Annotated in this window: 43 protein-coding genes and 5 pseudogenes; 26 read left to right on the forward strand and 22 right to left on the reverse strand. The window is 69.6% G+C overall.

Going from position 1 to position 57671, the window contains the following annotated elements; translation table 11 throughout:
- A partial coding sequence (locus O3W51_RS24220) for a DUF2252 family protein (protein ID WP_269287331.1) occupies nucleotides 1-896 on the reverse strand: 896 nt, incomplete at its 3' end.
- A gap of 68 nt (nucleotides 897-964) precedes the next feature.
- Entirely contained in the window at nucleotides 965-1918 is a 954-nt protein-coding gene (locus O3W51_RS24225) for a DUF389 domain-containing protein (protein WP_138351762.1), read from the reverse strand.
- Between the two features lie 252 nt (nucleotides 1919-2170).
- Between O3W51_RS24225 and O3W51_RS24230 the strand changes: the two are divergent.
- From O3W51_RS24230 to O3W51_RS24245, 4 genes and pseudogenes are all read left to right on the forward strand, one after another.
- Nucleotides 2171-3684 (forward strand): annotated as a pseudogene (locus O3W51_RS24230) (glycoside hydrolase family 15 protein).
- Nucleotides 3685-3706: 22 nt separating this feature from the next.
- A complete protein-coding gene (locus O3W51_RS24235) occupies nucleotides 3707-4654 on the forward strand; it encodes a cyclase family protein (protein WP_138351763.1) in 948 nt (315 codons plus the stop codon).
- A 58-nt stretch (nucleotides 4655-4712) separates the two neighbouring features.
- Nucleotides 4713-5351 (forward strand): annotated as a pseudogene (locus O3W51_RS24240) (dehydrogenase); the annotation flags it as partial.
- A 321-nt stretch (nucleotides 5352-5672) separates the two neighbouring features.
- The gene (locus O3W51_RS24245; RefSeq protein WP_138351764.1) at nucleotides 5673-6173 is read left to right on the forward strand and encodes a gluconokinase; all 501 of its coding nucleotides are present in this window, start codon (nucleotides 5673-5675) and stop codon (nucleotides 6171-6173) included.
- Nucleotides 6174-6258: 85 nt separating this feature from the next.
- On the opposite strand, the gene O3W51_RS24250 is transcribed toward O3W51_RS24245, so the two are convergent.
- The gene (locus O3W51_RS24250) at nucleotides 6259-8004 is read right to left on the reverse strand and encodes an ABC transporter ATP-binding protein (protein ID WP_138351765.1); all 1746 of its coding nucleotides are present in this window, start codon (nucleotides 8002-8004) and stop codon (nucleotides 6259-6261) included.
- Nucleotides 8001-9722 (reverse strand): ABC transporter ATP-binding protein, encoded by a 1722-nt coding sequence (locus O3W51_RS24255; RefSeq protein WP_138351766.1) that lies wholly within the window; start codon nucleotides 9720-9722, stop codon nucleotides 8001-8003. The genes O3W51_RS24250 and O3W51_RS24255 overlap by 4 nt, the downstream gene beginning before the upstream one ends.
- A gap of 154 nt (nucleotides 9723-9876) precedes the next feature.
- Here O3W51_RS24255 and O3W51_RS24260 point away from each other — a divergent pair, with 154 nt between their 5' ends.
- On the forward strand, nucleotides 9877-10416 hold the full coding sequence (locus O3W51_RS24260; RefSeq protein ID WP_138351767.1) for a hypothetical protein: 540 nt from the start codon (nucleotides 9877-9879) through the stop codon (nucleotides 10414-10416).
- A gap of 89 nt (nucleotides 10417-10505) precedes the next feature.
- On the opposite strand, the gene nadE is transcribed toward O3W51_RS24260, so the two are convergent.
- Entirely contained in the window at nucleotides 10506-11345 is an 840-nt protein-coding gene (gene nadE / locus O3W51_RS24265; RefSeq protein ID WP_138351768.1) for an ammonia-dependent NAD(+) synthetase, read from the reverse strand.
- A 313-nt stretch (nucleotides 11346-11658) separates the two neighbouring features.
- Here nadE and O3W51_RS24270 point away from each other — a divergent pair, with 313 nt between their 5' ends.
- Nucleotides 11659-11964, forward strand: coding sequence for a hypothetical protein (locus O3W51_RS24270; RefSeq protein ID WP_138351769.1), 306 nt, complete (start codon nucleotides 11659-11661; stop codon nucleotides 11962-11964).
- A 130-nt stretch (nucleotides 11965-12094) separates the two neighbouring features.
- Here the strand turns inward: O3W51_RS24270 and O3W51_RS24275 are convergent, their stop codons facing one another.
- Nucleotides 12095-12718 carry a hypothetical protein gene (locus O3W51_RS24275; protein WP_138351770.1) on the reverse strand — a complete coding sequence of 208 codons (624 nt, stop codon included), beginning with the start codon at nucleotides 12716-12718 and terminating at the stop codon, nucleotides 12095-12097.
- Nucleotides 12719-12833: 115 nt separating this feature from the next.
- The gene (locus O3W51_RS24280; protein WP_138351771.1) at nucleotides 12834-13256 is read right to left on the reverse strand and encodes a MarR family winged helix-turn-helix transcriptional regulator; all 423 of its coding nucleotides are present in this window, start codon (nucleotides 13254-13256) and stop codon (nucleotides 12834-12836) included.
- A gap of 163 nt (nucleotides 13257-13419) precedes the next feature.
- Here O3W51_RS24280 and eno point away from each other — a divergent pair, with 163 nt between their 5' ends.
- On the forward strand, nucleotides 13420-14727 hold the full coding sequence (eno, locus tag O3W51_RS24285; protein ID WP_269287332.1) for a phosphopyruvate hydratase: 1308 nt from the start codon (nucleotides 13420-13422) through the stop codon (nucleotides 14725-14727).
- Between the two features lie 138 nt (nucleotides 14728-14865).
- Here eno and O3W51_RS24290 read toward each other — a convergent pair whose 3' ends face one another.
- Nucleotides 14866-15435 carry a TetR/AcrR family transcriptional regulator gene (locus tag O3W51_RS24290; RefSeq protein WP_138351773.1) on the reverse strand — a complete coding sequence of 190 codons (570 nt, stop codon included), beginning with the start codon at nucleotides 15433-15435 and terminating at the stop codon, nucleotides 14866-14868.
- A 128-nt stretch (nucleotides 15436-15563) separates the two neighbouring features.
- Nucleotides 15564-15867: pseudogene (locus O3W51_RS24295) on the reverse strand (amidase family protein); the annotation flags it as partial.
- Nucleotides 15868-15930: 63 nt separating this feature from the next.
- On the opposite strand from O3W51_RS24295, the gene O3W51_RS24300 reads away from it, so the two are divergent.
- Together O3W51_RS24300 and O3W51_RS24305 are read left to right on the forward strand one after the other, a co-directional pair.
- Entirely contained in the window at nucleotides 15931-16722 is a 792-nt protein-coding gene (locus O3W51_RS24300) for an SDR family NAD(P)-dependent oxidoreductase (RefSeq protein ID WP_138351775.1), read from the forward strand.
- Between the two features lie 105 nt (nucleotides 16723-16827).
- Entirely contained in the window at nucleotides 16828-17283 is a 456-nt protein-coding gene (locus O3W51_RS24305; RefSeq protein ID WP_138351776.1) for a DoxX family protein, read from the forward strand.
- 102 nt (nucleotides 17284-17385) lie between these two features.
- Here O3W51_RS24305 and O3W51_RS24310 read toward each other — a convergent pair whose 3' ends face one another.
- Nucleotides 17386-20172, reverse strand: coding sequence for a protein kinase domain-containing protein (locus O3W51_RS24310; RefSeq protein ID WP_187144693.1), 2787 nt, complete (start codon nucleotides 20170-20172; stop codon nucleotides 17386-17388).
- Between the two features lie 126 nt (nucleotides 20173-20298).
- Nucleotides 20299-21099: a hypothetical protein gene (locus tag O3W51_RS24315; RefSeq protein WP_138351778.1), complete on the reverse strand. Its 801-nt coding sequence runs from the start codon at nucleotides 21097-21099 to the stop codon at nucleotides 20299-20301.
- 423 nt (nucleotides 21100-21522) lie between these two features.
- Here O3W51_RS24315 and O3W51_RS24320 point away from each other — a divergent pair, with 423 nt between their 5' ends.
- The 3 genes from O3W51_RS24320 to O3W51_RS24330 all read left to right on the forward strand — a co-directional run bounded on the left by O3W51_RS24320 (nucleotide 21523) and on the right by O3W51_RS24330 (nucleotide 28834).
- The gene (locus O3W51_RS24320) at nucleotides 21523-25212 is read left to right on the forward strand and encodes a SpoIIE family protein phosphatase (protein WP_269287334.1); all 3690 of its coding nucleotides are present in this window, start codon (nucleotides 21523-21525) and stop codon (nucleotides 25210-25212) included.
- 223 nt (nucleotides 25213-25435) lie between these two features.
- A complete protein-coding gene (locus O3W51_RS24325) occupies nucleotides 25436-26386 on the forward strand; it encodes an FAD-dependent oxidoreductase (protein WP_187144695.1) in 951 nt (316 codons plus the stop codon).
- A 273-nt stretch (nucleotides 26387-26659) separates the two neighbouring features.
- Nucleotides 26660-28834 (forward strand): SpoIIE family protein phosphatase, encoded by a 2175-nt coding sequence (locus O3W51_RS24330; RefSeq protein ID WP_138351781.1) that lies wholly within the window; start codon nucleotides 26660-26662, stop codon nucleotides 28832-28834.
- A 22-nt stretch (nucleotides 28835-28856) separates the two neighbouring features.
- Here O3W51_RS24330 and O3W51_RS24335 read toward each other — a convergent pair whose 3' ends face one another.
- A complete protein-coding gene (locus tag O3W51_RS24335) occupies nucleotides 28857-30041 on the reverse strand; it encodes a type III polyketide synthase (protein WP_138351782.1) in 1185 nt (394 codons plus the stop codon).
- Nucleotides 30042-30606: 565 nt separating this feature from the next.
- Here O3W51_RS24335 and O3W51_RS24340 point away from each other — a divergent pair.
- Nucleotides 30607-31092: pseudogene (locus O3W51_RS24340) on the forward strand (membrane dipeptidase); the annotation flags it as partial.
- A 113-nt stretch (nucleotides 31093-31205) separates the two neighbouring features.
- On the opposite strand, the gene O3W51_RS24345 reads toward O3W51_RS24340, so the two are convergent.
- A complete protein-coding gene (locus tag O3W51_RS24345) occupies nucleotides 31206-32495 on the reverse strand; it encodes a serine hydrolase domain-containing protein (RefSeq protein WP_138351783.1) in 1290 nt (429 codons plus the stop codon).
- Between the two features lie 241 nt (nucleotides 32496-32736).
- Here O3W51_RS24345 and tdh point away from each other — a divergent pair, with 241 nt between their 5' ends.
- The 4 genes from tdh to bla all read left to right on the forward strand — a co-directional run bounded on the left by tdh (nucleotide 32737) and on the right by bla (nucleotide 37026).
- A complete protein-coding gene (gene tdh, locus O3W51_RS24350) occupies nucleotides 32737-33765 on the forward strand; it encodes an L-threonine 3-dehydrogenase (protein WP_138351784.1) in 1029 nt (342 codons plus the stop codon).
- 76 nt (nucleotides 33766-33841) lie between these two features.
- On the forward strand, nucleotides 33842-35050 hold the full coding sequence (locus tag O3W51_RS24355) for a glycine C-acetyltransferase (RefSeq protein ID WP_138351785.1): 1209 nt from the start codon (nucleotides 33842-33844) through the stop codon (nucleotides 35048-35050).
- Between the two features lie 4 nt (nucleotides 35051-35054).
- Nucleotides 35055-36002, forward strand: a complete 948-nt coding sequence (locus tag O3W51_RS24360) for a LysR family transcriptional regulator (RefSeq protein WP_138351786.1) — start codon at nucleotides 35055-35057, stop codon at nucleotides 36000-36002.
- Between the two features lie 97 nt (nucleotides 36003-36099).
- Nucleotides 36100-37026: a class A beta-lactamase gene (bla, locus tag O3W51_RS24365; RefSeq protein WP_138351787.1), complete on the forward strand. Its 927-nt coding sequence runs from the start codon at nucleotides 36100-36102 to the stop codon at nucleotides 37024-37026.
- 43 nt (nucleotides 37027-37069) lie between these two features.
- On the opposite strand, the gene vanX is transcribed toward bla, so the two are convergent.
- From vanX to O3W51_RS24380, 3 genes are read right to left on the reverse strand one after another with little or no spacing between them, the layout of a single operon-like run.
- The gene (gene vanX / locus O3W51_RS24370; protein ID WP_198358505.1) at nucleotides 37070-37678 is read right to left on the reverse strand and encodes a D-Ala-D-Ala dipeptidase VanX; all 609 of its coding nucleotides are present in this window, start codon (nucleotides 37676-37678) and stop codon (nucleotides 37070-37072) included.
- The gene (gene vanA-Sc / locus O3W51_RS24375) at nucleotides 37675-38715 is read right to left on the reverse strand and encodes a D-alanine--(R)-lactate ligase VanA-Sc (RefSeq protein WP_269287336.1); all 1041 of its coding nucleotides are present in this window, start codon (nucleotides 38713-38715) and stop codon (nucleotides 37675-37677) included. Before vanA-Sc ends, vanX begins: the two co-directional genes overlap by 4 nt.
- Complete coding sequence (locus O3W51_RS24380; RefSeq protein ID WP_138351790.1) at nucleotides 38708-39685, reverse strand: D-isomer specific 2-hydroxyacid dehydrogenase family protein; 978 nt, start codon at nucleotides 39683-39685, stop codon at nucleotides 38708-38710. The genes vanA-Sc and O3W51_RS24380 overlap by 8 nt, the downstream gene beginning before the upstream one ends.
- Before the next feature lie 166 nt (nucleotides 39686-39851).
- On the opposite strand from O3W51_RS24380, the pseudogene O3W51_RS24385 reads away from it, so the two are divergent.
- Both O3W51_RS24385 and O3W51_RS24390 read left to right on the forward strand, forming a co-directional pair.
- Nucleotides 39852-40004: pseudogene (locus O3W51_RS24385) on the forward strand (UDP-N-acetylmuramoyl-tripeptide--D-alanyl-D-alanine ligase); the annotation flags it as partial.
- Between the two features lie 11 nt (nucleotides 40005-40015).
- Nucleotides 40016-40138 carry a hypothetical protein gene (locus tag O3W51_RS24390; protein WP_269287348.1) on the forward strand — a complete coding sequence of 41 codons (123 nt, stop codon included), beginning with the start codon at nucleotides 40016-40018 and terminating at the stop codon, nucleotides 40136-40138.
- A gap of 9 nt (nucleotides 40139-40147) precedes the next feature.
- On the opposite strand, the gene O3W51_RS24395 is transcribed toward O3W51_RS24390, so the two are convergent.
- A complete protein-coding gene (locus O3W51_RS24395; protein WP_187144696.1) occupies nucleotides 40148-41257 on the reverse strand; it encodes a lipid II:glycine glycyltransferase FemX in 1110 nt (369 codons plus the stop codon).
- Nucleotides 41254-42429, reverse strand: a complete 1176-nt coding sequence (locus tag O3W51_RS24400; RefSeq protein WP_138351792.1) for an endonuclease/exonuclease/phosphatase family protein — start codon at nucleotides 42427-42429, stop codon at nucleotides 41254-41256. The genes O3W51_RS24395 and O3W51_RS24400 overlap by 4 nt, the downstream gene beginning before the upstream one ends.
- Nucleotides 42430-42516: 87 nt before the next feature.
- Here O3W51_RS24400 and O3W51_RS24405 point away from each other — a divergent pair, with 87 nt between their 5' ends.
- Together O3W51_RS24405 and O3W51_RS24410 are read left to right on the forward strand one after the other, a co-directional pair.
- On the forward strand, nucleotides 42517-43212 hold the full coding sequence (locus tag O3W51_RS24405; RefSeq protein WP_138351793.1) for a response regulator transcription factor: 696 nt from the start codon (nucleotides 42517-42519) through the stop codon (nucleotides 43210-43212).
- A gap of 10 nt (nucleotides 43213-43222) precedes the next feature.
- Nucleotides 43223-44317: a sensor histidine kinase gene (locus tag O3W51_RS24410; protein ID WP_138351794.1), complete on the forward strand. Its 1095-nt coding sequence runs from the start codon at nucleotides 43223-43225 to the stop codon at nucleotides 44315-44317.
- A gap of 52 nt (nucleotides 44318-44369) precedes the next feature.
- Here O3W51_RS24410 and O3W51_RS24415 read toward each other — a convergent pair whose 3' ends face one another.
- The 4 genes from O3W51_RS24415 to O3W51_RS24430 form a co-directional block, all read right to left on the reverse strand.
- Complete coding sequence (locus O3W51_RS24415; protein ID WP_138351795.1) at nucleotides 44370-44987, reverse strand: hypothetical protein; 618 nt, start codon at nucleotides 44985-44987, stop codon at nucleotides 44370-44372.
- Between the two features lie 353 nt (nucleotides 44988-45340).
- Nucleotides 45341-45697 (reverse strand): hypothetical protein, encoded by a 357-nt coding sequence (locus O3W51_RS24420; RefSeq protein WP_138351796.1) that lies wholly within the window; start codon nucleotides 45695-45697, stop codon nucleotides 45341-45343.
- Between the two features lie 732 nt (nucleotides 45698-46429).
- Nucleotides 46430-46816: a hypothetical protein gene (locus O3W51_RS24425; protein ID WP_138351797.1), complete on the reverse strand. Its 387-nt coding sequence runs from the start codon at nucleotides 46814-46816 to the stop codon at nucleotides 46430-46432.
- Between the two features lie 5 nt (nucleotides 46817-46821).
- Nucleotides 46822-48453 carry an amidohydrolase family protein gene (locus tag O3W51_RS24430; RefSeq protein ID WP_138351798.1) on the reverse strand — a complete coding sequence of 544 codons (1632 nt, stop codon included), beginning with the start codon at nucleotides 48451-48453 and terminating at the stop codon, nucleotides 46822-46824.
- A gap of 143 nt (nucleotides 48454-48596) precedes the next feature.
- On the opposite strand from O3W51_RS24430, the gene O3W51_RS24435 reads away from it, so the two are divergent.
- The 5 genes from O3W51_RS24435 to O3W51_RS24455 all read left to right on the forward strand — a co-directional run bounded on the left by O3W51_RS24435 (nucleotide 48597) and on the right by O3W51_RS24455 (nucleotide 57613).
- Nucleotides 48597-49409 (forward strand): uracil-DNA glycosylase family protein, encoded by an 813-nt coding sequence (locus O3W51_RS24435; protein ID WP_198358504.1) that lies wholly within the window; start codon nucleotides 48597-48599, stop codon nucleotides 49407-49409.
- A 225-nt stretch (nucleotides 49410-49634) separates the two neighbouring features.
- Nucleotides 49635-51521 (forward strand): copper resistance CopC/CopD family protein, encoded by a 1887-nt coding sequence (locus tag O3W51_RS24440; protein ID WP_244809777.1) that lies wholly within the window; start codon nucleotides 49635-49637, stop codon nucleotides 51519-51521.
- Nucleotides 51522-51812: 291 nt separating this feature from the next.
- A complete protein-coding gene (locus O3W51_RS24445) occupies nucleotides 51813-56459 on the forward strand; it encodes a DUF6531 domain-containing protein (RefSeq protein ID WP_269287337.1) in 4647 nt (1548 codons plus the stop codon).
- A 30-nt stretch (nucleotides 56460-56489) separates the two neighbouring features.
- Nucleotides 56490-57233 carry a hypothetical protein gene (locus O3W51_RS24450; protein ID WP_269287338.1) on the forward strand — a complete coding sequence of 248 codons (744 nt, stop codon included), beginning with the start codon at nucleotides 56490-56492 and terminating at the stop codon, nucleotides 57231-57233.
- A gap of 5 nt (nucleotides 57234-57238) precedes the next feature.
- Complete coding sequence (locus tag O3W51_RS24455) at nucleotides 57239-57613, forward strand: hypothetical protein (RefSeq protein ID WP_269287339.1); 375 nt, start codon at nucleotides 57239-57241, stop codon at nucleotides 57611-57613.
- The last annotated feature ends 58 nt before the right edge of the window (nucleotides 57614-57671 follow it).

Consider the following 57671-nt stretch of genomic DNA (forward strand, 5'->3'; position numbering starts at 1 on the left):
ACCTTGGGGGCGACGTCCACCTGGATGAAGCCTGCGAGCAGGGAGCGCCGGTCCGACGCGAGGCTACGGCCGTAGCTCTCGATCAGCCGGCGGAACTCCTCCTCCAGGGCGCTGCGTTCGATGTCGGGGAGCAGATCGTCGAGCGACACGAGCAGCGGCGGGTCCGCGACGATCCGGGTCTGCCCGTCCACCACCTCGGTGAGTTTGTCGAACGCCTGCAGACTGTCCCGGGTCCTGGCCTTCGCCAGCGCTCGCGCCACGCCCTTGCGGCCGCGCTTGGCCAGCTGTTCGGCCGCCACTTCCTGGAGACGATCCGCGTCGATCTTCGTGTACCACACGGCGAGATGGCCCATGCCCGCGAACCGGGTCATCGACTCCCGGTAGGACCGTACGGTCGCCCGCACGATGTCGGCCCGCTCCGCGTCCGCGAAGCCGTTGGCCCGGCCCGCGATGACGAGGCTGGCAGCCAGTCGCTTGACATCCCATTCCCAGGGACCGGGCAGCGTCTCGTCGAAGTCGTTGATGTCGAAGAGCAGGCGGCGTTCCGGCGAGGCGAGCAGGCGGAAGTTCAGCAGATGTGCGTCTCCGCACAGTTGGGTCCTGATTCCCGAGTCCGGGGTGGTGGCGAGGTCGGCGGCCATGATCGCGGCGGCGCCGCGGTAGAAGCGGAATGGCGACTCGATCATCCGCCCGTAGCGGATCGGCACGAGTTCGGGCACCCGTGTGGCCGACTGGCTCTCGAGGATGCCCAGCGGATCGGGCCGGCTCGCCTGCGGCGAGAACTCGGCATGACTCGAACGGGGCACGTCACGACGGGCCGCCCTGCCGCGAGCCGCTCGTTCCGCAGGCGTCGCCTCAGGTAGGGGGCGGATCATCGCGGCGGGGCGCTTGGTCATCGAATACCTCCTGTATGCACTCACATCGGATCATCGCGGACATGACCGCTTCCGGCATCATCTGAGCGCTACCGCTGCTCCGCGCGGGCGTGCCGGGCGCCGACCTTCCGCCAGATCGCCCGCTGGCAGCGGAGCGTGGCGGTGCCCACCACGATCAGCACCACGATGTTGACCAGTAGTTGGACGAGCGATCCCCAGGCGTTGCTCCAGCTGGTGAACGCCACCGAAACGCTGATGTCCGCGGCGGCCGGGATCGTCGTGACCGAGATGAACACGCCGAGCAGGGCACTCGTCCTCGCCTCGGTCAGCGAGACGATGCCGACGATCCCGGCAAGGGCCGCCACGGCGAACGAGAAGAAGTTGGGCGTGTTGATCAGGTTGGAGACGGGCCGCAGCCCCGCGGTGAAGGCCTGCGACTGCAGGTCGAAGGCACGGATGAGGAGGCTGAAGAGGAAGGTGATGAGGACAGTCAGCAGGAAGCCCACGAACAGGGCGAGCAGGCCCTTCCGGACCCTCCCCCGGTCGCCCCGGTCGATGCCCAGCGCGATACTCACGATGGCGCCGTACTCGGGACCCACGACCATGGCCGCGACGATCAGGATCTGGGAGTTGGTGACGATCCCGACCGAACCGATGAGTCCCGCGATGACCAGATAGAGATAAAAGCTCGGCGCATACCTCCCCTCGGCCCAGATCCGTGCCTCGACCTGCTCCCAGACCGGCGAGCGGGTCAGTGGCCCGAGCTTTTGCGCTCCGGCGTCGGTCGCCCGTCCCGAGAAGGCGATGTCCACCGGTTCGATGACGATCGAGCCCCGGCGGTCCACCTGCAGCGCACGCAGACCGTGCAGAACCTCGTTCGCCCCTCCCGTGAGCACGTCACAGGCGATCGCGTCACCGTCCGGGTTTCGCGCGGCGCCGGTCTGCACGATCAGGTTGAGGACGCAAGGGTCGCCGGCGAGCAGGTCGACCACCTCGCTCGTGAGGTCCGGCGGGCTCACCGCGCGCACATGGATCATGTCCATCCTGAACCTCCACGCGCTCCGGCACCCGTCCGTGTCCGCTCGGCCGGGAGCCGGGCCGTCGAAAATCATGGGTCGGACGGTCCTTCCAGTAACACCGCAGGCACGGCGTTCCGCAATCCGGAGCACGTGGCGCCAGGAGCGCGTCGGAGCACGTCAGAGCAGGTCGGAAGCGGTGGTGGAATCCCCAGAGGCGCGCCTGCGGCGCCTGTCGGACAGTGGATCAGGTAGTGATATGTCGGAGATTGGATTCTCATGGACCGCTACCCCCCCATAGCCGAGCACGGACTGGTGGGCGATCTGCAGACCGCCGCTCTGGTTTCCTCGCAGGGCGTCGTCGACTGGTTCGCCGCCCCACGCTTCGACTCCCCCAGCGTCTTCGCCGCGCTGCTCGACCACGACCGCGGCGGATACTTCCGGGTGACGGCCAGCAACCCGGATGCATCGTGCAAGCAGTTGTACTACCCCGAGACCGCCATCCTGGTGACCCGTTTCATGTCCCCCGACGGCGTCGGTGAGGTGATCGACTGGATGCCGCCCAACCGCAGCCGCACCCCGAGCGACCGCCACACGCTGATACGGGCCGTACGCACGGTTCGGGGGACGGTCCGGTTCGACATGGAGTGCCGGCCACGGTTCGACTACGCCCGGGCCGCCCACCAACTGGACCTGGTTCCCGACGGCGCCACCTTCCGGGCACCGGGCGTCACCGCATACCTCCAGAGCACCGTCCCGCTCGAGCGGGACGGCGAGGACGTGCGCGGCTCGATCACCCTGAACGTCGGCCAGCAGGCGGTGGCCGTGTTCACCGTCTGTGACGGCGACGGCGACGGGCAGCTCCCGCCGCCGCCCACCGTCGACGGGATCACCCAACAGCTGTGGGATGCCGCCGACTTCTGGCAGAGGTGGGTGCGGGGCTCCAACTACCGGGGACGCTGGCCCGACATGGTCAACCGCTCCGCCATCACCCTCAAGCTGCTCACCTACGCCCCCACCGGCGCACCCGTCGCCGCAGCCACCATGGGCCTGCCCGAACAGGTCGGCGGCGAACGGAACTGGGACTACCGCTACACCTGGGTCCGTGATGGCTCACTCTCCATCCGGGCCTGAACTGGCTGGCCGACTCCTGGGACCGGCCCGACGAGGGCATCTGGGAGACCCGCGGCGGGCGCCAGGACTTCACGTACAGCCGGGTGATGTGCTGGGCCGCCTTCGACCGCGGCCTGCGCCTGGCGGCCGAGTTCAGCCGGCCTGCCGACACCGACCGCTGGACCAACGCCCGCGACGCCATCCTCGAGCAGGTCATGGCCCGCGGCTGGAGCGAGAAGGAACAGGCCTACGTGCAGCACTACGGCGGGGACGATGTCCTGGACGCCTCGCTGCTGCTGATGCCCCGGGTCGGATTCATCGCCCCCCGGGACCCGTCCTGGCTCTCCACCCTGGACGCCATGGACCGCACGCTGGTCTCCGACAGCCTGGTCTACCGCTACGACCCGGCCGCCTCCCCCGACGGCCTGCGCGGCTCCGAAGGCACCTTCAGCCTCTGCACCTTCCTCTACGTGGACGCACTTGCCCGGGCGGGACGGCTGCGGCCCGCGCGGTACACGTTCGAGAAGATGCACACCTACGCCAACCACGTCGGCCTCTTCGCCGAGGAGGTGGGACCGAGCGGCGAACAACTGGGCAACTTCCCGCAGGCGTTCACCCATCTGTCGCTCATCACGGCGGCCTGCACCCTGGACGAGGCACTCGACAAGCAGCGCGGCTGAGATGGCACGGGGAGCGATGCGGATGGCCGGAAAGGACACGTCCGAGCGTCAACCACGCCAGAGCCTCGATGAGTTCGGGGCCCTGTACGAACAGCTGCGCAGGCGGGCCGCCGGCGCGGGCGGCGGGCGGGGTGCCCTGGCCACCCTGACACCGGACACGGTGCGCGCGGCCGCGGCGGAGGTCCGCTCGGGCCGCACCGTCACGCTCGCCTCTCCTGTGGAGACGGAGCCCACGCCGGACAACCCGCGCCCGGCCGGTCACCGGCTGACCAGCCCGCCCGAGGCGGCGGCCGACGGCACCGGACTCCACTTCGCCACCGACCACTTCAGCATGGATGTGCACGGCGACGCCGACAGTCATCTCGACGCCCTGTGCCACGTCGTCTACAACGGCACCCTGCACGGCGGCGTCCCCGCGGCCACCGTCACCGCCGACGGCGCCACGGCCCTCTCGGTCGAACTGGCCAGAAACGGAATCGTCGGCCGGGGCGTGCTGCTCGACATCCCGCGGCTGCGCGAGGTCCCCTGGCTCGAACCGGGCGACCATGTCAGCGCCGACGACCTCGTCGCCGCCGAGCGCTCCCAACGGGTACGGGTCGGGGAAGGGGACCTGCTCCTCGTGCGGGTCGGCCACCGCCGGCGGCGCAACGAGGCCGGGCCGTGGGACGCAGCGCACACCCGGGCCGGACTGCATCCGACCGCCATGCAGTTCCTCGCCGAACGCCAGGTGGCGGCCCTGGGCAGCGACAGCAACAACGACACCGCCCCGAGCCCTACGGACGGCGTGGCGTTCCCGGTGCACGTGCTGGGCATCCACGCCCTCGGCCTCCACCTCCTCGACTACCTCCAGTTCGAGGACCTGGTGCCGCTCTGCGAACAGGAGGGCCGATGGTCGTTCCTCTGCGTGGTTGCGCCACTGCGGCTACCGGCGGCCACCGGCTCCCCCGTCAACCCCATCGCCATTCTCTGACCAGCAGACGGTTGGGCACGCGCCCGCTCGAACGATCCACGACCCCGAGGTGGTCGACATGGCTGACAACGAACACTATGACGTCATCATCATCGGCACCGGAGCGGGCGGCGGAACCCTCGCTCACCGGCTCGCCCCCACCGGCAAGCGCATCCTGATCCTGGAACGCGGCGGCTACCTTCCCCGGGAACGGGACAACTGGGAGTCGACGGCGGTCTTCGTCAAGGGCAAGTACCGGGCCCCGGAGTTCTGGTACGACAAGCACGGTGACACGTTCCCACCCGAGGTCAACTACTACGTCGGAGGCAACACCAAGTTCTACGGCGCCGCGTTGTTCCGTCTGCGCCCCGAGGACTTCGGCGAGCTGCGCCATCACGGCGGAATCTCCCCCGCGTGGCCCATCCGCTACGAGGACCTGGAGCCCTATTACACGCAGGCCGAGCACCTCTACCTCGTGCACGGCCGGCACGGCGAGGACCCCGGTGAGGGCGAGGTCAGCGCCCAGTACACCTACCCGGCGGTGCGGCACGAGCCGCGGATCCAACAACTCAGCGACGACCTGGAGGAGCACGGGCTGCACCCGTTCCATCTGCCCATCGGCGTGAACCTCACTCAGGACGAGCACGGCCGCGCGACCCACGAGAGTGTGTGCATCCGCTGCAACCGGGTGGACGGCTTCCCCTGTCTGGTGCGTGGCCTGCCTGTCTCCCGTCGTCGGCCGTGCATCCGGTACCAAGAATGGAGACTCCCCGGCGACGTCCTGTCCTGAGCGCGCGGCGCGCGCGGCCCGCCCGATGGGCGCAGTGATATCGCTCCGACGGGCCAACGCGGGGCGCGTCCGGACCGCAGGCACCTGGATCACCCCTTCGGGAGCCATCCGGGTGCGTCTCTCCGGCCCCATGGCGCCCATGACATCCCACCGCGCCACCGCCGTGCATGATCTCCGCAGTGGGGTTTGTCCAGACCCGGGAGGGGCACTGTGGTCGGATCAGGACCAGCACCGGCGATCGTCGTGGTCATGGGTGTCGCCGCGTCGGGCAAGACCACCGTCGGGCGGTTGCTCGCCCAGCGTCTCGATGTGCCCTTCGTGGAAGGTGACGACTTCCACCCCGCGGCGAACATCGCCAAGATGACCGCGGGGCAAGCACTCGACGATGAGGACCGCGAACCGTGGCTGCGGAGCCTGACCCGCTGCATCCGGGAAACCTCCGGTGCCCACCAGGGTGGGGTCATCTCCTGCTCGGCCCTCAAGCGGGAGTACCGGGACCTGCTCCGTGCGGCCGGGCCGGGCGTCTGGTTCCTCTACCTGGCCCTTGACGAGGAGACGGCCCACACCCGGATCGCACACCGGACCGGGCATTTCATGACCGCCCGACTCCTGGACTCCCAATACGACGCGCTGGAACCACTGCGGGCCGACGAGCCCGGACTCACCGTCGATGCGACCGCCGGGATCGACATGATCATCGGCCCGGTCCAGGCCGCCGTCGCCCGCTTCGAGGCCGGCGAACCGGGATGACCGCCCCCGGTCCCCGGACTCGGCCCGAAGGGAAGCGAAGCGATGGACTCGTTGCCGTCCTTCACCGTGACGGCCCCCGCAACGGTCAGTCGCCGTGCCAGGATCGCCACAGCGCCGCGTAGCCGCCGTCCGCCGCGACGAGTGCGTCATGGGTGCCGAGTTCGGTCAGGACGCCGGACTCGATGACGGCGATGCGGTCCGCGTCGTGGGCCGTCTGGAGACGGTGGGCGATGGCGATGACCGTGCGGCCCTGGAGGGCGGCGGCAAGGGCACGCTCGGTCAGGCGTGCCGCGGCCGGATCCAGCAGGGCGGTCGCCTCGTCGAGGATCACGGTGTGCGGGTCGGCGAGGATCACCCGGGCCAGGGAGAGCTGCTGTGCTTGTGCCTCGTCCAGCCGGTGGGCGCCACCACTGAGATCGGTGTCCAGACCGGACGGCAGATCGTCGATCCAGTCGGCATGCACCGCCTCCAGCGCGGCTCGCAACTGGAGGTCCGTAGCGGACGGGCGCGCGATGACCAGGTTGTTCCGCAGGGTGTCACGGAAGACGTGGTGTTCCTGGGTGATCAGGGCGATCTGGCGGCGCATCCGGTCCGGTGGGAGGTCGGCGACAGGGACGCCGCCGACCGAGACACGGCCGCTGCCGGGCCGGTCGACGCCTGCCAGGAGCCGGCCGAGGGTGGACTTTCCCGCACCGGAGGGTCCGACGATGGCGAGCCGTTCGCCGGGCTGGACGTCGAGATCGATGCCGTGCAGGACGTCGCCCAGGTTCGGGTACGCGTAGGTGACGGCGACGGTCTCGATGCGGTCGCCGGCCGGCTCGGCCGTCGTCGGGGTCGGGCCCGCCGGGACGGCGGCCAGGCCCTCCACCCGCGCGTACGACGCCATGCTGCTCTGCAGCTGTTCGACCGAGAGCAGGACGGTGTCCAGCGGTCCCATGAGCTGGCGCAGGTAGACGGCCGCCGCGACCACCTCGCCGAGGTCGGCCGCGCCGTGGTTGTAGAGCGTGCCACCGACCAGGAGCACGCCGACGACCGGCAGCGTGTAGGAGATGTCCACGGAAGGGAAGAACACCGAACGCAGCCACAGCGTATGCAGCCTGGCGCCTCTGGCCTTCGTGATGGCCGCCTCGGCGACGTGCAGCCGCTGCTGCTGCAGCCGCAGCGCCTCGACCGTGCGGGCGCCGCCGGCGGTCGTGGCCAGCATTTCCGCGAGTTCGGAATTGGCCGTGCCCTCTGCGAGATAGCCGGTGCGCGCCCTGCGGAGGTACCAGCGCGTGACGACGACGATGACGGCCAGGCAGGACAGTCCGCAGACGCCCAGCAGCGGGTCGAGGACGAGTACCGCGCCGATGATGAACAGCGCCTGTGTCGTGGCGATGAGCACCTCGGGTGCGGTGGTGCGCAGCGCGGTGGCGACGGCGTCGACGTCCGTGGTGCCGCGTACGGCCAGGTCGCCGGTGGGTGTGTGCTCGACGACGGTCGGGGGCAGCGCGAGAGCGCGGGCCAGGAACCGCTCGCGGATACGGGCCGCGGCTCGCTCGCCGAACCGGGCGGCGAGCAGCAGTGCGGAGCGCGACAGCAGGATCTGGACCAGCACGGCGGCGACGATGACGAGGGCGGTCCGGTCCACGGTGCCGACGCTGTCCGGGCCGGTCGATGCCTTGACCGTGTTGACGATGGTGCCCAGCAGCCAGGGACCGACCAGTCCGGCAGCCGCGGCGAGAGCGTTGAGGGCGAGGATTCCCGCGAACGCCGCCTTTTCCACGGCTATGTCGCTGCCTGCGGTGCGACGGACGTGCCTGGTGTCGGCGACGGGGAGCGGACCGGTCATCGGGACACTTCCTCTTCCTCTTCGGCGCCCCGGGAGACCAACGCGCGATAGTCGGCCCGGGCGTGCAGGAGGTGCTGATGGGTGCCGGTCGCCTCGACCTGGCCCCCCACGAGATAGACGACCGTGTCCGCCAGCTCCAGGACCAGCGGCGAGGTGCTGGTCACCACGGTGGTCAGGCCGGTACGGGCCGCGCGCAGCCCGGCGGCCATCGCGGCCTCGGTGTGCGCGTCGACGGCGGAGGTCGGCTCGACGGCGAGCAGGACCTCGGGCCGCGCGTACAGGGCCCGGGCCAGCCGCAGCCGCTGGCGCTGGCCACCGGAGAGGTTGGCGCCCTGCGCGGTGATCACGGAGTCCAGTCCTTCGGGCATCGCTTGGACGATGTCGGTGGCGGCGGCGCTGCCGATCGCGGCCAGGATCGCCTCGTGGTCGATCGCCTGCCCGCCGGCGACCACCTCGCGAACGGTCCCGCTGAAGAGATGGGCATCGTTGTCGGCGACCAGGACGCGCTCCCGGAACTGGTCCGGAGCCATCGCATCGACACGGTGGCCGTCCCATGCGGCGTCCGAGGGGGTGAACCGGCCGAGCCGTTCCACCACGGCGGGCGCGTCGGCCGGCCGGTCACCGATCAACGCGATCAGCGCGCCGGGAGGCACCTGGACGCCGGAGGCGGGATCGTGCAGGACAGCGGGCCCCGGCGGGGCATCGAGCCGGCCCGTGTCGTGGAGGTGACCGGGCCGCAGGCCCAGGAAGTCGATCACCCGCCGGGCGGCCACCAGGCCCCGGGCGACGTCGGAGCCGCCTTCGATGAAGGCGTAGACCGGCGTGACGAGCATGGCGGTGTACCCGTACACCGCCACGAGGTCGCCGACGGCGAGCGAACCCTCGGCCGCCATCCGCGCGGTCAGCCACGTGACCAGCGCGAGGAACAGTGCCGGCAGACCGATGGCCAGCGCGCCGATCCAGCTGGTCACGGCGCCCACCCGGTAGCCCTGTTCGCGCAGCTCCCGGGACCGGTGCCCGTAGCGGGACGCGTAGACGTCCTTGCCACCGAGACCGTTCAGGACCCGCAACCCCGTCACCACGTCGACGAGCAGTTCGGTCAGCGCACCCTGCCGCTGCCGGTATTCGGATCCGACACCCAGCAGCCGCCGCTGCAACGGTCCGACGGTGACGGCGAGCAGCGGCACTCCCGCCAGCACCACCACGGCCAGCAGCGGTGAGATCGACAGCAGCAGGGCCGCGACGACGAGATAGGCGAGAACGGCCCCCACCCCCGGCCCCATCACGGTCAGGGACATGGCGATCACCTGCACGTCTCCCATCCCGATGGCGACGACCTCACCGGCACCGGCCTGACTCCGCAAGCCGGCGCCGAGCGATGTGGCCTGCCGTACGGTCGCTCGGACGGTGCGGAACGACGCGTCCATGCGGACCTTCGTCATCGTCCGGTGGCGGAGGATGCCCACGACCGCGTTGACCACTCCCATGACGAACAACGCCGCGGTCCAGCCGAGCAGCGCGGAGCTGTCCTGTGCCCGCAGCCCGTCGTCGATCGCGCGGGACAGCAGGTAGGGCGGAACGGCCAGCCCGACCATCCACAGGCTGCCCAGCAACGCCCCGGTGGCGACCCGCCGCCGCTGGCTGGTCACCAGCCACAGCAGGAACCGCAGAGGGCTCCGGATGTCCTTCGGAGCAGGCGGGTGAAAGGTGTCGGCCATGCCCGCACCCTAGCCACCAGCAGGTCGGCGCCCGGCAGCCAGGGGGACGTTACCGCCGCGACGGCACACGATCTCCCATCGCCGGTGCATCCCGGATGACGCAGCCACCGATCCACACTATTGAACACGTTCAAATTAGCTGTAGGCTGCGGCCATGAGCGAACGAAGCACCGCCCTACGGCAGATACGCGCCTGGCTCGTCCTGTTCATCGTTTGTCTCGCGCTCAGCGGATTGACGGCCTTTCCACTGGTCCACGAACTGCGCTGGGCCGACAGCCTGCTGGGGTCCACCGCTCTCGGGGACTGGTTCCCCGGGCTCACCCGCTGGATCACCCGCGTCCGCACCGGACTCGACACGGCCGACGCCGACTACCCGTTCCTGCTGTACGGAACCGACTGGCTGGCCTTCGCCCACCTGGTCATCGCCGTGGCGTTCTACGGGCCCTACCGCGACCCCGTACGGAACATCTGGGTCGTCGAGTTCGGAATGATCGCCTGCGCCGGGATCATCCCGCTGGCCCTGATCTGCGGACCCGTGCGCGGCATTCCCCTCTGGTGGTCGGTCATCGACATGTCGTTCGGCGCCTTCGGAGTCATCCCGCTGTACGTCGTGCGCAGAAAGATCCAACGCCTCGCGGCACTGGACGACGCGGCCGGCCCCCGGCCTGCGGCGGTGGCGCAGCCCGCACAGTAGAGGCCAGCGCCCTGGCCTGATCTCCCGCCCCAAGGCCAGGGCTTCGTGCCCGGGGGCAATACCTGCGGCGATGACGCCGACCGCGATGGTCAGCCCTGGGGCGGAGTCACCGGCAACTGCCTTTTGTGTTCGGTCCCTTGGTACCTGCCCACGATCGAAGCGAAGGCACGCTCGCTCACCGGCTTGCCCTCCAGGAAGTCGTCGATCTCGTCGTACGTCACCCCGAGCGCGTCCTCATCCGCCTTGCCCTCGTCGAGCGTCTCCAGGTCCGCCGTCGGCACCTTCCACACCAGCGAGGCGGGCGCCCCGAGCGCCTCCCCGACGGCCCGCACCCGGCGCTTGATGAGCCCGGCAAGGGGCAGTACGTCCGCCGCGCCGTCCCCGAACTTGGTGAAGAACCCGGAGACCGCCTCGGCCGCGTGATCGGTCCCCACGACCAGCCCTTCATGCGCCCCCGCAACCGCGTACTGGGCGATCATCCGCTGCCGGGCCTTGATGTTGCCGTGCACGAAGTCCTGGTGCCGCTCGTCGCGGAAGGCGACCCCACCGGCCAGACAGGCCTCCAGCGCGGCATCGCTCGCTGCCTTGACGTTGACGGTCAGGACCTGGTCGGCCCGGATGAAGTCGAGGGCGAGCTGAGCGTCCTGCTCATCGGCCTGGACGCCGTACGGCAGCCGCATGGCGTAGAAGGTCGCGTCGTGCCCGGCCCGACGGGCCCGCTCCACGGCCAGCTGGCACAACCGCCCCGCCGTGGTGGAATCCACCCCGCCGCTGATGCCGAGCACCAAGGACCGCAGTCCGGTGGTCGTCAGCCGCTCGGCCAGGAACGCCACCCGGCGCTCGATCTCCACCTCCGCATCGAAGATCGCGGCGACGTGAAGATCCCGGGCGATCTCCTGCTGCAGGCCTATGGGCGCGGGAACGGTCACGACTACTCCTCGGGGTCGGTTCGGGGTGCAGATTCTATGCTGGCTGCCTGCTGCCACCTCCCGCGGACTGCGGCTGGCAGCAGGTAGCAAGGCCGACGGCCTCGTCGCGGCGCGGCCCGGCAGCTTCGCCCCACGCCGCCGTAGACCGGCAACGAGAGCTGGTGGCTGCGGTCCTGACGGTCCATACGCTCGGGCCCCGACGCCGCTGAGCGGCGGACCTGTAAGATCATTTACTCAGCGGTGCCGGACGCCTCACCCGCTCCGTCCCGCGCCGTGCACGTCTGAGCGGGTGGTAACACAGAGGGATCAGAACATGAAGCGCGTCATACGCGGCCTCGGAGCCGCTGCCGTCACCGCCGTCTTCGCCGGGGGTCTGCTCGTCGCCCTGCCGGGCGCGGCGAGCGCCAACGACTACGGGTACACCTGTAAGAACTGGAAGGACACCAGCCACAGCTGGAGCGCCGACTGCCACGTGACGCGCGGCAAGGCCCGTACGGTGACCGAGTGCGCCAACGGCAAGACCTACTACGGCAAGTGGGTCGGCAGCGGGTACTGGAAGTTCGATGGCGAGTGCGGCAAGTACGCACTGATGGCCACCGACATCCAGTGGAAGAAGTAGTTCCCCGATGTCCTGCCCCGTCGCAGCCCTCCAGGGCCGCGGCGGGGCGTTCTCACCCTCTTTTCCGCACGCCCGGGAAGCAGCCACCGGAAAGCGGCCCAAGAGGCTGCGATCACGATCGGGATGCCCGTCAGGAATCCGTGCGGCGCTTGCCTTCCTCGAAGAACCCCTGGATCGCGTCGGCGTTGCCGAGTTCCCGCAGCGCGCGTGCGGCGCCGAAAGGGGCGTTCCAGAACTTGCCTTCGCGCGGCCGGTGCGGCCCGACGTAGGCGTAGGGCTCCGGCAGGTGGTCGTCACCGGGTGAGACCCCGTAGTTCACCTCGTCGAGAGTGATGGCGAGGTCGAAGTGTTCGGGCCAGAGCACCGGTTCGGTCTCGGGTGCGAAACCGCGCAACGCCTCGTCCCCGGCGGCGAACGCGCGGAGGATCTCGGCTCCGGCTTCCGGATCGACCGTGATCACCTCGTCCGGCTTCACCCCGGACCCGTCCGGATAGAGCCCCTCCGGAGCGCCGGCCTCGATCCCCGCCGCTTCCGCGAGCGCCGCGTAGGTCTGGCCCGACAGCGCGATGCGGGCCGTTCCGCTGACGAGGTCGCCGCCCTCGACACGCAACGCCGGTTCGCCGATCGTGCCGAAACCGCCGCCGACGATCCGCAGCCGGATGCGGCCGATCTCCCGGTGCTGCGGCCCGGCCAGTACCAGCTCGGCGATGCCGTGCAGGGATCGCCTGGTCAGAGCCACTGCGTCAGCAGTCATGCCGCCTCCTCGGGTTCATCGCTACCCGCGAGTGTCGCAGGCGGCCCGGGTCGCGGCACTGCGCGACACCCGGCATGGCCGGGCTACGACCGCTGACGGCATCGGAATGACTCCGCTAGCGGGTGGCGAGCCGCTCCAGGAGGGTGGCGCTCCGTGCCAGCAACGTCTGCTCCTCATCCGTGAGTTCGGCCTCGATGGCCTGCGCGAGCCAACCGACCCTGCGGCCGCGCTCCGCTTCGAGCGCGGCCCGGCCCGCGTCCGACAGCTCGACCAGCGACTTGCGGCCGTCCGTGGGGTGCGCCCGGCGGGTGATCAGATCCTGCTCCATGAGCAGCCCCACCGAACGGGCCATCGACTGGGGACGTACACGCTGATCGGCGGCGAGGTCGCTGGTGGTCATGGCGCCGTCGCGGTCGAGTGCGCCGAGCACGGCGACCTGACCCAGCGGGATGCGGTCCTCGTGCTTGACGCGTCGGGTGAGCTTCCCCATCGCGGTGCGCAGTTCTGCGGCGATGGCGGCGGCTTCCGAGGTGGGCATAGGGCACTTTACCCCGTTGGGCAGCATTGCTGTGCACCTGACCTGCACAGCAATGCTGTACAGCAAAACTGGGCAGCATTGCTGTATGGTTTGGCGTTGTCGGGCTCAGCGCCAGCGCTGTCGCAGCCGGGGCCACGGCACACGACAACGGGAAGGACCTCCCATGTCCGCACAGGCATCCGGGACCGTCAACGCCGCCATCGAGACCGTCACCGCCCGCCGGATCATCGACAGCCGGGGCAACCCCACGGTCGAGGTCGACGTCGTCCTGGCGGACGGGTCCCTGGGGCGCGCGGCGGTCCCCTCCGGCGCCTCCACCGGTGCCCGGGAGGCCGTGGAACTGCGCGACGGAGACCCCGCGCGCTGGCACGGCAAGGGCGTCGACCGCGCGGTGGCCCACGTCAACGGGGAGATCGCGGCGACCGTGCGCGGCCGGGACGCGGCGGACCAGGCGGGTCTCGACGCCGCGCTGGTCGCCCTCGACGGCACCGCCCCGAAGTCCCGGCTCGGCGCCAACGCGATCCTCGGCGTCTCCCTCGCCGCCGCCAAGGCCGCCGCGGCGGCTCACCGCCGGCCCCTGTACCGCTACCTCGGCGGTGCCGGCGCTCACCTCCTGCCGCTGCCGATGATGAACATCGTCAACGGCGGCGCCCACGCCGACAATCCGCTGGATTTCCAGGAGTTCATGATCGCGCCCGTGGGCGCGGAAACCTTCGCCGAAGCGGTCCGCATGGGCAGCGAGATCTTCCACACCCTGCGCCGTGATCTGCTGGCCGCCGGGCACTCCACGGGCGTCGGCGACGAGGGTGGCTTCGCACCCGCGCTGCGTACCGCTGAGGAGGCGCTCGACTTCGTGATGACCGCCATCGAGCGCACCGGCTACCGCCCCGGCACGGACATCGGCCTGATCATGGACCCGGCGTCGTCGGAGTTCTTCCGCGACGGGGTGTACGACTACGCGGGCGAGGGAGTGCGCCGAACCCCCTCCGAGAACGCCGACTACCTGGCCAAGCTCATCGACGCCTACCCGATCGTCTCCGTCGAGGACCCGATGGCGGAGAACGACCTGGACGGCTGGCGGGAGCTGACCGCCCGCGTCGGCGACCGCTGCCAGCTCACCGGTGACGACGTGTTCTGCACCAACGAGACACTGCTGCGCGAGGGCATCCGCACCGGCGTGGGCAACTCGGTCCTGGTCAAGGTCAATCAGATCGGGACCCTGACCGAAGCGCTGGCCACGGTGGCCACGGCCCACCAGGCGGGCTGGACGGTCGTCATGTCGCACCGCTCGGGCGAGACGGAGGACACCACCATCGCGGACCTGGCGGTGGCGACCGGCTGCGGTCAGATCAAGACCGGCTCGCTCTCCCGCTCCGACCGCACGGCGAAGTACAACCAACTGATCCGGATCGAAGAGGAGTTGGGCGACTCGGCGCGCTTCGCGGGCCGCTCCGCACTGCGTCGGGCATGAACAGCAGGCAGCGGTAGGGACCACGCGGGCCCCCGAGCAGGATCGGGGGCCCGCTCGCGAGACCGGACAGACACGTCTTCCTGACTGCTGGTTCGCCGCCGCTCCCATCCGCTCGGTGAGGTGATCGGCGGGGAGCGCTCAGGGGCCGGGCGTGGAACCACCGGTGAGCAGCAGCAGCGCGGTGACGAGGTCGTCGGAGGCCGAGCCGGTGGCCAGACGGCGCAGTTGGAGGCCGACGACGAGTGCGACGACGGGGCCGGCCAGGCGTTCGGGGTCCGGTACGCCGAGGCCGCCGAGGATGGAGGCGGCCAGCTGGTCGTAGGCGGTGAAGCATTCTGCGGCCGCCGGGCGCAGCTGGGGGTCACGGCCGGCGTGGATGTAGAGCTCGAAGGGGGCGATGTGCTCGCTGTCGAAGGCGGTGTCCGCGGACACCTGGCCGACGATGGTGGCGGCCTGTTCGGCGGTGACGCAGTCGGTGATGTGACGTGCGGCGAGGTCGGTGAAGCGGCGGGTCTCCTGGTCGACGAAGGAGCGCAGGCTCTCGCGCAGCAGGTCGTGCTGGGTGGCGAAGTGGTACGTGATCGAGCCGAGGGAGACGCCCGCCTCCTTGGCGATGCGGCGGTTGGTGACCGCGGCGACGCCGTCCTGACCGATGATCCGCAGCGTGGCCTCGACGATGCGTTCACGCGTCGGGGTGGGATTCGGCATGTGCTCATCGTCCCATGGCCGGCCCGTTGGTCAGGCCATCCGCCGCGGTGTCGCCGCTGGAGGGAAGGTGCGGGGGGTTCGGCCGGGCGCCGGGAGGAGCGGGCCAGCGCTCGTACCATCGCTGGTCGTCCTCTTGACAGGGAAATCACCGGCGCAGCCGAAAGCGGTGGGCTCGCCCGCCACGTCGGTGTCGTCCTTGACGGCGATCGGGACACCGAGCAGGGGCAGACGGTGCCCGGCGGCGAGGCGGCGGTCGGCCGCGTCGGCTTCCGCCAGAGCAGCGGTGGCGCGTACCCGGCGGAACGCGTTCACGGTCGGCTGGGTCGCCTCGATGCGTGCGAGAGACTCTTCGACGAGGACCCGGGACGAGATGTGCCCGCCGTGCAGGGCCGCGCTCTGCGCCGCCAGGCCCGTGCGTGCGGAATCGGCCATCGTTGGGCCCCTTCATCCTCTCCTACTGTTCGTTCGAACGAACAGTAGGAGAGGATGGCCCCCATGGACATCAACGGATCGACTGTTCTCCTCACCGGCGCCGGCGGCGGCATCGGCCATGCCCTGGCGAAGGCTCTGGCCGCCAAGGGCGCCCATCTGGTGATCACCGGCCGGCGCGCCGAATCGCTCAAGGGCCTCGAAGCGTCCCTGGGCGCACGGGTGCTGGTCGCGGATCTCAGCGACCGCGACGCGGTCGTGCGGCTGGCCGAGGAGGCAGGTCCCGTGGACATCCTGGTCGCCAACGCCGCGCTGCCCGCCAGTGGCGCCCTGCTCGACTTCACCCCAGCGGAGATCGACCGGTCCTTGGAGGTGAACCTGCGCGCACCCCTGATGCTCTCCCGGCTGCTGGCGCCGCACATGGTGGCAGCCGGCCGCGGTCACCTCCTGATGATCGGCTCGATCTCGGGACGGACCTCGTCCCCCGCCACCTCGCTCTACAGCGCCGCGAAGTTCGGACTGCGCGGATTCGCCCATGCCCTGCGGCAGGACCTGCACGCCACGGGCGTCGGCGTGTCCATCGTGCAGCCGGGATTCGTCCGCGGCGCGGGGATGTTCGCCGACACCGGTGCCACACCGCCCGCCGGGGTTCGTACCGTCACGCCCGAACGCGTGGCGGCGGGTGCTGTCAGTGCGCTCGAACGTGACAGGGCCGAGGTGAACGTCGCGCCGGTCGAACTGCGGCTGGGCAGCGCCATCGGCAGCCTCTTCCCCTCACTCGGCGCCGCCGTCCAGCGCAGGGCGGCGCTCGAGTCCTTCATCGGGCAGATCACCCAGGCCCAGCGCCACAAACGCTGAGACGCGCCGCCCACACGAAAGTTCACCGCGGCCGATGAGTTCGGTGGGGCGGTGCCGTCTACCTCCGTGAAAGCACAACGGGTGCTTCCCGCAAAGGAGATCACGATGTCCCAGGCAGCCCTGCCCACCACGACCGCCACCGCCGCCACTGACACGTCCCGCACCGCCGCCGCTCCGGGCCGCAAGGCCCGCATCGCGCTTCGTACGCTGCAGGTCGTGCTCGCGTTGTTCTTCATCGTCGCGAGCGGGCTGCCCAAGCTGTTCGCGGCGAGCGCCGCCGCGGAGAGCTTCGACAAAATCGGCTTCGGCGACTGGTACATGTACTTCGTCGGCAGCCTTGAGGTGGCCGGCGGGATCGCCCTGCTGATCCCGGTTCTGTCCGGCATTGCCGCGACCGCCTTCATCGGCCTGATGATCGGTGCGTTCATCACCAACGTGACGGCGCTGGACGGCCACTACGCGGCCACACCACTGATCCTGATCATCCCCTTCGCCCTCATCGCCTGGGCCCGCCGCCACCACAACGCGGAACTGCTCCAGTTGGTCCGCCACCGGGCGTGAACACCCCGGCACGCAACCGCTCCAGCAGCCGGCGCCCGCCGGGGCCACGCCCCCGGCGGGCGTCCGGCCATGCCCGGATTCCCAGGATGCCGCAGGGAGAACTCAGCCCGGCGGTGCGGACCTCAGCGCCGCCAGCAGCGTACGGGCGTCCCGGACCGTGGGATGGCCGTCGCCGAGACGTACGGCGGCCTCGTCCACGACGCGTTCGGCGTACGCAGTCCCGTCCGTCCCGTCCGTCCCGTCGTAGCCGAGCATGGCGTGGGAGACCTTGAGGCGCAGGGCCAGGGGGTGATCCTCGCCCAGCCGGGAGCGCGCCTCCGCGGCGAAGGCGCCGCATTCCCGGCGTACTTGCCCGGTCGGCTTCGAGCCGCCTTCGCGTTCCCAGGCGAGGACCTGGGCTTCGAGGTCCTGAGCCGCGGTGTCGGGAGTGCGGTCCTCGCGCGGCGTGTCACTGGTGTCGCCGCCCATCGTCGGCCGTGCCGCGACCGTGGTGTCGTCCGGCCTCGCGACCCGGGTGTGGACGAGCGTCTCGAAGTGGCGGGTGGCCGGGAGGGTCGCGTGCTCCCGGATGATGGTGGTCGCCTCGGCGGGCAGGGGCGGCGGGGCGAACCGTTCCACCTCCGGTCCGAGAGGTGCCCCCGCCGAGCCTGCCGCGAGGGCCGCAGCGACCGCGGCGGGGGTCGGCCGCCGGGCCGGATCGGTCTGGAGGCACGACCGCACCACTTCCTCCAGTTCGGCCGGCAGACCCGCCAGGTCGGGCGTGCCGTCGCAGATGTTGGTCATCACGGCGAGGACCTTCCTGCCCCAGGGAAGGCGCCCCAGGGCGAGGCGGGCGAGGAGCGTGCCGAGGGAGAACACGTCGCTGGCCGGGGTGAACTGCTCGTGCTCCCGTATCTGTTCCGGCGAGGCGTAGGCGTACGTCCCGGCGAAGCCGCTCCGGGGCTCGGTCAGCCGCTCGATCTGCGCGATGCCGAAGTCGATGACGCGGGGGCCGTCCTCGGTCAGCAGCACGTTCGCGGGCTTGAGGTCGAGATGCACGATGCCCTCGGCGTGGATGGCAGTGAGCGCGGTGGCAATGCCCGCACCGATACCCCGGACGGTGGCGGCATCCAGGGCGCCGCACCGCTCGGCCACCTCCTGCAGCGAAGGTGCGGCCACGAACGGCACCGCCATCCAGGGGGTCCCGCCGCTCGTGTCGGCTGCGATCACCGGCACGGTGAACCGGCCACTGACTCGACGGGCCGCTTGCACCTCGTGCGTGAACCCCTCCCGGATCGAGGAGTCGGCCGCGTACTCCGCGTGCAGGGTCTTGACCGCCACCATGACGCCGTCGGGATCCTGGCAGAGGTAGACGCGGCCGAACCCGCCCTCCCCGACGCGCTCCAGGACCTCGTAGGAACCGAAGGCCGCCGGATCCTCCGCTGTCCGCGCGGACGTGGCCCGCCCCACCTGCCGCCACTCCCCCAGTGCCTCGGCTTCGGCATGGACGGCCGTGGCACCGCCCGGGCCGCGGGCCGGCGCGGGTTCCGGCGCCGCCTGCTCCTCGTCCACCACGACGATCGACACCACTTGGGGTGTGCCCCCACGGAAGGAGTACGCCTCCACGTTCACATTGCCGGCACCCTCGTTGGAGACGTAGACGCCGAGCAGCCCCAGCCGCGCGCACAGGGCGATCTCCTCGGGAGTCGGTCGACGGTCCGCGCGGGCGAAGTAGAAGGATCGGGCCTCGCACCCCTGGTCGGCCAGGCGCTGGATCACGCCGAGCCACTGCTCGATGCTCACCTTGTGCGGTTGCGGATCATCGGTTCCGTCGCTGACCGGGAAGACCCGAGTGAGGTGCCGGGCGCGGTTCTCCCGGGCCAGCAGCCCGAAGGCCGTGGCGGGTGCCGCTTCCACCTGCCTGGCCAGCAGGGTTCCCGCCGTGTCACCGATGTGGAGCGTTGTCTCCCGGGTGGACCGGGCGAGTCCGTCCCGTTGCTCGGACAGCACGTCGTACTCGGGTGAGCCCGGGCCCTCTCCTCGCAGCTCCATGCACGCGAGCACGCGCCCGAAACAGACGACGGCTTCGTCCAGGTCCTCCGTCCGCATGGCCGCCTTCGCCTGCGAGACCAGAGCTCCGAGTCTCCGGTCGCTGCCCGCGCCGTACAACTGCGCGCATTTATCGGCGATTTGGCCGTACATGCGGCTCGCCCGCGAAAGGTCGCCGCTCCGCTCGACCTCCGCGGCCGCCGCGACCAGGTCCTGCAGACTGTCGTGCCCTCGCTCGTGGCCGAAGGGCAGCCCGCCGGCGAGTTCCGCATAGCGCTGGCGGGCGATACCGGTGAGTGCGTGCCGACCGCCGAGCTCGTTCTCGGCAGTCTTCAGCATCCGGGTGTAGGTGCGCAGCGCGGCGGCGTTGTCGCCGGCCTGCTGCTGCCAGTGGCCCATGTCGCAGAGCAGGTTGAGCGCGGCCTCGGTACGGCCCTCCTGCTCGGCCGAACGTTGCAACTCCTCGTAACGGCGTACGGCTTCGTCGGCTCGCCCTGCCCGGCCGTGCCAGTGGGCGAGCTGGTGGCGGGCCAGTCCGGTGTCCTGATGCCTGGATCCCTGCAGCCGCTCGCGGTCGGAGAGGAGCTGCGCGAACAGCCGCACCGCGCCCTCCGCGTCGCCCGACTCACCTGTCCAGTGGGCGAGTTGGTGCCGCATGGCCAGAGTGGCGGGGTCGTCGGGCCCGGGCGCGGCCGTCGCACGAACGACCAGTTCGCGATACCGCTTCACCGCCTTGCCCGGCCTGCCCTCCCGGCCGTCCTGCTCGGCCGAGGCACTGCCCTCCCGCAGCCGCGCGAGCACCTCGGCCGCCGGATCACCGGACTCCGGTGTGCCGTTCCGCCGCTTGCCGATCCACCGCATACAGACCCCCCGGAGCTGTCGGTCGGCCGACATCCCGGCCTGCCGGCAGGCCGGATGAAGAGCCGGTACACGGCAAAGTACCGTTCCTCAAGAGTGAGCGGGGGTGGGTCGCCGATCCGTTCCTGTTCACTGCGCCTGCCTCGACAGGTGTTGGGCGGGCCGGCTTGCCGCGTTCGCGCGTCCGAGCCGCAGGTCTCGGTGGAGGAGCCATGCCGTACCGGCGACGACCACCCCGCAGACCGTGGGCACGAGCAGCCACGGCAGGCCCGTCCACACGGTGCCCAGACCCACGACGACGCAGGTCGCCCCGGTGACGATGAGCAGCCACTTGCCGTACGGGCGCCAGGTGAACAGTCCGGGATCACGCGGGCGGACCAGATGCATCGCACCGAACATGAATGCCAACGCCGCCAGCAGCCCCGCGAACGTGCCGACGGCGGCTGTCATCTGCGGCTCGTCGCGAGGCGCGTCGGCGGAATGCTGCCGGGCGTCCCCCTCGGCGACCATGACCACCACGCCGCGCCAGACAGTTGCCGTGACCCGGTCCCCCTTCTGAAGCCCACTCAGCGTCGGCCCCGAGTCACTGAACGACACCACCACCCTCCCGAAGGGCCGTGGGCCGAGGAGGGTCGCCCGCATGTTCTTGGCGGTCTTGTGGGTGCCCTCGACGGTGAAGCTCAGCTCCCGCAGACAGTCCTCCGACGCCGGTATCACCGTGCGCACGGAACACACCTCGGCCGCCCGGTACTCCCGATACAGGGCACCGTCGGTGGGCAGCCAGCTGGTGAAGACGAAAGCGCAGGTCAGTGCCGATACCAGGGACAACACGATCAGCGCCGCACCCACCAGCCGGTTCCGGCCGGCCCCCCGTCGGGACGACGGCGATCCGCCCGCCGCCCGCTCAGCGCCGATCCTCATCGTGGTCATCGCTCGACTCCCCCACCGTTGCCCGCCGAAATCCGCTGGACCTCACTCTCTTCCCGCCGTGATCAAGGAGGTAAGGACAGCGACCGGCAATGAGACGTCACCCGTCGTTGCTGAATCCGGGCAACGTGAACCTCAGCCACGCCAGGGCGCCCGACACGACACCCCCAGGACCCACCGCGTCGGTCGGCCCGGACGGCACCCGCGCCGCCTCGCCCCCCACTCGCAGAATCACCTGGCTGACCAGCGGCGATCCGGACACGCATGACCCACCGGGGTGAAAGGCACAGCCAGGAGCAGTCTTCGCTCTTCCGCGAGCGAGCGGCGGCGGACGTGGGAAGATGGCAGAGCGGAAAAATGACCTCCGGGCGGTCTCCTGACCATGCAATCGAGAGGCAAATGGACGGGCCGACGACTGGTGCGGACGTGGGACGCGACGCGGCGGGCGGCGAGGCGCTGTCACGCGGCCTGCTGTTCATTCCCATCGCCACAGCGCTGATCCAGGACGACGGACGCATCATTCACTGGAGCGCCGACGCCGAGGTGCTGCTCGGCTACACAGCCGAGGAGGCCGTCGGCGCCTTCGCCTCCCACCTGCTCGTGGACGTGGAACAGCAGCCGCGCGTCATGGACCTCTTCGCCGGCATTCTGGGCGGCGAGGCGTGGTCCGGGGTCTTCCCCGTGAAGCACCGTGACGGCCACTCGGTGAACCTGGAGTTCCGTACCCATCCCATCCCGACCGAGTCCGGCCGTCCCCTCGTCCTCGCCGTGGCATCGGACGTCAGGGAGATCCGCCGCATCGAGTCCGACCTGGCCGTCCTCGACAGTTTCTTCACGCAGTCACCCGTCGGCATGGCCGTCTACGACACCGACCTGCGCTTCGTACGGCTCAACGACGCCCTCGCCCGGATCAACGGCCTGCCCGCGGATCAGCATCTGGGCCGGCGCCTGACCGAGGTGCTGCCGGGGCTCAACGGGGAGGAGATCGAGGCGGTGATGCGGCAGGTGCTGGAGACCGGCGAACCGGTCGTGGACGCCCGGTCCCACGGCATCACGCCCGCGGACCCCTCGAAGGAACGTGCCTGGTCGGCCTCCTACTTCCGGCTGGAGGAACGGACCGGTCGGATCCTCGGGGTGAGCTCCACGATCATCGAGGTCACCGAGCGCTTCCAGGCCGAGTCGCGGGCCGCCACAGCGCGTGAACGGCTCGAAGTGCTCGTCGACGCCACGTCTCGGATCGGCACCACACTCGATCTGGGACGGACCGCGCAGGAACTCGCCGACACCATGGTCCCCCGGCTGGCCGATGTGAGCGGCGTCTTCGTCCTCGAGCGCCTGATCACCGGGCAGAACGCGGATTCCTCGGCACCCGACGGGGCGGAGCAGGTCCGCCGCCTCGCGATCGCCAGCTCCGACCCCGGCTATCCGGTACGGGACCTGCCGGTCGACGCGGTCCACCGGGTGCCGCGGGATTCGCCGTACGCCGAGGCGATGGCGACGCACCGGACGGTCATCGTGCCCTCGGTGGATCTCCCCCCGCTCGCCCCGGTTGAGGCCGCCGAACGGGTCCACGCCTACCAGACCCGGGTGTCCCGGACGGTGCGGGTGACTCCGCTGGTCGTGCGCGGGGCCGTACTGGGCATGGTCGTGTACTCGCGGCGCGGCGGCATGGAGGCGTTCGGCGAGGACGATGTCACGCTGGGTGACGAGCTGACCTCCCGGGCCGCGGTGGCCGTCGACAACGCCCTGCTCTACCGGCGGGAGCACGAGACCGGGGAGTCCCGGCAACAGGCGCTGCGCCAGGCCAACGCGGCCCGTGAGCGGCTCGCGCTGATCAATGCGGCGTCCGCCCGCATCGGCACCACGCTGGACCTGACGCAGACAGCGCGCGAACTGGCCGAGGTCGCCACTCCGACGCTCGCCGACACGGTCGTGGTCGAGGTCGTGGACGCTCTGCTGCGCGGCGAGGAGGTCCCCGGCCCGCCCGACCGGTCGGCGCTCCTGCGCCGCCTGGCCTTCCACACCACCGACGGTGCGGGGATGGTGCCGGTGGCCCCGGTCGGCGACGTCCACCGGTTCCATCCCACCACGCCGTACGCCTGGAGCCTGGCGCACCGTCGGCCCGTGCTGGTACCCCGGATGGACGAAGAGGGGCTGAGCTGGTTCGCCGAGGATCCGATCAGGAACGCCGCGTCGCGCGAGCAGGGTCTCCGCAGTTTCATGGTGGTTCCGCTGATCGCACGCGACGCGGTGGTCGGAGTGGTCTCGTTCTACCGGACCATCACCGACCGGCCCTACGACGAGGAAGATCTGGCACTCGCCGGAGAGCTGGCGGCCCGTGCCGCGGTTTCGATCGACAACGCCCTGCTCTACACCCGTGAGCGGGACGCGTCCAAGGCCCGCCAGCAGGCGCTGGAGGAGGCCCACGCCGCGCAGGAGCGGCTGGCACTGCTCAACGACGCCAGCTCCCGGATCGGGACCACACTCGACCTGCAGCGGACCGCGGAAGAACTGGTGGAGCTGGTGATCCCGCGGTTCGCGGACTTCGCCACGGTCGACCTGCTGGAATCGGTCGTCCAGGGCGGGGACCAGGAGGGCGACCAGACGACGTCACCGACCGACGGAAGGGTTCTGCTGCGTGCTGTCGCGGTCGGCGAGGTCAACGAGTCGGGCATGATCGGGGCGGCCGACGAGGTCGGCGGGACCTCCCGGTCGGCCAAGCTCTACGCCGAGAGCCTGCGCACCGGCCGGTCCATCCTGGTGGCGCAGGTGGACGAGGCCGCCCTGCGCCGGATCGTGGCGCACCCCGACCGCGTCCAGCCGGGCCTCGACGCGGGCGTCCACTCGTATCTGATGGTGCCGCTGCCCGCCCGCGGTGTGGTGCTCGGCGGGGCCGAGTTCATCCGGATGCGCAATCCGGAGCCCTTCACGGTGGCCGATGTCGCGCTCGCCGAAGAGCTGGCGGCCCGCGCCGCGGTCTGCATCGACAACGCGCGCCTCTACCGGCGTGAACGCGACACCGTGCTCACCCTCCAGCGCAGCCTGCTGCCGCAGGAGGTCCACCTCACACCGGGCCTGGAGATCGCCTACCGCTACCTGCCGAGCAGCGTCGTCAGCGAGGTCGGCGGCGACTGGTTCGACGTCGTGCCGCTGTCGTGTGGACGGGTCGCCCTGATCGTCGGCGACGTGATGGGCCACGGCATCCGCGCCGCCGCCACCATGGGCCAGCTGCGCACCGCGGCCCGCACGCTGATCACCTTGGACATGTCCCCGGACCGGGTGCTCCGGCGCCTGGACGAGACGGCGTCGGCGATCGGGGACGGGCAGTTCACGACCTGTGTGTGCGCGGTGTTCGATCCCGTCGACCGCAGCTGCATCATCGCCTGCGCCGGACATCCGCCACCCGTGGTGCAGGACCCGAACGGGTCCACGCGGCTGATCGACCTGCCCCCCGGCGTCCCGCTCGGTGTCGGCGGCGTTGCCTTCGAGAACGTGGAGATCACCCTCCCCGAGGACGGTGTTCTGGTGCTCTACACCGACGGACTGATCGAACGGCGCGACCGGGACCTCGACGAGGGGATGCTGCTGCTCTCGCAGGCCGTGGCCAACCGCGGACCGTCCCTGGAGGCCAGCTGCGACGCCGTGCTCGACGCGCTGTCGGCCAAGGACAGCGAGGATGACATCGCCATCATCATGGCGCGGGCAATGCCGGTACGTGACGACTGGATCGCCATGCTGCCGCTGTCCGGCGACATGGCCGTGGTGGGCGAGGCCCGGAGGTTCACCCGGGCGAGGCTGTGCTCCTGGGGGCTGCAGTCGCTCAGCGAGGTCGCCGAACTGCTGGTCAGTGAGCTCGTCAGCAACGCCCTGCTGCACACCGGAATGCCCACCGAGCTACGGCTCTTCCGCGACCGGGTCCTCACGCTCGAAGTGGCCGACACCGACAACCAGGTACCCCGGGTGCGCCGCGTCTCCGAGGAGGACGAGGGCGGCCGCGGTATGCACCTGGTCAATGAACTCGCCCACCGCTGGGGCAGCCGCGCCACCCGCCACGGCAAGGTGGTCTGGATCGAGTTGGAATTGCCCCTCGGCACCTTCACCCCAGGCGGACCCTGACCTCGGCCGCCGCGGAACGCTGTGGTGAAAGGCTGCGGACCCCGAGATCGACGACCTGTTGGCGAGCGTGGCCGACAAGATCTGGAAGAACAAGCGTGTCCCCGGCCCGGAAGATATCGTGATCACGCGGCCGGCTGCGGCGAGCGGCAGTGACTTGAGCGCGACGACGAGGAACATCGCGCAGTGAAGTCCGTATCGGATTCGAGGCATTGGGGGTGCCGCGGTGGTGTCGAAACGTGTCAACGTCGTGGGAGCGGGGATCGTCGGTCTGAGCATCGCCCACGATCTGGCCCTGCGCGGCCATGCCGTCACGGTGATCGCTGATCAGCGGGCGGAGGAGAGCGTGTCCAGCGTCGCGGCGGCCGTGTGGTTTCCCTACCGGAGCGGGACATCGCCGTCGCTGATGGGCTGGTTGCTCGCGGCCCGCGCGCGGTTCGAGCAGCTTTCCACCGACCGTGCCGCCGGTGTCGATCTCCGGGAAGGCCTCGTGGTCGAGCGACACGTCGGGGAGGACCGCTCATGGACCGATGCGGTCCCCCTCCACCACGAGGCCGCCGCGGACGAGCTGCCCTCCGGCGCGGTGGCGGGGGTGCGGGCGACCGTGCCCGTCATATCCATGCCGCACTACCTTCCGTGGCTGGAGAAGCGCTGCACGGGCCTCGGGGTGACGTTCGTCGAGCGCAAGGTCACGGCCGTCGACGACCTCGCCGGCGATGCCGACCTGGTGGTCGTCGCCGCCGGGATGGGTTCCGGAGCCCTCCTCGACGACGATTCGATGTATCCCGTCCAAGGGCAGATCGTCCGCCTGGCCAACCCGGGAATCACCGAGTGGATCACTGACACCGAGAACCCCGGGGGCCTGACCTACATCGTTCCCCGCCGTGAAGACATCGTCTGCGGCGGCGTGGCGCAGGTCGGCTCATGGGCCACGGAACCCGTGGCCGAGATCGAGCAGGCGATCCTTCGCCGGGTGGTCTCCCTCATGCCCGCGCTGGCCGGGCTGCCCGTTCTCTCGCGCGCCACGGGGCTCCGCCCGGCCCGCGACACCATTCGCCTGGAACACGTCGACGGTTTTCCCGTCCCCGTGATCGCCTGTTACGGCCATGGCGGTGCGGGTGTCACTCTGTCGTGGGGCTGCGCCGAGGCCGTGGCAGACCTCGCCGACCAGATCTGACGTCACCCTGCTCGTGCAACCGCGCTCTGCCGCCGGGGCGGCAGAGCGCGGCCGTCGTCGACCGCCGGGCGGGTGACCGCCAGCCCACGGCGGACGTGTGCGGATACGCTCTGTGACCGTCCGCTCTCATCGCGCGATCTGCCCTTGCAGGCGAAGAGGGCGCGAGTGTTATTCAATGGGTGTGCGTAGGGGATCTCGGGGCTTCACCGCACGAGAGACTCGGGTACGCCTCCGGTCATGTGCCGGGGTCGGCGAGCGAGCTGAGAGAGCCGCATGGACTCCACATCATCCCCCTTGCCCTCGTCGCCGTTCGAGCAGGTCAGCCGTGCCCTGGGGGACTACATTCCGCGGGACGGACCGGCAGCCGCAGCCGATCCCGCCGCCCCGCAGGGCGACCACTCCGATCCTCGGTCACCGAACGGCGACCGCGCGACCACCGGCCAGGAGCAGATCCTCGGCGCCGTCAATCTGGACCGGGAACTGAGAATCACTCGCTGCAACCTGGACGCCCCCGCCTTCGATGGGCTGGGGGTCACCGTCGGAGCGGCGTTCGCCGATCTGCTGCCTCCCGGCGACATCCCGACGGTCATCCGGCGGTTGCGGCAGGTCATCGAGACAGGGGAGGCGCACGTCGCCCGGGTCCAGCGTCTGCGGCGGGACGACGGGTCGGAGCTGGTGGTATCCATGAGCATCCTGCCCGCCGCGGCGCCCCAGGAGGGCCTGACCGTCTCCCTGATCGCCATGGCCAAGAGGTTGCATCTGTACGCTTCCGAGACCGCCATCGGGACGTCGCTGGACATCGGTGAGACGGCGCAGTCCCTGGCCCAGTCGTTGCTGGTCTGGGGAGACGTGGCCGCCGTCGACCTCGATTACGCCGTGTGGACGGGCGAGGCCGTCACCGAGCAGGCTCAGGGGCGCATCCGGCTGCGGCGGGCTGCTCTTATGCCGGACAGGGCCTGGCCCGAGGGCTATCTGACGCCCGGCGACAACCTTCCCAACGAGGCGAGCCGTCTGCTGTCCCTCGCGGTCACGCGTGACGACGTCGCGCAGGCCCTCGTCATTCCCGATCGGGAGGCGATCGAGCGGGTGCTCGGCGATCCGCGACTGGTGCGTGCTCTGGTCCCCGTCGACCGGCCGGCGAGTGTGGCCTGCATACCGCTGGTCCTGGAAGGCTCCGATGGCGCACCGCCCATCGTGCTGGGCGTGGCGGAGGTCTGGCGGCGGCCGGACCGCCCCTTCCACGACAGCGAGTTGCTGGATCTGCAGGAGCTGGTGGCCAGGACCGCCCACCATGTCGATCTGGCCCGCCAGCACCAGCGCGAGCACGCTCAGGTACTGGCGCTGCAGCGCCGGCTGCTGCCGCGCGCCGGCAGCGACACCATCGAGGTCGCCAGCGTCTACCAGCCCACCACCCCCGACAGCGCGGGCGTCGGCGGTGACTGGGTGAACAGCTTTCCCCTGCCGGACGGCCGTACCGCACTCGTGGTCGGCGATGTCGTCGGGCACGGTCTGGGGGCCGCGGCAGCCATGGGCCAGTTGAGCATGGAGGCCCGGGCGCTGCTGTCGGCGGGGCTGGCGCCCGATGAGGTGCTGGCGCATCTGGACGAGACCGTCACGCTCCTGGACGACGCGGACGCCGGCCTGGCGGCCGGCTACAGCGCGCTCGGGTCGACCTGCTGCATCGCGGTCTACGATCCGGTCGGCCATCAGGTGGTCACGTCCAGCGCGGGCCATCTCCCGCCGATCCTCGTCCTCCCCGACGGGTCCGCCAGGACTCTCGCGACGCACCCCCATCCTGGCCTGGGTACCGCCTTCGCCTTGCGGGAGCCGTTCGATGTGCACACCTTCGCCGCTCCCCCCGGGTCCTTGCTCGCGCTCTACACCGACGGTCTGGTGGAGGATCCGGCGGTCTCGATCGACGAGGGCATCGACCGGCTGACGGACGCGGTGAGCAAGGTGCATCCCTGGGACGACCTGCAGCAGGTCGCGAGGAGCCTGGTCGTCGAGTTCGCCTCGCGAAGCCGCCTGCGCGACGACGTGACCTTGTTGCTCGCCCGCATGGCCGGGCGTCGTAAACGGGACACCGCGGCCTGGCGTCTGCCGGCGCGCGACGACGCCGCCGCCCGGGCCCGCACGCTGGCCTCTGCCGTCCTACGGCAATGGCACGCCAAGAGCGCCCCGCGCGACAGCGCGCTGCTGGTGATCAGCGAGCTGGTCACCAACGCCGTCCGCTTCGCCACCGGTCCCATCACGGTGCGGCTGATCAAGACCGGTCACAGCCTGCTGTGTGAGGTCGGTGACACCAGCAACGGCCGGCCGCGGCTGGGCCGCGGTGGCCTGCTCGACGACAGCGGGCGCGGCCTGCGCGTCGTCCACAAGCTCACCACCCGCTGGGGGGTGCGGTGGACCGACACCGGCAAGGTCGTCTGGGCGGAACTCGCGAGGTAGCACCACCGGGGGGTCAGTACACCTAGAGCCACTCCGCCTCGACGGCCGTGGCCGTGAGTCCGGGCGCCGCCGCGAAGAGCACGGTACGGCTTCCCGCGCTCTGGCCGGCGTCGTGCGCGCGTCGCAGGATGTCGAACACGGCCGCACCGCCGCGGTTGCCGCTGGTGTAGCTGTCGCGGCTGTAGGCCAGGACGTCGGTCGGCCACCCGTCGGGCATCGTCTGTTCCATGTACTCCAGCACGCGGGTCCCGCCGGGGTGCGCGAGCAGGAGATCGGGATGCCAGGGGTTGGCGTCGTCCTGGTGACGGAGGCGCAGCCACTCCCACATCGCGACGACCGTGTCCTGTACGGCGCGCGGCCCGCGCCGGTCCATGACGAAGTGCGTGCCGTCGGCACGGGTGTCCAGCCGGTGCAGGTCCCGGGTGCCGGGCAGGGTGTGGTGCCAGGCCGCGTCCAGCCGCAGCACCGACTGCGGCCTGGGGCGGCCGGTGACCACCGCGGCGACGGCGGTGTCCGCGAACAGCAGCCGGACGATCAAGGACTCCAGGGTGTCGTCCGCGGGCTGGTAGGTGGTGCTCAGCGCCTCCGATATCACGACCAGAACCACCCGGTCGGGGTCCGCGGCCACCAGGTCGGCCGCCAGCGCGAGGGAGCGGGTCCCCGCGATGCACGCCCACTGCGTGGCCGGGAGGAGAAGCGCGTCATCGCGTAGCGACAGCCGGTCGGCCACCGCTATGTCCAGTCCCGGCAGAGCCGGGGTGGTCGAGTGGCTGGTGATCAGGCAGTCGACGTCGGCGGCGTCCAGCCCTGCGATCTGCAGTGCCCCGCGCGCTGCCCGCTCCCCGTACGCCTGCACGGCTTCCCAGGCGGGCGCGGTGCGCTCCTGCACGGTCTGCGGCGCCGGTATCGCCTCGAGCGCGCTGATCGCGCGGTCCACTTCCTGCTCGCTGAATCCGTCGCGGATCAGTGCCTGCCGGGCCGGTGCGACGCCCGGGGTCCGCAGGCCGCTCCCGGCGCTGGACGCGACGGCGGTGGCCAACGGCACCATCCACCCGCGGGAAGCGATGCCGGTACTGGCCGCGATGCCGTCGATCCGCGGCAGCCACGGCGCGTGCTGATGCCGGTCACGTACTTCCGCCAGGATCTGGCTGGTCTCCACGGCATGCTCGCCGTGTATCACCGCGGGAGGGCACAGATAAGCGGTCACAGTACGCACCTTTCTACGCAGGATGATCGAATGCCACGGAGCATATGAAATGAGTCACTTCATCACTTCATGTCCAAGTGAGTACTTTTGCACTCCACTTCAGGAGTTATCTACCTTTTTCGGGCAGATCGGCCTGTGAGAAACGTCTCTGTGGTCCACGCCACTCCGAGAACTCCAAGATCGCCCGAGTGCACAGGCCGACGACGCCGTCTCTCGCCGGCCACCTCGGCAGGGGCAGGTTCACGGACGTCGGCGGCGTCCCGGTGGGCCCATTCGGCAGCCGCAGCAGCCTTGTTGCCGCAGGAGAGCGACGATCCCGCCGCGCCGCACTGCGATGCGCCGCCTGACATCCGTATACCCCTCAAGGGGTGACGAAGCGTCAGCACTCCCCGGCCGTGCGGGCGGACGCATGAAGTCCTTGCCCTCGGGTCCGGACCGCTGCCACGGAGTGGTGCCGCGCTTCAAGAACCGGAGTTCCGTTTCATCCGTCGACACCAATCGTGCAGCTCGAAGGGGGCCTACTCTCCGGATCCGACCCTCATCCCCTTGCCCGGAAAGGCCGCTGATGTTCGAGGAGCTGCACCGTCGCGCTGTCGTCGCCGACGCCCACAACGATCTGTTGACGGCAGTCGCCGCCCGGCCCCCGAAGCGCTGGGGATCCTTCTTCAGGGAGCGCTGGCTGCCGCAGCTGCAAGCGGGAGGAATCGACCTGCAGGTACTGCCCGTGTTCATCGACGCGCCGTACCAACCTGAGGGTGCGCTGCGGCAGACGCTGCGGATGATCGAGTGTGTCCACGTCCGGGCCGAGGAGAACGCCGATCAGGTCGCGCTGTGCCTCACCGGCGCGGACATCGACGCCGCCCTTGTCCAGGACAAGCTCGCTCTGGTGCTCGCGCTCGAGAGCGCCCCCGGCGTCGGCGCCTCCACCGAGCTCTTTTCGACCTTGCACCGCCTCGGCGTGCGCATCGCCTCCATCGCCCACTGGGGCCGCACCCCGCTCGCCGACGGCAGCCGCGAGGACGCCACGGGCAGCCGCCTCACCGCTCCCGGGTCGCCACGCCGGATCTCGACCGACAGGTCCCGGAGCGTCAAACTCTTGCGCACATCCATTCGCCGATATTGAGGGCCGCGGCGCGTGCGCTGTTCGTCCGGGACGGCGAGTGTTCAGCCCCGCGTTCGTCCGGACGAACGAACGTCGGCGCGACCCGTGTGCAGGTAGCGTGCCCGCCCCTCGCCGTCGTCGCCCAGGAACGCCACCGGTCCATGGCCGGGCTCGACGGGGAGGAGGGAATCGCCGCGCCAGGCGACCAATTCCGTGCGGTAACTCTCGTCACCGAGCTCCGCCGTGATGCCGAGGGGCACATGCTCGAGCCAGAGCCTGCCCTGCTCGTCCTCACCCACCCTGGTCTCGCCCGTGCTCGACAGATAGGTGCCGACGCAGCGCCGCGCGTTCAGGCGGACTGCCGGGTCCGGGACCGGGTCCCCGGGCAGCTCCAGGATGCGGCCGAGGATCTCCTTCCGCAGCGGCTTGGGGTCACCGCCGTTGGTGAAGATCGCCACTGCCAGGTCGCGGCCGGGCACGACGCGCAGGACCGCCGACTGGCCGATGGTGTTGCCGTCATGACCGAAGACCAGGCCGCCCGGTAGGCCGTAGAGCTCCCAGCCCAGGCCCCAGGCCGTGCCCCAGCCGATGTCCGGCAGCGCGACCTGCGGCTGCCGCATGGCCTGTAGGTCGTCCTCCGCGAGGTGCGTCCGGGCGAAGGCCAGCAGATCGCGGGGAGTCATCGCGAGCATCGACCCCGCCGGCGCGTTCGAGCGGGCCATCGCCCAGACCGCGGACGGCTTCCCGTCGAGATGGCCCACCACCGCGCGGTGGACGATCGCTTCGTACGGGTCGTTCGCCGCGTGCGTCATGCCCAGCGGCGTGAACAGGTGATCACGCATGCACGCGTCGAAGGGCTTGCCCCGCACGACCTCGACGATGCGTCCCAGCACGCAGTAGCCCGCGTTGTTGCAGGAGAACATCATGCCGGGCTCGAAGTTCTGCGGCACCTCGTCCAGCAGGTCCACGTACGTGGCCAGGCAGTCGTCGCCCTTGCCGGTGTCGGTGAAGACATCCCCTTCGAAACCGGAGGTGTGGCACAGCAGTTGCCGCACGGTTGCCTCCCGGAACCCGGGAAGGTAGGTCCGCACCGGAGCGTCGAGAGCTACTCTGCCTTCGCCGACCAGCTGCATCACCAACGTCGCGGTGAGCACTTTGGTGATCGACCCGATCTGGAACACCGAGTCGACCGTCGCCTCCACCCCCGTCGCGGTACTCAGTACCCCGGCGGCCACTTCGACCGTCTTCGCGCCCGCGCCGATGGCCACGGCAGCCCCTGGCACACCGTGCTCGGCCAACAGCTGCGGCAGCCGCTCCCGCAGCCAACTCCCGATGTCGTGCAATTCGTCCATTCGCCCAAAGTAGACCCCGGGAATCAGCCCCGGTTCGTCCACGGCGACCATCGTTCTCGCCTGGTTTCGTGGAAACGACCAGGCCCGGCACCCTCAGTGATCATGCCGTGATTGTGAAGCTGAGCTGTGGACCCGCATAAGAAACCATCGATGGACCGATGGGCAGGGCGGACGGCAAGGTTTGGGGTCTCCGCCGTGCTCGCGGCGGATGCGCGTCGTACCGATTCCGAGGGGCTCCGCCGTGAAGGCACTGGTCAAGGCGAAGGCAGAACCGGGTCTGTGGCTGATGGACGTGCCGGAGCCCGAAGTCGGACCCGGCGAAGTGCTCATCAAGGTGCTCCGCACCGGTATCTGCGGCACCGACCTGCACATCCGCGACTACGACGGCTGGGCGCAGCAGGCCGTGCGGACCCCGCTGGTGCTGGGCCACGAGTTCGTCGGCGAGATCGTGGAAGTCGCCGCCGGCGTCGCCGACTTGGCCCCGGGCGACCTGGTCAGCGGTGAAGGCCACCTCATCTGCGGAAAGTGCCGCAACTGCCTGGCCGGACGGCGGCACCTGTGTCGCAGCACGGTGGGCCTGGGCATCGGGCGCGACGGGGCGTTCGCCGAGTACGTGACGCTGCCGGCAACCAATGTGTGGGTGCACCGGGTACCGGTGGACCTGGACGTCGCGGCGATCTTCGACCCCTTCGGCAACGCCGTTCACACCGCGCTGTCGTTCCCGCTCGTGGGCGAGGACGTACTCATCACCGGGGCCGGGCCCATCGGCATCATGGCCGCAGCGGTCGCCCGGCACGCCGGAGCCCGACAGGTGATGATCACCGACGTCAGCCCGTTCCGGCTGGAGCTGGCCGAGAAGGTCGGCGTGAGCCTGGCTCTGGACGTCAGCAGCTCCACCATCGCGGACGGGCAGCGCAGGCTCGGTTTGCGCGAGGGCTTCGACGTCGGGCTGGAGATGTCGGGACGGCCCGAGGCGCTGCGCGACATGATCGCCAACATGACCCACGGCGGACGGATCGCCATGCTGGGCCTGCCGGCCGAGGAGTTCCCGGTCGACTTCGCCCGGATCGTCACCTCGATGATCACCCTCAAGGGCATCTACGGCCGGGAGATGTTCGAGACCTGGTACGCCATGTCGGTGCTGCTGGAAGGCGGGCTCGACCTGAGCCCGGTGATCACCGGCCGCTACTCGTACAAGGACTTCGACGCCGCTTTCGACGACGCCGCCGGGGGCCGCTGCGGCAAGGTCATCCTCGACTGGACCGCCTAGCTCCCGCTCCAGCGGCCTCCGCCGGAACCAGCCCGCGCACCATCAGACCTCCGCAGGAACAAGGAGAGACCCCATCATGCTCGACGCCGTCCGCGAGGACCTCCGTGCCACCCTCGATGAGATCCGCTCGGCCGGGCTGCACAAGCCCGAGCGGGTCATCGGCACCCCGCAGAGCGCCTCGGTCGACGTCACCGCGGGCGGACGCCCCGGGGAGGTGCTGAACTTCTGCGCCAACAACTACCTGGGCCTCGCCGACAACCCCGAGGTCGTGGCCGCCGCCAAGTCGGCACTCGACCGCTGGGGCTACGGCATGGCCTCGGTGCGCTTCATCTGCGGAACGCAGGAGGTGCACAAGGAGCTGGAGGCCCGCCTGTCGCGCTTCCTCGGCATGGAGGACACCATCCTCTACAGCTCCTGCTTCGACGCCAACGGAGGCGTGTTCGAAACGCTGCTGGACGAACGCGACGCGGTGATCTCGGACGCGCTGAACCACGCCAGCATCATCGACGGCATCCGGCTGTCCAAGGCACGCCGCTTCCGCTACGCCAACCGCGACATGGCTGACCTGGAGCAGCGGCTGAAGGAGGCCGCCGGAGCACGGCGCACGCTCGTCGTCACCGACGGCGTGTTCTCGATGGACGGCTATGTGGCCCCGCTGGAGGAGATCTGCGATCTGGCGGAGCGCTACGGCGCGATGGTCATGGTCGACGACTCGCACGCGGTGGGCTTCGTCGGCCCTGGCGGGCGCGGCACCCCGGAGCTGCATGGCGTGATGGACCGGGTCGACATCGTCACCGGGACGCTGGGCAAGGCGCTCGGCGGCGCGTCCGGCGGCTACGTGGCGGCCCGGGCGGAGATCGTGGAGCTGCTGCGGCAGCGCTCCCGCCCCTACCTGTTCTCCAACTCGCTGGCCCCGGTGATCGCGGCCGCCTCCATCAAGGTCCTGGACCTGCTGGAGGACGACACCACCGGCGAGGGCGCCGCGCTGCGGGCCCGCCTCTACGCCAACACGGAACTGTTCCGGCGACGGATGACCGAGGAGGGCTTCGAGATCCTGCCGGGCGACCACCCGATCGCCCCGGTGATGATCGGCGACGCCGAGCAGGCCGGACGCATCGCCGACCAGCTCCTGGAGCACGGCATCTACGCGGTGGGGTTCTCCTACCCGGTGGTCCCGCACGGCAAGGCCCGGATCCGGGTCCAGCTGTCCGCGGCCCACTCGGCGCCGGACGTGGAGCGCGCGGTGGCCGCCTTCTCGGCCGCGCGAGCGGCACTGGCAGAATGACCGGGTGATCGACACCCGCAGACTGCGCACGTTGCGGGCCGTGGCGGACCACAGGACGCTGACCGCCGCGGCTGCCGCGCTGTATCTGACTCCCTCCGCTGTCTCGCAGCAGCTGGCCGCCCTCGAACAGGAGGTCGGTCACCAGCTGCTGGTCCGCGACGGCCGCGGGGTCCGGCTGACGGCGGCGGGGGAGATCCTGGCCGCGCACGGCAACACCGTGCTGGCCCAGCTGGAGCGGGCCGAGGCCGAGCTCGCCGCCTACGCGGCAGGGCACGCCGGCGAGGTGACGGTGGCGTCCTTCGCCACCGGGATCGCCACCGTGGTCGCCCCGGCGATGACGGAGTTGGGCACCAGCCATCCCGGCATCAGGCTCCGGGTGCGCGACGCCGAGGGCGACGCCAGCCTGACCATGGTGCTGGACGGGCACGCCGACCTGGCCGTGGCGGTCGAGTACCGGGGCGCGCCACGCGAGGACGACGAGCGGCTGTCGAGGGTCCCGCTCTACGCGGAGCCCTTCGACGCGGTCCTGCCGCGAAGCCACCGGCTCGCCGACAGTGCCAGTGTCAGGGTCGCCGATCTCGCGGAGGAACCGTGGATCGGCCCCTACCCCGGCAACCCCTGCCATGAGGTGGTCATGCTGGCCTGCGAATTCGCCGGCTTCCAGCCCCGCGTGACGCACTCCTCGGACGATTTCAGGGCCGTTGCCGCCCTTGCCGGGGCCGGAGCGGGGGTGGCTCTGGTGCCGCGCTCCGCGCTGCGCGGAGTGGATCTGCCGGAGGTTGTGGTGCTACCGGTCGCCGGGGATCCACCCACCCGCCGGGTGTTCGCGGCGGTCCGGCGCGGAGCGGAGCAGCACCCGCTCGTCCGACCCGTGCTGGATGCCCTGGCCATGGCTGCCGACCGCGCCCGGCCACGGGAGGACCCGGCTGAACTACTCGGCCTCAACGGGTGATGTCCGCCGCGGCAACCGCCTCGACGACCGGTCGTCACAGCACTGGGCATTCACCTGTTCCCTTGGAAATCGCAGCACGCTTGTCGGAGGTTTGACCATGCCGTACACCCGTGCGCGACGTGCCGTTCTCGGCGGACTCGCCGTGCTCACCGTCCTCCCGCTGGCAGCTTGCGGCTCTGGCGATACCCCGGCTTCACCGGCTCCGTCCACCACGGCTTCCCGGCCGGATCCGGCCGGGAAGCCGTCCGCCGGCGATTTCCAGCGGCTCGAGCGCACATACGATGCACGACTGGGGATCTACGCGGTGAACACCGGCAACGGGAGGGAAGTGGCCTACCGGGATACGGAACGGTTCGCCTATGCCTCCACGTTCAAGGCGTTCGCCGCCGCTGCCGTCCTGCGCAAGTACTCCCTGAACGGCATGGGCAAGGTGGTCAAGTACTCCCGGGCCGACCTGCTGAGCAACTCTCCGGTCACCGCGAAGCACGTCGAGACCGGGATGACTCTGCGTGAGCTGTGTGACGCCGCCGTCCGCTACAGCGACAACACCGCGGCCAACCTTCTGTTCGCTGCGCTCGGTGGGCCGAAGGGCCTGGCGGCCGCTCTCGCCGAGGCAGGCGACACTGCAACCCGGGTGGAGCGCCGCGAGCCGGAACTCAACGAATGGACCCCCGGCGCCACACGGGACACCACCACACCCCGCGCATGGGCCGCCAACCTGCGGGCCTTCGTCCTCGGAGACGCGCTCGGCAAGGACGAGCGCGCACAGCTCGCGCAGTGGCTGCGGACCAACACCACCGGCGACGAGCTCATCAGGGCCGGCGTCCCCAAAGGCTGGACAGTCGGTGACAAGACCGGCGGAGGCGGTGTCTACGCCGTCCGCAACGACATCGCCGTGGTGTGGCCCCCCAACGCCGCGCCCATCGTCATGGCGATCATGACCAATCGCGGCACAGCAGACGCCCCCTATGACAACAAGCTCATCGCGGAAGCGGCGTCCGTGGTCGTCCGGACCCTGTCCTAGTGCGCTGCGTCCGAAATCCGTCGGCCCTGTCGGCCCGGACGAACTACGCGATGGGGAAATCAAAATAGGTGTCGGGATAAGGTTCGTCCTGGAGAGTGTAATGCCACCACTCGTAATCGTAGGCGCTGAAACCGCTGGCCTCCATGATGGAGAGAAGGTTCTGACGGTTTCTCGCTTCGACGTGTCCGATCTCTTTTGCTCCATGATGTGAGATGTCGTCCATCAAGTCATGGTCGCCGCCCATGGGAGCGAGTTCACCGGTGGACAAGTCGTAGAGGGTGAGGTCAACGGTGCTGCCCCGGCTGTGGCCCGACTTCGCGGCCACATATCCCCTCTCGAACATCTCGGCCCTGCCGATGTTCGGATAGTGTCGTGACTTCGTCCGGCCGTCCTCCGGAAGCTTCGACCAGCGCAGAAAGCAGTCGACGGCGCGCTGGGGGCGATAACCGTCCCAGAGAAGCAGACCGAACCCAAGGGATTGGGCCTTCTCCCGCGCTCGTTCCAGGGCTGCGCACAAATCCCTCGTACCGACAACTCGATTTGCCATATACCCGTCCACCGGTTTACCGGTGAAGTTGTCCCACGTGGCGTACTTGGCGTCCCAGCGTATTCCGGACGCAAGCTCGTCCACAAAGACGAAGTCAGCCTTCATCGCCTTTTTCCCGCCAATGCCAGAGACACCGTCCGGTCGATCACCTCGGAAAGTGGCAACCCTGCGGCCGCCATCATTCTCGGATAGCGACTGTACGAGGTCAGGCCTGGCAAGGTGTTGACCTCGTTGAGGACCACTTCTCCATCGTCCTTGAGGAACATGTCCACCCGCGACAGTCCCCTGCATCCCAAGGCGCGGTATACGGCCTTTGCCGTCTCCTGAGCGAGCAATCGTGACTCTTCCGGGATGGCGGCGGGAACGATGACCGCTGAGTTGTCGGAACCGGTCTCCGGCTGGTCCTCCTGATGGATCCTGAAGAAGCCGTGGGAGAGAGCGATTTGATCCACCTCGCCCGCGACCAGATCCTGATCGTTCCCCAGGATGGCGCATCCGATCTCGCTGCCGACGACAGCCTCTTCGATCAAGACCTTCGAGTCGTACTGCCGTGCGACGTCCACCGCACTCAGGAGTTCTCCTTCCCGGGATACCTTGGTGACGCCGAAGGACGACCCCGAACGGGCCGGCTTCACGAAGACCGGATAGGTGAGCCGGCCGGGATCGATCTTTTCGTCCGCCGTGATGGTCCAGAAGTTCGGCGTGGCGATTCCCGCGCTTCCGGCGACGATGTAGGCAAGGGATTTGTCCATGCACAGAACAGAACTCTGGACGTCGCAGCCGACGTAGGGGATGCCGGAGAGCTCCAGCAGACCCTGCATCGCGCCATCTTCGCCGAGTGTGCCATGCAGAACGGGCAACACGACGTCCAGGCGGATCGTCTCGTATCGCCCCTGCTCCTGGACCAGCAGTCCGTGCACGCTGCTGTCCGGTGACAGCACAGCAGGGCGGCAGTTGCCGTTCTCCCAATCCGCGTCGGGCCCGTCACCGAGCTTCCAGGCACCGCTCTTCGTGATCCCGATGTAGAAGGGCTCATACTTTTCGATATCGAGGTGTCGTGCCACCTCTCGCGCGGACTTGACGGAGATGGGGTGCTCTTCGGACCGTCCCCCGAAGATGATTCCGACCTTCAACCTAGCCATGCTGATTCCTTCTTTCGAATGCCAGACAGTTGGTGAGGGAGTTTTCCACCGTGTCGCTCAGGGCGTGGTCCGTGTAGTAGGCGGTGTGCGGACTGATGACCACATTCGGCAGCTCTTGCAGCCGCAATAGCGGTTTGCTCTCCATGGGTCTGTCCCGGCGGTCGGCGTAGAATATTCCTTCCTCTCCTTCGAGGACATCCAACGCCGCACCGCCCAACCTGCCGCTTTCCAATGCCTGCACAAGGGCCTCGGTATCGATCAGCGCACCACGCCCGGTGTTGACAATCAGCGCACCGTGCTTCATCAGCTCCATACGCTGCCGATTCAGCAGATGGTGCGTATCCGCGTTGAGCGGTGCATGGAGTGTGACCACATCGCTCCGCCGCAGCAATTCATCGAGCGGAACGTAGTCGGCAACGGCCGTGGGACGATTGTCATGGGCAAGGATTCGGCCGCCGAAACCCCGTAGTCTGTCCATGACCGCTGCGCCGATGCGGCCGGTGCCGATCACCCCGACGGTCAGATCACGTAGCTCTTTCCCGCGCACGTCACTCAATCGGTAGTCGTGCAGGTCCGAGCGGCGGATGATGGATTTCATGTCCCGAAGTGCCATCAGCATCAACATCAACGTGTAGTCGGCCACACTGTCTGCCGAGTAGCTGACGTTTTCCACTGAAATGCCGATGCTGTCCGCGTACTCCACATCGATATGGTTGCAGCCGATGCTCCGCGTGGAGAGGTACGTCACGCCGGCTTGGCCAAGCGCGAGAAGAGTGGCGTTGGTGACCTGAGTCTTGTGGCCGACGCTGATGCATCGGCATCCGGATGCCAGTTCACTATTGGCTTCGGACACCGGTGCGTCCGTGATGGTCAGCGTTACGCCGAAGCGCGGCGCCAGCTCTCGGAACAGAACGGCCTCATCCGGGCCACACCCGTAAATGGTGATGTGGGCCGGTTCGCTGTGGGTCATGCCTCCAGTCAAGGCAGTGTGACGTTGCCGGAACGTATGGGGTTTTCGATATGCCGGCGATACACCACCCGGCCTTCAATGAAGGAATGCCCTTCGACGAAACAGCCTCCCGCAGCCTCTGCCCTGCCGGCCTGCTCCCGCTCGGCGGCCCCCGCGCCGCGCGGTCATGATCCCGCTCAGCCTCGGCGAGATCGCCGAGGTCGTCGGCGGGAGGGTCCAGGGCGACAGCTCCGTGACGGTGACCGCGCCGGCCGTGCTCGACGGCCGGCAGGTCGAGCCGGGCGGCCTCTTCGTCGCCTTCACCGGCGAGCACGTCGAGCGCGGGCGGCGGTGCCGGCCGACAACGACGCGGCCGTCCACTGGCTGCGCGGCCACGTCGTCGCCGGCGATGTGGTGCTCATCAAGGCCTCCCGCGGGGCGCACCTCGACATGGTCGCCGCCGCGCTCGCCTGAGATGCGGACTCATCGCCCGCGCCTCATATAGAGATCGAAAGCCCGGTAGACCATCGGCCGTAGCGGCAGGTCCCACTCGCCGACGTATCTCACCGCCTGACCGCCGGTGCCGACCTTGAACTGGATCAGTCCGACGTGCGGGTCGTCGGCGTCGAGGGTGGGGGTGACGCCGCGCAGGTCGTAGACGTCGCATCCGGCCGCCAGCGCGTCGCGGATCATCGCCCACTGGCAGGCGTTGGAGCCGCGGACCTCGCGCTTCCCGGTGGAGGAGGCGCCGTAGGAGTACCAGGCGCGGGCGCCTACGCGGACCAGGATGGCGGCGGCGACCGGATCGCCCTGGTGGTGCGCCAGATAGAGCTTGATCCGCTCGGGGTCCTCGGCGCTCAGCGCCGCGAACATGGTCTCGAAGTAGCGCAGCGGCCGGGGCCTGAAGCGGTCGCGCTCAGCGGTGTGGATGTAGAGGTCGTGAAATGCTTTCAGGTCCTCACCGACCGTGACCTCGACTCCCTCCTTGGCCGCTTTCTTGATGTTGCGGCGCCACTGCTGGTTCATGCCCCTGAGCACGTCGCCCTCGGTCCTGCCGGCCAGCGGAACCTCGTACTTGAACTGCGGATGCCCGACCCCGAACCCGTCCTCCGGGCTCTGCGGCAGCCAGCCGGCATCCCTGAGCCGGCTGGTCACGTGGGCGCCGACCTGGCCATCCCCCTGACTCCGCAGCTCGGTCAGCCGCTGGACGCCCGGGTCGGCGATACCCTCCTTGATCTGGGCCGCGCTCCAGGAGTCCGTGCACACCGGCGGGCCGAGCCGGATCGCGAACGCGCCGTGCGCCTTGAGGTACGCCGCCAGCGGGTCGAGCCACGCGTCGATGTCGCCGGCCCAGTCGATGACCGGGCCCTCGGGCAGATAGGCCAGCGTGAAGCGCTCGAACCGCGGCACCGGTCGGTGCAGGACGAGCCCGGCACCGACCAGCCGCCGACCGTCGAACCAGCCGAGGGACTCGCTGCGCCACTCGGTCTTGACGCGGCCCCATGCCGGGGTCTGCAGGAAGCTGACCGACCGCTGGGCCCGCACGAACTCCAGGTGCTCGGCCGCGCTGATCGGCCCGACGGTCGGCCTCACGCCCGCCCCCTGCCGGTCGACCAGCTGATGCCGGCCGCCACCGGCAGGTGGTCACTGCCGGTGGCCGGCAGTGACCACGAACTTCTCGGCTGGACACCGCGGACCAGGATCTGGTCGATCCGCGCCACCGGGAAGTTCGCCGGCCAGCTGAAGCCGAAGCCGTCCCCGGCCGCGTCCTGGACCGAGCGCAGCTGCGAGGTGATGCCGGCGAACGCTCGGTCGTCGATGGTGCCGTTCAAGTCGCCGAGCAGCACCACCCGCTCGTTCCGCTCGGCGGCGATGGCCTTGCCGAGTGCCTGCGCGCCTCTGTCCCGCGAGCCTGTCCAAAAGCCCGCCCTGGGATTCACCCGCACGGACCCCAGGTGGGCCACGTACACCGCCAACGGCCCGTGGTCGGTGCTCACCGTGGTGCGCAGCGCCCGGTTGTAGGCCATCTTGACCTCCATCGGCTTGGTGTCCCCCAGCGGACCGTAGTCCGTCTCGATGTCGACCGGCCGGGTGTCGGACAGTGGCAGCTTGCTCCACAGTCCGACCGTTCCCCGCACCGTGTGGTGGGGGTACGGCTTCGCCAGTTCCTTCTCGTACGTGTTCAGGGCCTGCGGTGTGAACTCCTCCAGTGCCAGCAGGTCCGCACCGGAGGCGGCCAGGTCGCGGGCGGTGCCGGCCGGGTCGGGGTTGTCGGCGCCGACGTTGTGGCTCACCACGGTGAGGTCACTGCCGTCGTGGGACTTGTCGACCAGCATCCCGCCGAAGAGGGTCAGCCACACCGTCACCGGCAGCAGCAGCGCGACCACCGCAGAGGCGGAGCGGCGCCACAGCGCACCGGCCAGCAGCAGCGGGATGAACCCGCCGAACCATGGCAGGAAGGTCTCCACCAGGCTGCCGAGTCCCACGGTCCGATTCGGGATCTTCGCGTGCAGCAGCATGAGCAGGCCGAGGAGCAGCGCCAGTGCCGCGAGCACCAGGCCGCGCTTCCAGAACCCCGCCCGGAAGCCGAATGGGGCATCCCCTGCTCGAGCCCAACGGAGAACTCGGGGAAGGATCGCCCGGCGAACGCCCGCGCGCCAGGTCCCGCCCGTGCCGGCCGCCGGAACACCCGTTCCGGTACCTGTCGCGCGGGTATCCCCCGGGCTGTCCTGCGCTGTCTCCGCTGTTGGTGGGGTTCGGCTCATACCGCCAGTCAAGGCGGCGCGGTGTTGCCCGCACGTATGCAGATTTCGATACGCCGACGATATGCGCCGACCCGTAGCCTGAAGAACATGCGTGTGCTGATCGTCGAGGACGAGCCCTACCTGGCAGAAGCCATCCGCGATGGTCTACGCCTGGAAGCGATCGCCGCCGACATCGCGGGGGACGGCGACACCGCTCAGGAGCTGCTGGGCATCAACACCTACGACATCGCCGTCCTCGACCGCGACATCCCCGGACCGTCCGGCGACGAGATCGCCAAACGCATCGTCGCCTCCGGCAGCGGCATGCCGATCCTGATGCTCACCGCCGCCGACCGTCTCGACGACAAGGCCTCCGGCTTCGGACTCGGCGCCGACGACTACCTCACGAAACCGTTCGAACTACAGGAACTCGTGCTCAGGCTCAGAGCACTCGACCGCAGGCGTGCGCACACCAGGCCTCCCGTACGAGAGATCTCAGGTTTGCGCCTGGATCCGTTCCGCCGCGAGATCTACCGCGACGACCGCTACGTCGCGCTCACCCGCAAGCAATTCGCCGTGCTCGAAGTCCTCGTCGCCGCCGAAGGCGGTGTCGTCAGCGCCGAGGATCTCCTGGAACGCGCGTGGGACGAGAACGCGGACCCGTTCACCAACGCCGTACGCATCACGGTCTCGGCCCTGCGCAAACGCCTCGGCGAACCCTGGATCATCACCACCGTGCCAGGCGTCGGCTACCGCATCGACACGCAACCCGGGGCCGTCCACGGAGGAGAAGACCGTGGATAGGGCACCTGGGATGAGCGTTCGCCTCAAACTCACCCTCAGCTACGCCGGATTCCTCATGGTGGCCGGTGCCTTGCTGCTCGCGGCCGTGTGGGTTTTCCTCCTCCGTTATGTCCCGGACCGTGCGATGCTCATCAACCCTGATGACAAGCCCACGCATGGTGTCTTTCCCATCCGGTCCGGCCTCCTTAACGTCTTCGCGCCGAGAGCGGCCGCAGTACTGGCGATCCTGCTGGTGTTCGGCCTCGTAGGAGGGTGGATCCTCGCCGGCCACATGCTCGCCCCCCTGACCCGCATCACACACGCCACCCGCATGGCCACGAACGGATCACTTTCTCACCGGATCCGGCTACCGGGCAGCAAGGACGAGTTCCGCGAACTCGCCGACGCCTTCGACGCCATGCTCGCGCGTCTCGAAGAGCACAACGCCGAACAGCAGAGATTCGCAGCCAACGCCTCCCACGAGTTGCGCACCCCGCTGGCGATCTCGAAGGCACTGCTCGACGTGGCCCGCACCGATCCGAACCACGACACCGGTGAACTCGTCGACCGCCTCCACGCCGTCAACACCCGAGCCATCGACCTCACCGAGGCACTGCTCCTGCTCAGCCGCGCCGGTCAGAGGTCCTTCACCCGAGAACCGGTCGACCTGTCCCTCATGGCGGAAGGAGCCACCGAGACACTCCTCCCCCTCGCGGAGAAGCATGGCGTCACCCTCGAAACCAGCGGCGACGTCGCCCCGGCGAACGGATCGCCGGCACTCCTGCTGCAGCTGACCACGAACCTCGTACAGAACGCGATCGTCCACAACCTGCCGGAACACGGCAGCGTATGGGTCCACACCAGCGTCGGCCCCAACACCGTGGTACTCACCGTCGAAAACACCGGCGAGCAGCTCTCGCCGCACCTGGTCTCGACGTTCACCGAACCCTTCCAGCGCGGTACTGAGCGCATCCACACCGCCCGGACAGGCGTCGGTCTGGGCCTGGCCATCGTCAAAACCATCACCCAGGCACACGACGGAACCCTCACCCTCACCCCGCGCTCTGCCGGCGGGATCCGCATCACTGTGGAACTACCCGCGACATCCCCGTGCACCGACGGGTGAAGAACTGAGCGGGTGCTGGGACCTGACCACAACCGGCGGAGTCTTCCGTGGCTCAGCCGGGTCGGAAGGAGACCCGGACGTTGGCGTCCAACGGGATGATCAGCACGTTTCCGCGATCCACAGTCCAGGACTGCGGAATGATGAACATCCGGTCGCCGGACTGGGCAAGCAAGCGCAGTCCCCGGTAGCGGAACCTGAAGTGTTGCTGCGGTGTGCCCTCGGGAAGGACGGTCTCCTGCACTCCCGGGTACTGGAAGTACAGCCGCTCGGTGGTGTCGAGCACCACCTGCGGTCTGAGCCACAGACGGTCCGTCAGATAAGCAGCGTCGCTTTTGCCATGGTCCTGGGCATAGATGTTCACCGTCCAGAACGACGAGAGCACGATCAGCGCGGCAACGATGGCCAGCGCGGCCTTCTCCCGTAGGACCGGGTACCGGCCGCCGGAAATCTTGACGAGGAGCAGTCTCCCGTACATCAGCACCACCAGACCACCGCCCAGGAACAGCGGTGTCCCCAGCGAGCCGGCGTAGAGCACATCGAACCCGCAGAGCAGCCCGACGAGGAAGAGCAGCAGCCCGCACGCGATCACGGCGAGCGAAGCCCAACGGACGTACGGCGGGGTGGGCGCGTCCGACCGGCCGAGTGACGCGACCAGGTAGTACGCGAGCACCCCCAGCAATCCGACGACCAGCGCCGCCCCGATGGGCAGGAAGAGCGCGCCGCCACTGCGCAGGGCGTAGTCCTGGGTGGAGAAGCCCAGGGTGGCCGCGTCGATCCCGAACTGCTCGTACAGCGCGTCGGTGTAGGCGAAACCGAAGTAGAGCAGCAGCGCCCCGATGAGCGTGGTGGGTGCGACCAGCGTGGTGAGCGTACCCAGCCAACCGGCCCAGGGTGAAGGACCCGCTTCGGGCTCACCGGCATCGCCCCCGTTCCCGCCGGTGCCGGGATCGGCGCCCGGGTCGGGAACAGGGGCCGGGGCAGGGTCCGGGACGGGGGCCGGCTCGGGGGCCGGATCGGCCGGGCTCAGGGTGTGCTCGCGTCGGACGTCGCGGGTCCTTCGGAGACATCGGGGGTATCGGGGGTGTCGGGGCTGTCCGGGGTATCGGGGCTGTCGGGGGTGTCAGAGGGTACGGGCGGGGCGGACGAGGGCGGATGGATCGGATCGCTGAACGTGGTGACGGGGCCGCCGCCGTCCTGGACCAGGGTGCCGCACATAGTGTGCGTAATGCGCGGTGCAGTGGCGGCGAGATGGAATTCGTCGAAGTAGCTCGCCCCCGGCGCCACCGAGATGTGTCTACTCACCGACTGGGCCGGCTGCCCGGGGGTGCAGTCATGGAACTCCAACTGCGCTTCGTAGGCGGCTCCGGTGGTGTTATTCACATCCACATTGACCGGGTTGGGCCACTGCCCGGAGAATTTGGCGGACGGTTTGGGACCGTCCTTGAAGCCGCCGTTCGGCTTCGCAGTTCTTTTTGACCCTCGCTGGACTCTTCCGAGCCCTCCACCGGTGGGGTTGCGTTCGGGTCGAGAGACTCCTCCGAAGTGGCGGACGTCCCGCCGGAGGGGCTGTCGTTGCCACCACCTGACGAGCATCCGAGGAGCAGCGGGGCCGCTGCTCCGAGCAGTGGGACCACTGCCAGGAATCGCCTGCCGCTCGCCGCGAGCATGGGCCGGGACCAGTCCATAGAGCCTCCGAGACTGAGGGGACGGACGGACCGAAAGTAGACCGGGGGCATAGGCGATGGGCACGCACAACACGGCGTCGAGGTGGAATTTCACGCGTCCGGGCGCTACGCCCTGCCCGGCGGGGAGGCCGGCCCCTTGGGAGTCGCGTCCCCCTTCGGGGCCGCGGGGTCATCGGAGTCCGGAACCTCTGACGCGTCGGCGTCAAGTTCGCGCATGCGGCGGTGAATCGCCTCGCGCGGGTTGGCTGCACGAGGCTCTTCGTCTTCCGGCGGTTCCTCTGGTGTCCGACCGGCTTTGGACCGTTCGATCAGCGCATGGATCCGATCCGCGCGCGCCTTGCTGTCCTCGGAGCCCACGGAGCCCTCCGAACTCTCGGGATTCTTACGGCCCTTCGGGTCCTTGGGGCCTTTGGGGTCCGCTCTCCCCTCACCCATGGTCCTTGGCTCCGCCTTCCCAGGTGCCTTCCAGGGTCTGACCTGACTGGAGACCCTGAATCTGGGTCCGCCAGGCGTCGGCGCGTGAGGTGGTGGACTTCTTGACCAGCGCGGTCAGGGTCTGTGCTGAGGTGAAGCGGTCGGACTGCGGACCGCTGTCGGCGATGCGTAGCGCCGTCTTGGTGCGGGAATCGATGGCGGAGCGCAGGCTGCCCGCGCGGGCGGTCAGCTTTCCGAGGTCGCGGAACTGGGGCTTGGCGGTGTCGAACCAGACCTGCTGCCACCAGTGGTCGGTGACCGGTTCCCGCCAACTGAGGTATCCGCCGGGTACCGCCGGCGCTTCGCATCCGAGGAACGGAGTCCGGGCCGAGTCGTTCAAGTCCGTCAGGTCAGGAGGTCGGAGAGCTGGGCTCCGAAGTGGTCGGGCAGGTTGGCCTCGTCGGCGAGGAGGGCGAGGAAGGCGGTGTCGGACGAGGCGGTCAAGCCGTCGAGGGACAGCGGGACGAGCCCGTCCTGCCGCGCAAGGCGTGTTGCGATCTGCGGCCCCGTCGGCTGCCCGCCGTTGCCGCGCAGTGCCAGGCGTGGGCGCAGCTCCGCGCCGGTGGGTCGTATCTCGTCGAGTGCGAGCTGCCAGTGCAGGTCGCCGTCGGGCCGGGCCGTCACCCGCGGCTGCGCGGCTCGTGCTGCCAGCGCCGGCAGGTCGTGCAGCGCGTGGGAGAGCCGGCTGGTGGCCTCGGCCAGCGTCACCCCGGCGACGATCGGGTCGGCGGAATCCTGCTGGAGGTTGAGTACATGATCGGCGGGGGCGCCCGTGGCCGTGTCTTCCAGCGGCGCCCCGGGAGCCAGGGCCGTCATGAGCCGGCGGGTGCCGTAGCGGGCGACGCCGTCGATGGTGACGAGGCGGATGTCCTCGTCACCGGCGTCGATCAGGGATCCGTAGGGATCGCCGGCAGCGCCGGAGATGGTGAGCAGGTCGGCGCGCATGCCGGGCCGCAGCGAGCCGAGGGTTTGGTCCCACTGCAGAATCGTGGCCGCGTCCCGGGTGGCCATGGCGACCAGTTCGCGGTCGGAGAACACTCCCCCAGCCGCGTCGGATGCCAGACGGGCGGCTTTGAGTTCACCGAGCAGGCCTTTGCTTCCGGAGATGGCCCAGTCCGAGCCCAGTCCGATGAGAACGCCGGCCTGTTTGGCGGCCGCGATGTCGGCGGTCTTCCCGTACAGCAGCAGGTTGGACAGCGGCGACCACACCATCGAGCCGCCGTGGTCGGCGAGTATCCGGAAGTCTTCGCCCGTCAGCGCGGTGCAGTGGATGCCGACCAGGTTCTCCGTGATGGCCCATTGGCCCGGCTGGAACTCCAGAGCCTGGAAGTGCGCACGCGCGGCAGCGTCGGTGCCCTCGGCCAGATGCAGCAGGAGCCGGTGCGGCTGCCGCAGCCGGGCCAGGAACCGGGCCGCGTCCACCGCCTCGACATCGGCTATCCGGGAGCCGGCCTCCGGCAGCGCGGGGTCGTCGGTCTGCTCGACGTTGCGAACGATCCCCCGATACATCCGGCGCGCCCCGGCGTTGCTGAACAGAGCGATGCCCTGACTCGTCGTCGTCCCGTTGACCAGGGCCTTGGCCTCGACGTACCGCACCACGGCGGGCATCAGCCGGGGATCCTCGCCGAGCACCGTCATCGGTCCGGTCACCAGGCGGTGGTAGTCGGGGTTCCGGCTACCGCCCCACTGCGACCGGTTGCTGTACTTCTTGGGCACCGGCCACAACTGCAGAACGTCGTAGGGCAGATGGTTGTGCAGTTCGATCAGACCGGGGTATATCGTGCCGCCGCTGACGACCGGACCGATGTCCTCGAACCCCGGCGGTGCGGGCGCCCCGGCAGGCTGCACCGCCTCTATCACGCTGTCCCTGATGTACAGAACACCATCGGCGACGACGGTGTTGTGCGGGTCGAGGGTGACAAGCCGCCCGCGCAGTGCGAACGGTGAGGTGTCCGGGGCGTTGGCTGGGGGCGGCATAGGTGCGTCCCTTCGCTGCGCCCACAAGGGACGACCGTCGAAGCGTTCGGGCCAATACCATGGCCCTCTTCCAGAATGCCGTGCGCCTACCGATATGTCACCATTTGGCATATCCATTCGCCCACCTGGAGTAGGAGCCCCACGTGCATGAATTCGACCCGGGCTACGCCCTCGAGCCCTATGCGACCCTGGCGCGCTCCTACCCGGGCCCGGAGGTCTATCCGGCCGAGGACTTCCGCATCGAGTGGGGCCCGATCTTCCACCGTGGACGGCTCGACGGCACCGCCCGCGTCCTGGTCCTCGGCCAGGACCCCGCCGCCCACGAAGCCATCGCCCGCCGCATCCTCGTCGGCACCGCCGGCCGCCGCTTCCAGGGCTTCCTGGGCAAGCTCGGCATCGACACCAGCTACGTCATGATCAACACCTATCTGTACAGCGTGTACGGCCAGCACGCCGGCAACGCGCACGCCACCGACCCGGACATCGCCCTCCACCGGCACGCCTGGCTCGACGCCCTGACGGGGCACAACCCGATCCAGGCCGTCATCGCGCTGGGCAGCCTCGCCGACACCGCCTTCCACACCTGGCGCAAGACCCCGGCAGGCGCCGCCTTCACCGGCGCCTACCAGCACGTGCTCCACCCCACCTACCCCGACAGCGCCGCCGCATCCGGCGCCGACCCGGTCGAGGCGATGACCAAGCTCCTCACCAGCTGGAACGCGGCGCTCGACGCCCTCCACGGCACGGTCACCGCCGACACCGACCGACCGTTGGTCCGCTACGGCAGCACCCTGACAGCCGCGGACCTCGCCACCATCCCCGAAGCCGACCTGCCGCCGGGTCTGCCCGCGTGGATGCGCTCCGACGAGCCATGGGCCGCCCGAAAGGGGGCCACTTCCGCCGAGAAGCGCGCCACGATCACCGTGCGGATCCCGGAGGACCTCAGACCTTTCTGACGCGGACCCTGAGTGACCGCAGGACACTCCTCCTTCGGCTTACTGAGCAGATGAGGGCCGGAGTGCGTACTCCTTGGCATGCTCCTCGCCGCAGTTGTCTCCCTCTGTGTCTCCGCGCAGTGTGTTGCCGCTCGCCCCGTGCGGTCGGTACGGGCACGGCTTCGCGATGAGAGGACAACGCGAGGTAGAAGCCTGGGGCGCATCCTCCTGTTGTTGTGCGTCGCTGTGGGGGTCCTGCTCGGCGGGGCCGGCTCTGCCGCCTCGCACGCGGTACTCCGTGGGAGCGACCCGGCGGACGGTGCCATCGTCAAGAGAGCACCGACGGTCGTCACCCTCACCTTCACCGAGGGAGTCACGGTCTCCGATGACTCCGTCCGGGTGCTCGACCCTGGCGGTCGGCGCGTCAACGAGGGACGGCCCAGGCATGCCGCGGGGAAGTCCGGCACCGTGCAGACCACGCTCCGCGGGAACATGCCCAGGGGTACGTTCACGGTCGCGTGGCGCGTCGTGTCCGCCGACAGCCACCCGATCTCCGGCGCCTTCACCTTCTCGGTCGGCGAGCCTTCGGCGACGTCGGCGATCGTGCCCCGGTCGTCGGCCGGCGACACAGCCGCGGGGCGTCTCTACGACCTCGGCAGATACGTTGCCTACCTAGGGTTTTCGCTGCTTGTCGGTGCAACGGCCTTCGTGCTGGTGTGCTGGCCGGCCGGCGCAGGGCAGCGTCGGCTGCAACGGCTCGCGGTCGCCGGCTGGTGCGTCCTGTTCGTCTCGACGCTGGCCATGCTCATCCTGCGCGGCCCGTATGAAACCGGCAGCAGTCCTGGCTCCGGCTTCGAGCTCGCCGCGGTGCGTCGGACCCTGGACACCAGGCCCGGCGCGGCGCTGGGTGGGAGAATCGCGCTTCTCACCGTAGCGGGCATCTTCCTCTTCCTGACCACAAGGACGCTGAGCCACACGCCGGTTCGGGACCCACCCGGGAAAGAGAACGCCACGGCCGGTTGGTGGCCGGAGCGGGCAGGACACCGGACTCTGATCGTGACAGGCGTCGTTCTGGCGCTCGCCCTCGCGCTGACCTGGGCGGCAGCGGAACACGCCTCTGTGGGCATTCAAGTGCCGTTGGCGATCCCGGTCGCGATGGTCCACCTCCTGGCCATGGCCCTGTGGACGGGGGGTCTGGCCGCATTGTTCATCGCCCTCCGACGCTCGTCCCAGGACTCTTCACTACCAGTCACTGCCATTTCCCGGTTCTCACGCATCGCGTTCGCCTCGGTCGTGGCTCTCCTCGGCACCGGCATCTACCAGTCCTGGCGTCAGCTCGGCTCATGGGATGCCCTCACCGGCACGTCCTACGGACGATGGCTGACCCTCAAGACCCTTGTCGTTCTCGGGCTGCTGGCCGCCGCGACCTATTCCCGCAAGTGGACAGGCGAGCTGATCCGCGATTCCAGTGAACCGCGTGTCCTGGCGGGCAGAGCGTCCGCCCATGTGAGCGCACTGGTCGGTGTGTCACACGAGGCAGGCGGCAGCCGCTCGCTCCCGGCACCGGACGACGACCCTCCCGCCGTCGGCTCCGGCCCGGATCCCACTGAGCCGGCTGCCTCTCCCAGCCCACGTCGCCGACTGCTCCGCACGGTCGGAACGGAAGTTGCCATAGGCATCGCGGTATTGGCGATCTCCACCGCCCTCACCGGAACGCAACCCGGTCGAGCAACCATCGAGCAGTCCGCCGAAGCCGCCTCGACAACCGTCCCGGGCATTGCCACCGTGCTGGTCCCCTTCGACATGGGCACCCACGGCGGGCGTGGACAGGTACAAGTGACCCTTGAACCCGCGCGCGTAGGTGACAACACGCTGCAGGCGGTCATTTTCGCCGGGGACGGCGGCATCGCAACCGTCCCAGAACTACGCATCACCTTCACGCTGCGCAAACAGAGTATCGGCCCGCTGGATTCCAAGATCGTCAACCGTGGGGGTTACTGGGGCACGGAGAGCGTCAAGCTCCCCATGGCGGGCAGTTGGACGATGAATGTCACGGTACGAACCTCGGAGATCGATCAGATCACCACGACGAAAGACGTGAACATCGCGCCGGACCAAGCTCCGCAGGAATGACGGCAGCCCGCGCGGTTCCTCTCCCGTCCGCGGCCTTCCCTGCGGCCGACGTGCGCCTCGATGCCCACCGGCGCGCCGGACCGGGAACCGAACTGCTGCCCCCGGCAGTCTTCCTGACCGTCAACCGCACCTTCCGGACCCTCGGACGTGGGGGTCGGGTGGAGGCTTCGCTTCCGGATGTGCCTCCGCCACCCGAATGTCGATAAGGTCAAGCTCAAGCAAAACGTCGAACGTTCGGCGGTGATGGATGCACGGGGGCACAAAGTGGCGAATCGTCCGACGGATTGGCATGTGCTGGACCTGGACCGGGATCCGGTCCCCGGGGACCCGTACGAGGTGAAGGAACTCGCCCGCAAACTGGGCGACTTCGCCGACGACGTGTCCTCGGCCCTACGGTCCGTCCGCGGGCTGAGCGGTAACAACGCGGTGCAGGACTGGGCCGGCCTGGCAGCCGACGCGTATCGCGAGCAGTTCGGCGACCTGCCCGGCGAACTGGACAAACTGGAGAAGTCCTACCGGCTGGCGTCCGGGGCGTTGGAGACGTACTGGCCGAAGCTGGAGACCGCACAGGCCGACGCCGACCGGGCCCTCTCGCAAGGTCGTGCTGCCCGCCAGGACCTCGATGCCGCCAAAGCCACCCAGACCAACGCCAATGACTGGGTGAAGCGGGCCGGCGACAAGTCCAAGGAGTACCAGGCCGACCCCAAGCCGGGCGTGGAACCGCCGTCCGCAGAAGAGGTCCGCACCGCCACCCGTAACGCTCTGGACGCCTCCAACGCCCAGAAGTCCGCGAACACCGCCGTCCACGACGCCCAGCAGCGCCTGGACGCGGCGAAAGAACTCGCCGCGCAGGCAGCCCATCTGCGGGACACCGCCGCAAGCACCGCTGAACACGCCCTGCACGAGGCCTCGGACGCCGGCATCAAGAACAAGCACTGGTGGGAGAAGGCGGTCGACTGGGTCGCCGACCACTGGGACGAGATCGTCGCCGTCTGCAAGGTGATCGTCGCCGTCCTCGGCATCATCGTGATGATCATCGGCGGGCCGCTCGCCTGGATCGTGCTGGCCGCAGCCCTCGTGGTGCTCGCCGACACCCTCATCAAATACGCGCAGGGCAAAGCCGGCCTCTGGGACGTGCTCTTCGCTGCGATGGACTGCATCCCCGGCTTCAAGGGCCTGACCACCCTCGGCGGCCTCGCCAAGATGGCCAAGAACCTGCCCGCGCTCCTCAAGAGCGGCAAGGCCCTGGAGAACGTCGCCAACAGCCTCCGCAAGGGCGGCCAGGGCCTGCGGGACGCCTACAACTCCCTGCGCAAGGGCGCCAAGGATGAAATCGGCGCGGGCAAGCCGATGGAGGGCCGCTGCAAGGGCGGCGACCCGATCGACATGGTCTCCGGTGAAATGCTCCTCTCCGAGACGGACGTGGAGCTGCCCGGCCTGCTCCAGCTCGTCATCGAGCGCACCCACATCTCGTCGTACCGCTCCGGAGTCTGGTTCGGCCCGTCATGGACCTCCACCCTCGACCAGCGGCTGGAGGCCGACGCCGAGGGGCTCGTCCTCGCCGCCGAGGACGGGATGCTGCTGGCCTACTCCGTGCCCCGCCCCGACATGGCGGTCCTGCCGCACCACGGCCCGCGCTGGCCGCTGCACTGGGACGGCACCCCCGGCGGAGAGATACGCATCACCGATCCGGCGACCGGCCACACCCGCCACTTCACCCTGGCCGAGCCGCCTCCCGGCGCCTTCAACGGGCTGGTGGCGCTGCCGCTGCGTGCCATATCCGACCGCAACGGCCACCGCATCGACATCGAGCGGCTGGAGGACGGCACGCCCGTCGAGGTCCGGCACAGCGGCGGCTACCGGATCGCGGTCGAGACGCATGAGCGCCGTATCACCGCCCTGCGTCTGCTCGACACCGATGACGGCCCCGAGGGCACCGTCCTGCGCCGCTACGCCTACGACGTCAACGGTGACCTCTCCCGCGTCGTCGACGCGGTGGGCCACGCGGCACTTCTCGCGTACGACGCGGACGGCCGGATCATCGAGCGCGTCGACCGCAACGGCAGCTGGTACCGGTGGGAGTACGACAGCGCGGACCGCTGTGTCCGCGGTACGGGCTCGGACGGCTTCCTCGACTGCGTCATCGACTACGACACCGAGAACCGCGTCAACCGGTACACGGACTCCCTGGGCCACACCACCACCTACCGGTACAACGAACTGCGTCAGCTCACCGCCCGGACGGACGCCGAGGGCAACACCACCATCCGCGAGTGGAACGCCGACAACCGCCTGGACTCCGTGACCGACGCCCTCGGTCGCACCGTCAGCTACGGCTACGACGAAGCCGGCAACGTCGCTTCCCTCACCCGGCCCGACGGACACACCATGCGGGCCGTCTTCAACGACCGGGCGCAGCCCGTAGAGGTCGTCGAAGTGGACGGCGCGACCTGGCGGTACACATACGACGAGCGGGGCAACCGGCTGTCGGTCGTCGACCCGGGCGGCGCCACGACGCGCTACACGTACGACGAGCGGGGCTGCCCGTCCTCGACCACCGATGCCCAGGGCCACACCCGGCGGGTGACCGCCGACCCGGCCGGGCTGCCCCTCGTGCTCACCGACCCGCTCGGCCACACCACCACCGCCCGACGCGACGCGTTCGGCCGCGTCCACACCGTCTCCGACGCCCTCGGGCGCGTCGAACGCTACGGCTGGACCACCGAGAGCAAACCCGCCTGGCGCGAGACCCCGGACGGCGCCCTGGAGACCTGGGAGTGGGACGGTGAGGGCAATCTGGTCGCGCACACCGACCGGATCGGGAACACGGCCCGCTACACCTTCACCCACTTCCACCACCCGGCCACCCGCACCACCGCGGACGGCACGCGGTACACCTTCGGCTACGACACCGAGGCGCGGCTCGCCACCGTCACCGATCCCCGCGGTCTGACCTGGGACTACGAGTACGACGCGGCGGGCCGGCTGGTCCAGGAGACGGACTTCGCCGGCCGGACCCTGCGCTACACGCCCGACCCGACCGGGCAGCTGACCGCCCGGACCAACGGCGCGGGCGAGACGACCACCTTCGTCAGGGACGTCCTGGGACGACCGGTGAAGGAGCACTCGGTCCACGGGACCAGCACCTTCACGTACGACCCGGCCGGGGGCGTGCTCCGCGCCGCCAATGCCACCACCACCGTGGACCACGAGTACGACGTCTTCGGACAGACGCTCTCGGAGACCATCAACGGCCGCACGACGACCTACGCCTACGACGTCCTCGGACGGCGAACGCAGCGGCGCACCCCGGCCGGCACCCTCTCCACCTGGACGTACGACGCCGCAGGCCGGCCCGTGACCCTGGACACCGACGGCAACCGGATCGACTTCGACTTCGACGAGGTGAACCGGGAGACCTCCCGCGCCCTGGGACCCGATCTCTCGCTCACCCAGAGCTGGGACGTCAGTGGCCGGCTGAGCGCCCAGACCGTGTCGCACGGCGGGAGCGCCGCCGGCTCCATCCTGCAGCAGCGTGAGTACGCCTACCGCGCCGACGGCTTCCTCGGCGGGATTCAGGAACTGACGAGCGGCAGCCGGCGCTTCGACCTCGACGCGGAGGGCCGCGTCACCGCGGTGCACGCCCACGGGTGGACCGAGACCTACGCCTACGACAGCGCCGGAAACCTCACACACGCCGACACCCCCGCCCACGCCGGTACCGATCCGGAGACCGGCGCACCGGATCCCACCCGCGAGTTCACCGGCAACCGTCTGCGCCGGTCGGGCCGTACCACCTACGAGTACGACGCCCAGGGCCGGCTGATCCGCCGCCACACACGGCTGCTGAACGGACAGACCCGTACCAGCACCTTCACCTGGAACAGCGACGACCGGCTGACCGGCACCGTCACCTCCGACGGCACCCGGTGGGCCTATCACTACGACCCGGCGGGCCGCCGCACGGCCAAGCAGCGCCTCGCCGAGGACGGCACGGTCGCGCAGGAGACCCGCTTCAGCTGGGACGGCACCCGGCTGGCCGAGCAGATCACCAGCACGGGCGCCGCGACCACCTGGGACTACGCCTCCGGCACCCACCGGCCGCTGACCCAGCTCGACCGGGAACCCGGCCGTTCCGACCCTTCCGTGACCGACGTCCGCTTCCACGCCATCGTCACCGACCTGTCCGGTGCCCCGGCCGAACTCGTCTCACCCGACGGCCGGCTGGCCTGGCAGCTGCGCACCACCACCTGGGGCACGCCCCTCCCCGGCTCCTCCGAGGGCGCCGAGGTGGACTGCCCGCTGCGCTTCCCCGGGCAGTACGCCGACCCGGAGACCGGCTGGCACTACAACTACTTCCGGCACTACGACCCGGATACGGCCCGCTACCTCTCCCCGGACCCGCTCGGCCTGTCCCCGGACCCCAACGACTACGCCTACGTCACCAACCCGTTCACCTTCTGCGACCCGCTCGGACTCGCCTCGATCAACGGCCCTGGAGGGCTGTGGATGCGCGACCCGAACTCCCCGCCGTCGGTCGGACACAACCGCGACAGCGAGTTCCCGAGCAGCTACCGCCAGAGCACCCATGACGCGATGACCGCGAAATGGACCGAGCAGGGCATCGCGCAGGGCGGCACGCCGGTCTACCTGGACGGGCCCAACAAGGGCCAGCGGATCCCGCGCAGCGAACTCGACTGGTTCAACTCCCGCGGTGAGTCCATTCCCGGCGACCCGAAGATCCTGACCTACGAACACCTGCACCCGTGTGTCGACCACTACAACGAGACCGGCTTCAACACCGACCGCGCCGCGCGCGCCGATTTCTACAACGACGTCGATAACCTGGAGCCCATGACCCGCAGCGAGAACTCGCGCGGCGGCTCTCAAATGGACAATTACCGCCAGGACACGGGGCCGAACTACTCCTGCACCTAACGGGGCGGGACAACGAGAAGGAGACAGACGATGGACCTCACATCCACGGTGTCCGCGCTCCCGGGCGCCACACCGGTCGAGGGGCTGCCGGACGCCTGGCACTGGTCGCGCGCGGTGTTCAACTTCGACGCTGTCCTCACCCCGGACAAGAGCCGGTCGTTGCAGATGAACGTCATGGGCCGGTACGACGCGGGGCTGGCCCGCGCCGTTCTGGAGTTCGCCCGTGAGCACAGCGCGGAGTTCGCCGCCGGGGACCGGCCGCTGGTCGCCGTCGGGGGGTTCTCGTATCCCGGCTGGGAGTTCGACACCATTGTCGCGGTGGGTCCCGCCGTGCACGACTACCATTCCCAGGCGCTTCCCGAGCTCCACCAGGCGACGCTTGCGGTCTTTCCCGGATACCGGAACGAATTCTCCGGGACCGAGACCGAGGACGAGGCGTGGGAAAGGTTCAGGAAGATGCTGCAGCCCACCAAGCTGGAGCGCGAGCAGGTGCCCTTCCTGAAGCTGAGCTACACCAACACCCGCACCCAGGGCGGCAGCAAGGGCCCCGACCGCGTTCTGGCACCCCTGTCCCGGCTGCTGCGCGAACTGCCGCTGCTGGAAGACGCGCCCGGCAGTCACGTCGAATGGGAGAACGCGGCCGGCGAGGTCTCCCGGGCCGAGTGGGACACGGCGCTGACCCTTTCCGGGGCCTCGGGGAAGCGCGAGATCACCATCGATGAATTGCTGAAGTACGCCGAGCAGAACGTGACGGGTGCGGGCAGCGGATCGTGACGCGGGTGCGGGCGCGGACCTGGAGCGGGGACACGTGGGACGACCCCCACGAGGACCAGCTGTACGACCTGCTCAGCGAGATGAACCTGCTTCATCGATTCGTCATCGTCGAACGCGTCGATCCGCCACTGCCGGGAGAACACTTCATCCAGGTCCACCTCAACGACGACCTGAGCTGCCTGATCGAGTACCGCGAGGGCGGGCCCCAGGCCCACTTCCAGGCCGACATCGCCGCCCCGTTCGACATGTACGGCCATGACGTGGTGGCCGACGTGGTCAAGAGCTGGGCCCGCGACGACGGGCGCTGGCGCGACGCCCTGCCCTGGAGACCGCTCCTCGGCAGTGCCGACGCCGCCGGCAACGCCGAGGAGCGGCCCTGAGACCGTGGACCGCCTCAGGGAGAGCCGCTCCAGGCACATCGGGCATGGGCCTTCTCCG

Origin of the sequence: Streptomyces sp. H39-C1, assembly GCF_027158125.1 — a bacterium.
GTDB lineage: Bacteria > Actinomycetota > Actinomycetes > Streptomycetales > Streptomycetaceae > Actinacidiphila > Actinacidiphila fildesensis.

Bases quoted from the DNA above. Each gene is read 5' to 3' on its own strand.
- vanX (WP_198358505.1), bottom strand. From the start codon at position 37,678: ATGAAGGCTGACTTCGTCTTTGTGGACGAGCTTGCGTCCGGAATACGC.
- O3W51_RS24270 (WP_138351769.1), top strand. From the start codon at position 11,659: ATGAAGCGCGTCATACGCGGCCTCGGAGCCGCTGCCGTCACCGCCGTC.
- O3W51_RS24315 (WP_138351778.1), bottom strand. From the start codon at position 21,099: ATGACCACGATGAGGATCGGCGCTGAGCGGGCGGCGGGCGGATCGCCG.
- O3W51_RS24260 (WP_138351767.1), top strand. From the start codon at position 9,877: ATGAGCGAACGAAGCACCGCCCTACGGCAGATACGCGCCTGGCTCGTC.
- O3W51_RS24355 (WP_138351785.1), top strand. From the start codon at position 33,842: ATGCTCGACGCCGTCCGCGAGGACCTCCGTGCCACCCTCGATGAGATC.
- O3W51_RS24410 (WP_138351794.1), top strand. From the start codon at position 43,223: ATGAGCGTTCGCCTCAAACTCACCCTCAGCTACGCCGGATTCCTCATG.
- O3W51_RS24255 (WP_138351766.1), bottom strand. From the start codon at position 9,722: ATGGCCGACACCTTTCACCCGCCTGCTCCGAAGGACATCCGGAGCCCT.
- O3W51_RS24280 (WP_138351771.1), bottom strand. From the start codon at position 13,256: ATGCCCACCTCGGAAGCCGCCGCCATCGCCGCAGAACTGCGCACCGCG.
- O3W51_RS24345 (WP_138351783.1), bottom strand. From the start codon at position 32,495: ATGGACGAATTGCACGACATCGGGAGTTGGCTGCGGGAGCGGCTGCCG.
- O3W51_RS24380 (WP_138351790.1), bottom strand. From the start codon at position 39,685: ATGACCCACAGCGAACCGGCCCACATCACCATTTACGGGTGTGGCCCG.
- eno (WP_269287332.1), top strand. From the start codon at position 13,420: ATGTCCGCACAGGCATCCGGGACCGTCAACGCCGCCATCGAGACCGTC.
- O3W51_RS24430 (WP_138351798.1), bottom strand. From the start codon at position 48,453: ATGCCGCCCCCAGCCAACGCCCCGGACACCTCACCGTTCGCACTGCGC.
- O3W51_RS24305 (WP_138351776.1), top strand. From the start codon at position 16,828: ATGTCCCAGGCAGCCCTGCCCACCACGACCGCCACCGCCGCCACTGAC.
- O3W51_RS24250 (WP_138351765.1), bottom strand. From the start codon at position 8,004: ATGACCGGTCCGCTCCCCGTCGCCGACACCAGGCACGTCCGTCGCACC.
- O3W51_RS24330 (WP_138351781.1), top strand. From the start codon at position 26,660: ATGGACTCCACATCATCCCCCTTGCCCTCGTCGCCGTTCGAGCAGGTC.
- O3W51_RS24245 (WP_138351764.1), top strand. From the start codon at position 5,673: ATGGGTGTCGCCGCGTCGGGCAAGACCACCGTCGGGCGGTTGCTCGCC.
- O3W51_RS24405 (WP_138351793.1), top strand. From the start codon at position 42,517: ATGCGTGTGCTGATCGTCGAGGACGAGCCCTACCTGGCAGAAGCCATC.
- O3W51_RS24300 (WP_138351775.1), top strand. From the start codon at position 15,931: ATGGACATCAACGGATCGACTGTTCTCCTCACCGGCGCCGGCGGCGGC.
- O3W51_RS24450 (WP_269287338.1), top strand. From the start codon at position 56,490: ATGGACCTCACATCCACGGTGTCCGCGCTCCCGGGCGCCACACCGGTC.
- O3W51_RS24290 (WP_138351773.1), bottom strand. From the start codon at position 15,435: ATGCCGAATCCCACCCCGACGCGTGAACGCATCGTCGAGGCCACGCTG.
- O3W51_RS24400 (WP_138351792.1), bottom strand. From the start codon at position 42,429: ATGAGCCGAACCCCACCAACAGCGGAGACAGCGCAGGACAGCCCGGGG.
- O3W51_RS24275 (WP_138351770.1), bottom strand. From the start codon at position 12,718: ATGACTGCTGACGCAGTGGCTCTGACCAGGCGATCCCTGCACGGCATC.
- O3W51_RS24235 (WP_138351763.1), top strand. From the start codon at position 3,707: ATGGCCGGAAAGGACACGTCCGAGCGTCAACCACGCCAGAGCCTCGAT.
- vanA-Sc (WP_269287336.1), bottom strand. From the start codon at position 38,715: ATGGCTAGGTTGAAGGTCGGAATCATCTTCGGGGGACGGTCCGAAGAG.
- bla (WP_138351787.1), top strand. From the start codon at position 36,100: ATGCCGTACACCCGTGCGCGACGTGCCGTTCTCGGCGGACTCGCCGTG.
- O3W51_RS24225 (WP_138351762.1), bottom strand. From the start codon at position 1,918: ATGGACATGATCCATGTGCGCGCGGTGAGCCCGCCGGACCTCACGAGC.
- O3W51_RS24310 (WP_187144693.1), bottom strand. From the start codon at position 20,172: ATGCGGTGGATCGGCAAGCGGCGGAACGGCACACCGGAGTCCGGTGAT.